The sequence below is a fragment of the Leisingera sp. NJS201 genome, from assembly GCF_004535885.1.
GTDB lineage: Bacteria > Pseudomonadota > Alphaproteobacteria > Rhodobacterales > Rhodobacteraceae > Leisingera.
Genome location: NZ_CP038234.1, coordinates 3,021,281 through 3,078,951 on the forward strand (window position 1 = coordinate 3,021,281; position 57,671 = coordinate 3,078,951).

Genomic DNA, 57,671 nt, shown 5'->3' on the forward strand with positions numbered 1-57,671 from the left:
CATTCACTTCGAACGCAGCCACCCAGCCTTCAAAAAGATGATGGAGCGGCTTGGATTTTACGACATATTCCTGATCAGCCCGTCGGGCGACGTTATCTTTTCTGTCGCCAAGGAGGCCGATTACACGACGAACTTGTCTGCCGGCCCCTTCAAGGAGTCTGGTCTTGCCCAGGCTTTCCAGCTGGCTGCGGCCGGGGAGAAGGACACGGTCTATTTTTCCGACATCGCATCTTATGAGCCCAGTGCTGGTGCTCCCGCGGCATTTGCTGCCACCCGTATCTTGGACAGCGGCGGGCGCTACATCGGCGTCTTTGCGCTGCAGGCCGCAATTGACGGCATCGCCGGGATCACCTCCAGCTATACCGGGGAGCTGAACACGCTGGACGTCTACCTTGCCGGGCAAGACCTCAAGGCCCGGACTCCTTCCCGGCTTGAAGACGGGCATGCTCTGCTGGAGAAATTGCCGCCTCTGCCCCATATACAAGGTGCCTTTGCCGCAGCGTCCCTGCCGGCCGGAGACGAAGAACCCACAGCTGCCGGAACATTTTACCCTTCAATTGCCCGGGCCGATGGCCGGGAAATTGCCGCAGTTTCAATGCCGGTGGCCTTTCGCAACCTCCAGTGGGCGCTGGTCGCGGAGCTTGACCGGGCCGAAATTCTGACCCCGGCAGTAACGCAACGGCGGTTGATGATCCTGATATCCCTCAGCTGTGCAGCCTTGGTTTCATTGGCGGGCTGGCTGTTGGCGCGTTCAGTCACCAAGCCGATCGACCGTATTTGCGCCGATATGGAAGCGGTTTCGTCAGGAAACCTGGACACCGATGTCGAAGCGGCCCACCGGTCCGATGAAATCGGCAAAATCGGCAAGACGCTTGTTTCGATGCAATCAGACCTTAGACAGGCCCGCAGCGCCGAGGAGCATCGCAACAAGCTGCAGCTGGATCAGCAAATGGTGGTCGAAAGCCTCAGCGCCGGACTGGTCAGACTATCGGCCGGGGATTTTTCCCACCCGATAACTGAAACGTTTCCCAAAGATCACGAGCAACTGCGCCATGACTATAATCTGACGCTCGAAACCCTGAACGAGACTGTGCAGAGGGTTGTCGAAGCTGCCGCCAGTATCCGCAGCGGCGCTGCCGAGATCAGTCAAGCGTCTGACGACCTGTCGCACCGTACCGAAAGCCAGGCCGCAACGCTGGAACAGACAGCCGCGGCGCTGGATGAGCTGACTGCGTCGGTAAAATCCGCCGCCGACGGCGCCCGCAGCGTCGAGTCCACCATGGACGAAGCGCGTTCGGAAGCTGAGACCAGCGACTCCGTTGTTCAGAACGCCGTTTCCGCCATGACCGAGATCGAGCAGAGTTCCAACCACATTTCCCAGATCATTTCCGTCATCGACGACATCGCCTTCCAGACCAACTTGCTGGCCTTGAATGCAGGCGTCGAGGCCGCGCGGGCAGGCGAAGCCGGCAAGGGGTTTGCCGTGGTCGCCTCTGAAGTGCGCGCGCTGGCGCAGCGGTCTTCGGACGCGGCAATGGAGATCAAAACGCTGATCGGCGACAGTTCCCAACAGGTGAAGCGCGGGGTCGATCTGGTCGGCAAGGCCGGCGAGGCGCTGCAGAGCATTGTCACGCGGGTTGCTCATATCACAGAGCTTGTCTCCGGCATTGCCGAAGGGGCTGCGGAGCAGTCGACAGGACTGCATGAGATCAACACTGGTGTTACTCAGCTGGATCAGGTGACCCAGCAAAACGCGGCAATGGTGGAACAGGCAACCGCCGCAGGTCACATGCTGAACAGCGATGCGGGCAAACTGGCAGAACTTGTGGCGCATTTCACGATCAACAGCCAATCCCGGGCTGCACAGGGCATTCAGCTGCCTGTCCGGAACAGCATCTCCGCTGACAACTCTGCGGCGGATATGGCCGCCACAGAGCAGCCAGCCCCGTCTGCGGCAACAGGAACGGACCGTCTAGCCAAGTGGGAGAATTTCTAACCCCAGCCGAAAGAACAGAGCATCATGAAGGCCAGCAAAGGCAAGACTTCATGTGTTCCCGCCTTTCAAATGCGGTGTGTCCGGACTTCGGACATGCCGCTTTCTGCCAAAAAAACTGTAACCCGCGGACTGGCATACCGACTGCACAATTCTGAACAGTGCTCAATCAAACGGGCGAGGCCGTCCTTGCAGAGGCAATTCTGCCCAAATTGCAGAAAATTCTCCTCATTCCCGCTCGGCAGCGGAGCTGTTTCCAATCCGCTCACATTCCGAAACGCAAAGATTTCACAAAATGGGCTGTCACAACGCAATTTGGCGCAAAAAACCCAAACTCTATCCACAGCTTCGGATTTCTTAAGTCAAATTCGTCAGGGTAATTAACCTATGCGACAGTCAATATGTGGTAAGTTACCCTTATACGAGTGGACCCGGATACTCACTCCCCGGGCAAAATGTGTTTCACAAGGGGAAGATAATGAGAAATGCTAGCTATTCGGACATGACTGCCCCGCCGGCGCTGCAGCCGGTCATACTCAACATCCTGTCTGTGGATGATGATGAAATCGACAGGCTACGCTTAAGCAAACTATGCCGCAAAGCCGGGATGAAAGCTGAATTCTTCGAGGCTGCCAATCTGGAAGAAATGCGCCAGCAGCTGGAGATAGAGCAATTTGATCTGGTGTTTCTGGATCATAACCTTGGCATGGACACCGGGCTTGACGCACTCAAAATTCTGCTGACACATGAAGAGCAAGTCCAGGCTGTGCCGATCATGCTGACGAGCATGACCAACTATCAAATTGCCGTTGAAGCCATGCGGCGCGGCTGCGCCGACTACATAGTCAAGGAAGAGCTGTCCGCCGACACGCTGATCAAATCCATCGCCTCCGCGATTGAACGGCGGGCGCTTTATGGCCAGCTCAGCAGCGCGCGCGCATCTGAAAAAGAGCTCCGGCGGATATTCAAGCGCTTCATTGTCGGCTGCGGCCCAGACCTTCGGCTGCTGCTGAGCCGCACGCTTGCCGGTGTCCGAATGATCAAGACACAAGCCCGGCAGGATGACACCGTGCCTTCCGCAATTTTATCCGACGTCTCACTTCTTGAGCGAAGCTGCAAGGATCTGGTTGTGTTCATGGATGACCTGGACAGCGTCATTTCAGACACTCGGGAAATCACTGCGAAGGCGAATCCCAGCCTGCTCCAATAGAATTCCGCTTCACGGGTCTGCGCAAATGAATCTTAGGCATGTCCAGGGCGTTCATGAAACTGAAGGTCAAAATTGTGTTCATTTTCTTTTGTGCCATCCGGGGCAGTCGCCCACGGCATTCCCTTGCCGGCCGCCCCGTTCCAAGCCGGGTTCAGAGTCAGGCTGCTATGATTCCGGGCCCCAACCAGGACTGCCCAGAAGGACCTTCTGCAGGGTGAAGTGGTCGAAGGAAGCGCCAAAAAGGACATGACGATATGATTTCCAGTTCTCAAACCGCTAGCCGCCCGGCCCTGAATATTATCCTTGTCGAAGATGACGACGGTGATGCAAAAGCCCTGAACCGCGCATTCGACCGGGCCCGGATTGCCAACCCGATCAAACGGTTCGTGGACGGAGTTGAGGCTCTGGCGTTCCTGCGCGGTGAAATGCACCAAGTGCCGCCGCCCAACTTTGTTGTGTTGAGCGATATCAACATGCCCCGCAAGAACGGGATTGAGCTTCTGAAGGAAATCCGCGCTGATCCGGTGCTGCACAAGGTCCTTTTTATCGTGCTGACAACCTCTGCCGACGAACGGGATATTTCCGCCGCCTACGCCAACAATGTCGCTGGATACATTCTCAAATCCAATGCCGGCGGCATGTTTGTCGACTTGATGGCAACCCTCGACAACTACTGGCGCATAGTAGAACTGCCCGATATCCACGTCAGAAATGTGTCCGATGACGGTCCTCAACATTCTGGTCATTGATGATGACGCCGGTGACCGGAAACTAGCGCGCAGACTGCTGCAGCATCTGTATCCGGATGCCAATGTCATTGAGGCCGACTGCGGAGAGGCCGCCTTGTCTCACTCCGGCCTTCCTGTGGAAGTGATCCTGCTGGACTATCTCCTGCCTGATGGCACCGGACTCGACCTGATTGCGCGGCTGACCGAAACCTGGCCGCGGGCGGTTTTGTTCATGACGACCGGTCAGGGGGATGAGGAAATCGCCAAAAGCGTCATTTTGGCCGGCGCAAGTGACTACATCCCAAAATCTGCGATCACTTCTGAAGCCTTGATGCGGATGATCAAGAACGGGCAGAAGGTTGCAGACATGCGCTGGCGGATCCAGGAACAGCAGAACGAGCTGCGCCTTTTCTCCGATGTGCTGGTACATGACATGCGGGCGCCAATCCGGGCCATAAAATTCCTTAGCGATCAGATACACGAGGATTACCAGAACGGCGATCTTGAGGAGGTGGCCCGGCAATTCGAGCTGATGAAAAAATCGGTGCGCAAAACGTCTGAACTGATCGAAGGGCTGGCATCCCATATCAACCCGCACAGCAATGGCAAGCCTGCCCATGTGACCGTCGAAAGCCTCTTTGACAGTCTGCGGGCAGTCATGGCGCAGGATCTTGTGCAATCCGGCGTCCGGATAGGATGGCATTCCGGCGGGCTGGCCGGCTTGTGCTTCCCGCCGGACATCGTGCAATTGCTGCAAAACCTGATCGGCAATGCGATCAAATACAGCGGTGGCAAAACCGCTGAGATTTCCGTGACTGCGGAACGTGCCGGGTCCGGATTGATGATATCCGTTGCCGACAACGGTATCGGCGTTCCAGCGCAATACCGGGAAAAGATTTTTGAGCCGTTCAAGCGGCTGCAGCGTGGCAGTGATCAACCAGGCAGCGGTCTGGGCCTGGCGACCTGCGCCAAGATCGCCAAGCGTCACAACGGAACGATCTGGTGCGATCCGGAGGCGGACGCAGGCACCACAATCCGCTTCACAATCGACCTTGAGGCCGGACTGGCACGGGAAACGGCCTGATTGCTATAGTGCTCCCTCCCGCGGCAGGCAGCACTATACAGGGGAAGGCAGATCACGGTTGCCCCCGCCCGGTGCCTGCAGAACCAAAGAGCATTCAGATGTCCGTCGCCCAGCCCCTTCAGCGCGGATAGCAAATACGCGGCTTCCTGCTCTGGGATACAGTAAAAAACTCTGATGTAATCCGGCCGCCCCAAGGGGCCCGGCACATTACCACAATAGTGATCGGCCGTGCAGGGATCCCGCTTGCGCATCCGCTGTTTCGGCAACAGTCATCCCGGCGGGGACGGTCGCCAGCGGATGCGCAAAGAAGGCCGCTCAGGAAGCCGCATTTCCATGGCGGCATTGTTGTAATAGCGATCCGCTCATCTTCCCTGTTCTGCGCATGATTTCCTCCACAGTCATCAGCTAAGAGTAAACTATGATTATTGAACTCATTGAGGTCAGGCTTCTTCAGCAACCTCTTAATGGATGTTGCCGCAGGTCCGGCAATGCGCGTAAGGCCAAAATGATCCCGCAGATGGGACTATGGAAAGACAGGCCATGCGCCCCCTGCTCCTCCGCCCCAGCACCTGGATGCACCCTGGCGCGGCCTGCCTTGATACCGCGTTCGCATTTTACGTCCGGCAGTTCGAGCTGCTTGCAGACCTTTGCAGAAGTTCATTCTACCTGCCTGCAAGAAAAGGCAACTCGCCCGCCGGCGCACCGGAGACATTGACCGTTTCGATGATCACAGAGGCCGGTCCGGTGATGCGAGCGGCCTTTGAGTTGAAAACTATTCCTTAATGCCCCTTTTGGCGAACCTGCTTCCGGCACACATTCTTAAGCTTGCGCTGCGTTCAAATGAAACGGGCCAGGATATCGTCCAGCGCGTTGCGATTACTCGGTCTTTCAGACTGCTAATTACCTGCCGCGTCCTTGATCAGTGCCGCAAGACGAAAGAACCCATGCGCCATCTTGGTGTAGGGCATCAGCAGATAAAAGGTCAGCACCGCGCCAAGATGCAACGGCAGCAAAACCGCAACCGCCACAGTGCCCGCAGCAGCATAAAGCAACAAGCCGCTGAGCGATACAAACCCCAGCAGCAGCACAAACCCCATTTCTCCGGCCCATGCCCGTCTGGCTCCCAAGGCCGGATCAGCCTTAAGCTTCAGCCGGGCTAGTTCCAAGCAGCCCATAGGGCGCAGGCCAATCGAAAACGTAATGCATAACGGTGCCCGATACGGTTGACCCGAAGCACATGAAGAACCCCCTTCCTACCGCCTGATGTGCGTATCTGCGTGAGTTGGAGAAACGGTCTTCGTCTTCGAAATTGCACCCCTGCCCCTGACCGCCTGACAGGTCCTTCATGTGTGCGGCGCGGCGCAATGCCTGACGGATTTGGGACATTCCTATCCCCTGCCCGCCCACATGACGCCAATATCGCCGCAAGGACACAAACAGTGCCAGAAGCGGCAGCAGGAAGGCGGGCATGAAGATCGCGACCATCAACCCGTGACTCATCACTGCATAAAAACCTTCACCGCTTTCGGGGCGCATCGCCTGGGCCGCCCAGAACAGCCCTGCAAACCCCAGCATCAGGGCCACGGCCAGCGCCGTGCCGCTACGCTGGAACAGCCGGGCCAAGGGGCTGGACCAGGCGAAGCGCTCCCAGCTTTCGGTGCGCACCTCGGCCAGAATACCGGGCAAATTCAGGTCGAACTCATGCGGTTCGGTGTAGTGGCAAGCGTAATAGCAACCGCGGCAGTTGTGGCAGAGGTTGGCAAACTGGGTGATATCGGCTTCGGCAAAGCTGCGGCGGCGCATGATCGCCGGAAAGACTGAACAATAGCCTCGCAATAGCGGCAGGCATTGCAGATCTCGATCTGGCGGCGGGCTTCGTCGATCCGGGTCGCCGCCTTGCGCTCCATTTGGCTCTGTTCAAACATATCGGGCGGCCTCCTGGCCTGCGATGCAGCCGAATACCGTGCCGATGGTCATGCCGAAGCCGGCCAGATAGCCCTGGCCCAGGATTGAACCGGTCATGGTCTCGCCTGCGGCCCAAAGATTTTCAACCGGGCCGCAGGCGCCTTGCACCTGGGCGGTCTCGTCCACCTTGAAACCCGGATAGGTAAAGGTCACGCCGGGGCGCAGCGAGTAGCCGTGGAACGGCGGTTCCGCAATCGGACGGGCCCAGTTGGTTTTCGGCGGGGTCAGGCCTTCGGTCGCCAGACTGTCCAGCTCAGCCGGGTGAAAATTGCCGGGGCGGCAGGCGGCGTTAAAGGCTTCGATGGTCTCCGAAAGTTTCTGCGGCTCCAGTCCCAGCTTGCCCGCCAGTTCCGGGATCGTGTCCGCGGTGACCGGCGGAAAGACGGAGGGCATGAACAGGTCCTTGGACTTCGAGTCGATGATCGAATAGGCCACCTGCTCCGGCTCGGCAGCCACCAGCCGTCCCCAGATCGCAAAACGCTTGGGCCAAACGTCCTCGCCCTCGTTATAGAAGCGGTCGCCATGTTTGTTCACCACCACTGAGAACGGCACCCAGTCGAGCCGGGTGACAATGCCGCCGTCGAACTTGGGCGCGCGGCCGTCGATCGCCACCGCGTGGCATTGGGTCGGGTCGCCGATGGACTGCACCCCCTGCCCCAGCAGGTCGAACAGCACATCGCCGTGGTTGTAAGGCGTGCCGCGGATCAGGAAGTTCTCCGCCTCCGGCCCCCAGGCCTCCACCAGCCGTTCGATATTGCCCTGGAAGCCGCCAGAGGCCGCCACCACCGCCGGCGGGCTGAGACTGTGGCGCGCGCCGCTATGGGTAAAATCAACACTTGTGATCCGATCGCCGTCCAGCTCGATATGAATGACCGGCGCCTCATGGAGCACCTCAACCCCCAGCGCCTCTGCAGTGCGGTAGTACGCATTCACCAGCGCCTTGCCGCCGCCAAGGAAAAAGGCGTTGGTGCGGCTCAGCGACAAGGCGCCTGACTGTGAAGGCTGGAAACGAACCCCGCGCGCTTCCAGCCAGGGCTGGCTTTCCTGACTGCCGCGGATGGCAAGGCGGGCCAAGTTTTCATCCGTGTAGCCCTTGGTCACCAAAAGAAGGTCCTTGTAGTACTCTTCCTCGCCATAGGTGCCGGTCAGCACCGACAGAGGCCCGTCATGCATGCAGCGGAAGTTGCGGGTGTGGCGCGAGTTGCCGCCGCCCGCCACAACGATATCGGGATTGCTCATCATCGGGGCAGCTTTGGCGCCTTGAACAGATCCTTGCGCAGGGTCATCAGCGCGCCGGGGTCGATTTTGCCCTGGATGATGGTGGTCTCATTGCTGGCAAGGGCTGCCTCCAGCGCCGGGTCCATTTCACCGGGGCCATCAACCCAGATACCCTTGCCGCCGCAAGGTCCCTAGAATTTGTCATAGCGGGGCGAGGTGATCTCAGCCCCCAAGAGACGCCCGCCAAAAACTCCTGCTGATAGGCTTTCTCGGCGCCCCAGGCCTCGTTGTCCAAGACCACCACCACAATCGGCAACTTGTATTGAATGGCGGTCTGGATTTCGATCATCGTGTAACCGGCAGCGCCATCGCCCATTACTGCGACCACCGGACGCTCCGGGCTGGCAGCCTTGGCGCCGATCGCTGCAGCCAGGCCAAAACCCACCAGGCCAAACTCCAACGGGGTGATCAGGCTCATCGGCTGATAATGCGCCAGCCGGTCGGCCGCCTGCAGGCAGGTGTTGCCGGTGTCCAGGGTGACGATTGCGTTTTCGGGCAGTGCGGCGCGGATTTCAGCCAGCGCCCGGCGCGGGTGCATCGGCAAGGTTGCGATCTACGCTTCTTCTTCGCGTTCCGCGGCGAGGCTGGCCATATCCGCCTTGAACGCCGCGCGCCAGTCATCCGCGGCAGGTTTCGACGCCGCAGCGCCCCGCGCCCCTTGCCCCATTTAAAGCCGCCGCCCGCAAAGATCACCGGGCGCTGCGCGGTTGCGAGCAGGGTTGCGATGGCGCTGATGTCTTCCGGCGCCGCGGGCTCCGGGCGGGCGGGCGTTCACTGGCTTGGGGTCGATGGCGGGAAGGCCGGCGGCAAACAGATCGCGCGGCACATGCAGCACCACCGGTCCGCGGCGGCCCGAGTTAGCCAGCCGGATCGCGTCCTCCAGCATCGGCGCCAGGCGTGCCGGATCCGTGACCATGACCGAGCGTTTCGAGATCGGCGCGAACAAGGCAACCTGATCAACTTCCTGAAAGGTATCCTTGGCCTGATCGCAGCGGCTGGTGGCCCCGGCGATTACCACCAGCGGTGAATAGGCCAGCTGCGCCTCGGCTACCGCAGTCACGATGTTGACCACGCCGGGGCCCGCCTGCGCCCCCAGCACCACACCGGGTTTGCCGGTCATCCGCGCCCAGGCATCGGCCATATGGCCCGCCGCGCGCTCATCCCGGGCGCCGACATACCCGATGCCGCCGCCCTGATAAATCGCGTCGGAAAGTTCCAGCATCGAGCCGCCCAACAGGCCGAACACAGTGCCGATGCCATTTGCCTGCAGCTCGCGGTAGACAGCCTCGCCTCCGGTGATCTTGGTGTTGGTCTTGGTCATGGTGTCAATCCTCAGATCGGGGCCGCAGGTTCTGCGGATCAAAAATTGCGTTCTGGTGGACGGTCACGGGAAATTCGCGGTTCAGGATCTGCACACATAGGCCCTCACGCGGGGTGCCCTTGCGGACAAACAGCCAGCCCAGCGATTTGCCAACAGTATAGCTATAGCCGCCCGAAGTGGTCAGGCCGACGGGTTTGCCATCCAGCAGCACCGGTTCGCCGCCGTGGATATCGATATCCTCCGCGTGCAGCCCGGCATAGAATAGCTCCCACTCCGGATCGCGGGCCAGCAGGGCGTCCTTGCCCAGGAAATCGCGCCCCTCCGCCACGACGAAACGATCCAGCCCCACGTCCAGCGGCCCCACATCGGTGGTCAGTTCGCCAGATGCACGATAAGCCTTTTCCATCCGCATCCCGTTGAAGGCATAGGAGCCCAAATCGGTCAGCCCGTGTTTTTCACCAGCATCAAAGAGCGCGTCATAGAGTTCACCGATCTGCTCCAGCGGCGCGTGCAGCTCCCAGCCAAGTTCACCGGCGAAGGAAACGCGCAAGGCATAGCAGGGTATTCCCGTCACGGTGGTCTCCCGCCCGGACAGCCAGGGGAACGCCTGGTTCGAGAGGTCCGCACCCGTCAGCTCCGTCATAATCCGCCGCGAGGCCGGGCCGGAGAGCGCCAGCATGCCTCAATCGTGGGAGCGGTTGACCATCTGCACGTCTTCGCCCTCGCGGATGTGCGATTTGATCCAGTCGAAATCCGAATTGGCGCGGGCAATGGGCGAACCGGTGAAATAGCGGTCCTCAGCCATGCGCCAGATGGTGATCTCAGTCTCGAACCGGCCCTTTTCGGTCAGCCGGTCATAAAGCACATGGCGGTTCAGCGGGCGCAAGCTGTTGAACTGCTTGCCAGGGCACGGGGTATCATGGCGGCGCATGAACTCATCCTTGGTGCGCTCGACGATGAAATGCCCGGTCAAGAAATTGCCATAGCGGCGCGGATCCATGCCGCGGGTGTTGATCGGTGTTTCGCCATGCACCATCCAGTCGGCCAGTACCTTGCCCGCGCCGCCCCCCCATGCGAGGCCAATGGAAGACCCGCAGGACAGCCAGACATTCGGCGCACCGGACGGCCCCACCAGCATGCCGCCATCCGGCGTATGGGTGATCGCGCCGCGCACCACGCGCTTGATACCCAGCTCCGCCAGCACCGGCATCTTGCCGAACGCCACCATCAGAAAATCACCGATGGAGTCGTAATCCGCCCCAAACAAATCATTTTCTGCGGCCCAAGGCGCGCCGCCCGGCATCTCCCAGACCGAAGGGCAGACGTGGCCCTCATAGATGCCGATCAGGCCGGATTTCTGCTCCTGCCGGATATAGCCGCCATAGGCGTTGTCGCGCATCACCGGCAGTTCCGGGCGGCCGAAAAATTCCGGCACCGTATCCGTGACCAGATAGTGGTGCAGGCAGCTGACCGAGGGGATCTTCAGCTCGAACCACTCGCCCACCTGATTGGCTTAGGAACCTGCAGCAATCACCACATGTTCGGCCAGCACATCGCCCTTTTCCGTGCGCAACAGCCACATGTCTCCCTTGCGGGAGGCGCCCAGAACCTGATTGCGGCGTTCAATCCTGGCCCCGCGCGCGCGGGTGGCTGCGGCCAGCGCCATGGTGACGGATGAGGGGTCGATATGGCCGTCCTCATAGGTGCGCACAGCCGCTTTGACGTCATCCACCTTGTAGAACGGGTTGACCATGGCAACTTCTTCCGGGCCGACCAGTTCCATCGGCAGGTCCAGCAGTTTGCCGGCGCCCATAATGGACTTCATCCAATCCACCTCGTCATCAGTGGTGGCAATCCGGAAGCCGCCGGCCTCATGCCAGCCGATGCTCTGGCCGGTCTCTTGTTCGACCCTCTAGTAAGTCTCGATCGAGGTCTTGTTGATCCAGCCCGCCAGACGGCTGCCCACCGCATGGGCGATCTGCCCCGCCGCGTGCCAGGTGGAGCCGGAGGTGAGTTCCGCCTTCTCAAACAGAATGGTATCAGTCCAGCCGTTCTCGGCCAGCTGGAACTGGGCGGCCACGCCCATGATGCCGCCGCCGATGATGGCGGCCAGCGTGGTGCGAGGGATGTCAGTCATGCGCAAACACCTCTTTGGCAGGGTGCAGCGGCGCCCTGGCGGAATAGCGGGTGCAGGCGATTTCAACCTCAAATCCCGGGACAACAGTGTTTTTGGAGAGCAGGCCCAGAGGCGCATCAATCATCGCCAATGCCAACGAACGCCCGTAGCGATAGCTCCACGCGGCCGAGGTGATCTGCCCCACCACATCGCCGCGGAAATAGACCGGCTCGTCGTGGATCGGGATGGCCTGCGGATCATCAAACAGGATTGAGACAATCCGGCGTTTCGGAGTGTGCGACTTCAATGCCTCTTCGCCTACAAACCCGGTGCCAAAGGCGCAGAAAGCGCCCAGGCCCGCCTCCTGCGGCGGGAGGCCGGGGCTGAGCTCATGGCCAAAGGCGCAAAAGCCGCTTTCGATCCTGAGCGAGCCGCTGGCGTACAGACCTGCATGGCTTGCACCTGCTGCCAACAGTGCCTCATCGGCGGCCATGGCCATTTCGGCGGGGATGTACAGCTCATACCCCTCCTCGCCGGTGACACTCAGCCGCCCGGCCCAGCCGCGGGCCAGGCCGATCTCAACGGGCGTGAACTGGAAGCGTTTCAAATCCGGCGCCAGGCTGTTCGATGTGTCCTGCAACACGTCACCGGCCTTGGCACCGGCGAGGCCAAAAATTGCATACCCGCTGGTGACATCGGTGAATTCCACGTGAAACGAACCTTTGGCCTCGCGCATCCGCTTCAGGTAGTGCACCACCTCACCGGCGCCGATGACCATGAAGTAAGTGTTTGCCCCGTGCCGTTGCACGGTGATGTCGCTTTCCACTCCGCCTTTGCGGTTCAGGACTTGGGTATAAACGATGCGGCCCTCGGCGATATCCATCTGCGCCGCGCACAGGCGGTTGAGGAAAGCGCAGGCATCCGGCTCCTGCACCATGATCTTGCCAAAAGCGCTCTGGTCCAGGATGGCGGCACCGTTGCGGCAGGCCTCTACCTCGCGGCCCACTTGGTCGCGCCAGGCAGGCGCGCCGAAGGTCAGCGGCAGATGCGCGTCCTCACCACCGAAATGCACCGCCCGCTCCCAGCCGCCGCGGGACTCGAACCGGGCACTGGCCGCAACCAGACCCGCATGAATGGGTGAGCGACGCTGGCCGCGGGCGGTCTCCATCGAGCGGCCCGGATAGGGGTTGTCATAGTGACGGCCCAGTACCTCGGGGATCCGTGCCTCCAGCGCGCCCAGCACGTTCATCTCAGGGCTGAAGCGGCGGATGTCGGCCTCGTTCAGCTCCATCGCCGGCTCACCCGCAATGATCCACTCCGCCATCGCGCGCCCTGCTCCGCCGGCCAGTGCGATGCCGGTGGAGTTCATGCTGCCCAACAGGAACAGCCCCGGCAACTCGGGGCTTTCGCCCAGCATGAACTGGCTGTCGAGGATAAAGCTCTCGGAACCGTTCAGCAGCATCCGAACCTCGGCCTTCTCCAACGCCGGGATGCGCCGCAGGGCGTTCTTCATCATCGGCATGAAATGGTCCCAGTCCTCGGCCAGCAGGTCGAACGAGAAGTCCTTGGGCAGACGGTCCAGGGACAGCCCTTTGGCGTGGGGTTCGAAACAGCCAATCAGCAGCCCCTCTACATCATCGCGGGCATAGAGGAAGGCGTCCTGGTCATTCAGCGTCGGCAGATGCGCACCCTTGCCCAGCGCCTGCACCTCCTGCAACGGCTTGGTCAGGATGTAGAAATGCTCGCAAACATAGAGCGGCATATGGGCGCCTGCCATGGCTGCAACCTCGCGGGACCAAAGACCATAGGCGATGACCACCTCGTCCGCCTTGATCAGATGGCCGTCCACTTCAACGCCGGAAATCCGCCCGCCCTGCTTTTGCAGACCCGTTACGGCGGTATCTTCAAAGATCTGCACCCCCGCGCCCGCGCGCCCTTGGACAGCGCCAAAGCCACGTCTGATGGGTTCACCCGGCCATCGGCAGGCGACCAGACCGCACCGATCACATCATCGGTTTCAATCAACGGCCACAGCTCTTCGGCGCGGGCGCCATCCACCACTTCCGCCTCCAGACCAAAGGCGCGGCCCAGCGAGATCTGGCGTTTGATGTTGGTCAGCCGGTCGGGGTTGGTGGCCAGAGTCAGTGAGCCGGCCTGGGTCCAGCCGGTGGCCTGGCCGGTCTCCACCTCCAGCTCTCCGTACAGATCAATGGAATAGTCGGTCAGCTTGGTCAGCGTTCCCGAAGGCCGCAGGCGGCGTACCAGCCCGGCGGCGTGCCAAGTGGTGCCGGAGGTGAGTTTCGAGCGTTCCAGTACCACGATATCCTTCCGCCCTTCGCGGGCCAAGTGATAGGCGATGGAACAGCCGATGATGCCGCCGCCGATAATGACGGTGCGGGCGTGGGAGGGGAGGTTCATTGCAATACTCCATCACGGATGAGCGCAGAAATGGCGCCGCGGAAATGCTCCACAGCCTCGTCGATCAATTCCGGGGTAGCGGCAGGCCGGTCACGCAAGAGGTGGAAGACATGAAATCCACTCCCCGCTCCAGCAGCCCGTCGCGCAGGCCTTTGACGATGGCGGGCGGGGTTTTTCGGATAGCCGCTGCGTCCAGCCCGTCGCGCGCCTGGCGTCCGCCGGGCGACCAGCGGAGCCCGGTGATCACCTCGTCAAAGATCAGCACATGGCCGCTTTGATCTGCCAGCGCGCGGATGTCTTGCAGGAACCCCTCAGGCAACGGCACCGAGCCGTAGTTGGCGCCCGAAGCCTCGACAAACATCGTTCCGATCTGCGTGTCGCTATCCAACAGCGCGGCAATGGCGCCCAGATCCGGCGGGGCCACCACGGTCAGGTCGCAGACCGCCTGCGGCACCTCCAGCGAGGGCGCGGTATTGGTGCCGGATTTGGCGCCCTTGAGCAGCATGTCGTGCCAGCCATGGAAATGGCCGTCGATGCGCAGTACCTTGTCGCGGCGCGAGTGCGCCCGGCCCAGCTGCAGCGCCAGCATAGTGGTTTCAGTGCCGGACCCGGTGAAGCGCACCCGCTCTGCCGAGGGGAACAGACGGTTCAGCCACTCGGACCATTCCACCTCCAGCGGGTGGCTATCGCCGGTAAAGGGCATGCGCCCCATTTGGGCTGCCACCGCGGCGGCGATCTCAGGGTGGGCATGGCCCAGGATCTGGCTGGCCGCGCCCAGCTTAAAATCGATATAGCGCTTACCGTCCGCGTCCCATTTTTCAGCCCCATTGGCGCGGATGAAATAGACCGGATGCGGGGTCTTGTAGCGCAGCTCATGGCTGACGCCGCCAGGCATGACGAGGCGGGCGCGCTCAGCAAGGGATTGGCTGGTGTTCATGCCGGCTCCTAAGGTTTCAAAACGGTGGATTTCACCGCGCAATAGGCACTGACGCCCAGAAACCCCTTTTCACGCCCGAAGTCGCTGTCCTTGACATTGCCGAAGGGGATCGTGCCGCCGCCTATTAGGAAGCCATTGACGAACACCTGCCCGGCCTTCGCCTTGCGGGCAATGCGCATGGCCTGGGTGGTATCCGCGTCCCGGCATTCTGTAATGCACCGCCTGGCGGCCGCACAGTCTGTCCAGCAATCCTGTATGAGGTCCAGTTGCCGGGGAAAAAGCGGGTGGTCCTGCATCATGCCCGCCCGATTTGCGCCCGGCTCAGGCAAATATTGAACCGCGCGCGCAGTTCCTGGTCTTTGCCGTCCGGAATATGGGCGGGGAAGTGGCCGGCCAGCAGCTCCCGCGCCTTGTCCCTGGCCACCTCGCCAATCGCGCGCGCCCTGCTCTTCCCACTCCCGCGAGGTCTGGCGGTCACCCAGATGCGGATAGAAGTAATCGGATTTCATCCGGCTGAAGGTGTGGCGGTGGCCCAGATAATGGCCTTAGCCGCGGCAGACCTCAGCGATCACCTCAGCGCCGATGTTTTCCGCAATCACCTCCACCCCGCGCAGGGTCCGCAGAATGTTGCCGATCATGTCGTTGTCGACCACATAAGCCTCCAGCGACACGCCCAGAAGGCTTGCCTGCATGCCGTAGGCCTGCCTGCATGCCGTAGGCCTGGGTGATCAGGTTGGAACCGGTATGAGCGGCGGAAGACACGGCCAGGTTCTTCTCGCTGCCATACTGGGCATCCAGCGTCATGGAGCCGGTGATGCCGGCAATCGAGGTCACAGGCAGGTTATAGAACCGCCCCATCTGCGCGGTTGCTGCCATCAGGATCGCCTGTTCGCCGCCGCCTGCGCACATTGACCCGGTGCGCAGGTCGGAAATCAGCGGCTTTGCGCCATAGTCGCGGCGGCATTCGGGTCGACGAGCCGGGCAAACACCAGCCCGGCCAGGGTTTCCGCCACAGCCTACCCTGCACCAGCGAGCCCGCAATGGTTGCCGGGCTGGTGGCGCCTGCTTGGCCTGCCGAAATCAGCTGCACCGGGAAGCCTGCCAGAACCGCGGCCTCCAACGTGTCCAGCGCCTCCTCGGCAAAGCGCATCGGCGGCACCACGTGGCAGACCATCACCGTCAGGAAGGGACGCGCGCGAAAGGCCTCTTCGGATCCGGCCAGCGCATAGCACAGCTCCGCCAGCTGCTGCACATTTCCAGGTTCGGAAACCGACACCGATACATGTTTGGAGGTGCCCATCAGGCCGGCATAAGCGGTGTTCAGGTCCATATCCGCCACGTTCCCAACATCGCGGGCCACCACCGAGCGGCTGAAATGGTGAATGTTTTCCATCGCATCGCAAATGCGCGCCGCGTCATAGAGGTCTTTCAGCGTGCCATCCCGTTAGCGCCCGTCCTCAAGGTCAAAGATCCCGGGCGCGCCGCCGCCCGAGCTCATGTGGACGCGATGGCCGGACAGGTTCAGGTCATTGCGCGGATCCTGGCCAAATAGCACCACATCGCGGCGGGCTTCCTTGATGGTTTTCAGAACCAGCGCCCGTGGGAACAGCAGCCGCTTGTCTTGCGTGCAGCTGCCACCCGCAGCGCAGATTTTCGCGATCATCGAAGGTGTTGCCTGGCTCAGTCCCAGTGTCTCCAGCAGCAACAGTTCCGCCTCGCTGATCTTAGCCTCATCCGCATCGCTCAGGGGCCGGAACCGGCCGCCCTCAATACCGCCCCAGACCGGCGGGTTGTCTTCTGCCGTTGCGCTTTCGGCTTCGATCCGGGCTTCTCTGCCGCGGCGGCGCGCTCTTGCAGCCATTTTCTGCCCCGGGCGGAATTCCTTTGCAAATAGGCGTCTCACCCACCGCCGTCAGCCATCACATTCGCGGGCTGGAGGCCTATTTGAACACCCGGCTTTTCACCCGTGATGGCCGCCAGGTGCAGCTGACGGACGACGGCACGCGGCTGGCGGACGGCGCCTCGCAGGCATTCAGGATCCTGGAGGCCAAAGTGAACTCAGTGGCCCGCTGGCCCGAGAAAACCACGATCCGCATTGCCTTGGGCCCCAACTTTGCCACCCGCTGGCTGCTGCCCCGCTTTGCCGGTTTCTGTGCGGAATTCCCGGATATAGAACTGAAGCTGGTGCGGACCCCGCTGCAGGTCGCGCCGCAGAATGTGGACGCCGGCATCTTTATCACCTGGAGCGACGGGCGCTTTCCCGGCATGATTTCCGAACCATTGGTCAGCATACTGTCGGCCCCTGTGGCCAGCCCGGCGCTGCTGGAGCAGCTGGGGCATCCGCAGTCACCTGCCGGCCTGATGCGCTTTCCGCTGATCCACCAGCGCGACACCCTGGGCTGGAACGCCTGGTTCATGCAGGCGGGGGTCCGGCTGGACGGCCCGCTGCCCGGTCCGGTCATTGAGGACACAAATGTGGTGCTGCAGGCCGCTGCGTCCGGGCAGGGTATCGTAATGGGGTGGATTCCGCTGATCGACACCGATCTGCAAAGCGGAGTGCTGGTGCAGCTGTTCGATACAACCGTCAGCGAGAACCGCGCCTATTACCTGGTCCGGCCGGATGCAGGCCCGAATGAAGGTGTCACCAGCGCTATCAGCGGCTGGCTGCTTGCCCAGACACTCCCAGCACCGGCAGCCTGAGAACAGGTATCAGGACCGGGTCAAAACGGGAAAATGCGCCAGCAACGAGGTTTTGGCCGCTTGAACATGCGCTTTGGTCAGTTCTGCAGCACGAGTGGCATCGCCCTCTTCGCAGGCCGCTAGGATCGCGATATGCTCCCGCTCGGCACGCTCCATACCGTCGCTCATGACCAGCTGCGCACGGATGTAGCGGTCGATCCGGTCCATCGCGCTGCGGGCTGCTTCGCGAAAATAGGTCAGCGCACTGGCACTGTAGAGCGCGTCGTGGAACTCCCGGTTCAGAACACCCCACTCCATCGGGTTCTTGCAGCCGGCAAAGGCCTCGCAATGCAACCGCGCGCTGGCCAGAAGCTCCTGTGACATCCGCGGGACCGCATCACGGATGATCTCCGGCTCCAGCAGCGCGCGGAAATCAAATATCTCCGCCGCTTCATCCGCCGACAGCCCGGCGACAACCGCGCCCTTGAAGCGCTGTGTCTTAACCAGCCCGTATTCCTCCAGCCGCGAAATTGCCTCCCGCACCGGGATCCGGCTGGTATTGAAGCGGCGTGCGATTTCTTCTTGGCGGAGCGGTTCGCCCTCCTCCAGCCGGCCATCGATGATCGCACTGCGCAACGCCTCAAACACTGCAGCGGAAGCCGAAGCTGCTGTTGAGATATCAATCGGGTCCAGTTTCATCGCAATGCCTCTCCTTTCAGACAGATGTATGTGAACCTGCCCGTCCGGAAAAGCGGCTTAACCGTCAGCCCGGGCTTACGGACCTGCGGGCGGTTTCCCCGTCACACTTCGAGCGACACCCACAGCACCCTGGCATCTTCTTTGCTGACCGACACACAGCCGTGGCCCATACCGCTGTCATAATAGACTGAGTCCCCTGCCCCCATACGAAGCGGCCGGTAATGTTCCGTGTAAAGGATCAGTTCGCCGCTCAGCACAAACATGAATTCTTCGCCCTGGTGGCGGACCCAATTGTCGAACTCCGTCACGTCGCGTGCCTTGATGGTGCTGATATAGGGCACCATACGCTTGCTGGTCAGCTCGCTGCACAGCAGTTCATGATCATAGGTCGAAGTTTCCTTGTGCTCACCCAACCCGGTGCGGGTGAAATCCCGGCGCCCGGTGACGCCGCTTTGCCCGGACTGCACAAACAACTGCGGCGTTTCCAGTTCCAGCGTCTGCATCAGGCGGCGGATGATCTCGAAACTGGGCCGGGTCTGGTTGTTCTCGATCTTCGACAAGGTCGAGCGCCCGATGGCGGCAGCACGCGCTGCTTCCTCCAGTGTCAGCCCCTTTTCCTTGCGGGCGTCGCGAATCATTTTCCCCAGGACTTCGCCGTCCGGAGCCTCCATCGCCTCCGGGCCCAGCCCTGTTTCTTCTGAGGGAATTGGTTCCATTCGTGCAAATTCTCCTGTTCCGCAAACAGCTTAGCTTTGATGTATTCACGGGTCAAAATTTCCGTGGTGGAACTTTTTGTTTGCAATAGGGGAAAAGTTTCCTATAGGAGACGAAACGTCGTATACGGAAGCATACGTGACGGTCCTGAACCGCATTTCGGAGGAGAATCCACATGAGCGCATATGATCTGATTGTGATCGGGGCCGGTCCGGGCGGTTATGTCGCAGCAATCCGTGCTGCACAACTGGGTCTTAAGGTCGCCTGCGTCGAAGGCCGCGGATCGCTGGGCGGCACCTGCCTCAATGTTGGCTGCATCCCCTCCAAAGCGCTGCTGACCTCCTCCGGTAAGTATGCCGAACTGTCCCATCTGGCCGCGCATGGCATTGCCGTTGAGGGCGCCAGCCTGGATCTGGGCGCGCTGATGGCGCGCAAGGACAAGATTGTCGGCGACCTGACCAAGGGCATCGCCTTTCTGTTCAAGAAGAACGGTGTCGACCATATTGAAGGCTGGGCCAGCATTCCGGCCCCAGGCCAGGTGCAGGTTGGCAGCGACACTTACACAGCAAAGAACACCCTGATTGCCACTGGTTCGGAGCCCAGCCCCCTCCCCGGCGTGGACATCGACGAGGTGGACGTGCTGAGCAGCACCGGTGCGCTGGCGCTTGAAGCTGCGCCAGAGCACCTGGTGGTGATCGGCGCCGGCGTGATCGGGCTTGAACTCGGTCAGGTCTGGTCACGTCTCGGATCCAAGGTGACGGTTGTGGAATACCTTGACCGTATCTTGCCCGGCATCGACGGCGAGATCGCCAAGCTGTCCCAGCGGGCGCTGTCCAAGCGCGGGCTGAAGTTCCAGCTGGGCCGCGCGCTGAAGGCCATTGACAAGGGTGAGACCGGCCTGACCCTGACCCTGGACCGTGTCGGCAAGGACAAGGAAGAGCAGATCGAGGCCGACAAGGTGCTGATCGCCATCGGCCGCCGCCCGGTGACCCGCGGTCTGGGTCTTGAAAACCTCGGTGTCTCGATCAACGCCCGCGGCTTTATCGAGGTGGATGAAACGTTCCAGACCTCAGTGCCCGGCATCTTTGCCATCGGCGACTGCGTGCCCGGCCCGATGCTGGCCCACAAGGCTGAGGAAGACGGTGTTGCCTGTGTCGAACTATTGGCCGGCGAGCACGGCCATGTGGATTACAACACCGTCCCCGGCGTTGTGTACACCGACCCCGAAGTTGCCTCGGTCGGTCTGACCGAAGAAGCGCTGAAAGAGGCCGGTGTCGAATACATCACTGGCAAGTTTGCCTTTATGGCCAACTCCCGCGCGCGTTCCACCGGCGATACCGACGGCGCCGTCAAAGTTCTGGCAACGCCCGGGGCAAGATCCTTGGCGCCCATATCTGCGGCGCGCATGGCGGTGATTTAATTGCCGAATTGGTGCTTGCGATGACAAAAGGTGCTACTATCGAGGAGGTTGCACGGACTTGCCATGCGCATCCTGCGATGGGTGAGGCGGTGAAAGAAGCCTGCCTTGACGCACTTGGCCGTGCCATCCACGCCTGACCTGGAGGGATATGCGAGATGACGATCCAGCTAAGACCCCGCCACCCGGAAAAGGCCCATAAGACCGACAGCGCTATCCCGCGAAAGCCCCAGTGGATCCGCAAGAAAAAGATCGAAAGCGCCGAGTATTACGAGACCCGCAAACTGATGCGGGAGCATGAGCTGGCCACTGTCTGCGAAGAGGCCGCCTGCCCCAATATCGGCGACTGCTGGTCCAAGCGTCACGCCACCATGATGATCATGGGCGAGGTCTGCACCCGCGGCTGTTCCTTCTGCAATGTGACCACCGGCAGGCCGGACACACTGGACGCGTTTGAGCCGGGCCGGGTGGCGGCTGCGGTCAAAAAACTGGGCCTGCGCCATGTTGTGATTACTTCCGTTGACCGGGACGACCTGGCGGACGGCGGTGCCGGACACATCGCCCAGACCATCCGTGCCACCCGCCATCAGAACCCCGGCACCACAATCGAGGTGCTGACCCCGGATTTCCTGGGCAAAGGTGCGGCGGCTGATGCGGTGTTTGAAGCTGCCCCGGACGTTTTCAACCACAACCTGGAAACCGTGCCGCGCCTCTACCCGCGTGTGCGTCCCGGTGCGCGCTACTACACCTCGCTGCGGCTGCTGGACGACGCCAAACGCGCCAACCCGCAGCTGTTCACCAAGTCGGGCATCATGGTCGGCCTTGGCGAGACCCTGGAGGATGTGCGCCAGGTGATGGACGATCTGCGTGCGGCACAGGTCGATTTCCTGACCGTGGGCCAGTACCTGCAGCCCACCGCCAAACACCACCCGATCGACCGTTTCTGGTCGCCGGAAGAATTCGCGCAGCTGGAACAAATTGCCCGGTCCAAGGGCTTTCTTCACGTGTCGGCCACGCCGCTGACCCGTTCATCGTTCCACGCGGATGAAGATTTTGCCGCCCTGAAAGAGGCCCGTCAGATGGCCTTGGCAAAGGGTATTTAACTAAAACGCAATCGGGAGGAGACCCATGGAAGCGTTAAACTCAGTAGTCGGCTGGCTAAATGGTGTTGTGTGGGGCGTACCCATGCTCGTCATGATACTCGGCGTCGGCTTTTTCCTGCAGGTAGGCCTGAAGTTCATGCCAATCCTGAAAATCGGCACCGGCTTCAGCCTGCTGTTCAAAGGCCGTGAAGGCCAAGGCGAAGGCCAGATCAGCCCGTTCAACGCGCTGATGACCTCACTGTCGGCCACCATCGGTACCGGCAACATCGCCGGTGTTGCCACCGCGGTGTTCCTGGGCGGCCCCGGCGCGCTTTTCTGGATGTGGATGACCGCTCTGGTCGGCATGGCCACCAAATACGCCGAAGCTGTCTGCGCGGTGAAATACCGTGAAAAAGACGAGCTGGGCAATTTCGTCGGCGGCCCGATGTACTACATCAAAAACGGCCTCGGCGCGAAATGGGCCTGGCTGGGCGTTGCGTTCGCATTGTTCGGCGGTGTGGCTGCTTTCGGCATCGGCAACGGTGTGCAGGCCAATGGTGTGGCCCAGGTTCTGGAAACGAACTTTGGTGTGAACACCTCGGTCACCGGCGTGATCCTGATGGTTCTGACCGCAGCCGTTATCCTGGGCGGCATCACCCGCATCGGTGCGGTTGCCGGCAAACTGGTTCCATTCATGGCGATTGCATACATCATTGCAGGCCTGTTGGTTCTGCTGCTGAATGCTGGTGCAATCGGCAATGCGATCAGCCAAGTCTTTACCTATGCCTTTACACCCTGGGCCGCAAAAGGCGGCGCAGCAGGCGCGGCTGTCTGGCTGGCGATCCGCTTTGGCGTGGCTCGCGGCGTTTTCTCGAACGAAGCGGGCCTCGGCTCGGCTCCGATCGCCCACGCGGCGGCTGAGACCAAAGGTCCAGTTAACCAGGGCCTGATCGCGATGCTGGGAACCTTCATCGACACCATCATCGTGTGCTCGATCACCGGTTTGGCGATTATCGCTTCTGGCGCGCTCGACGCATCTGTGGCTGATTTCCTGGCCAACGGTGAAACTGAAGGGTTCAAGGCCATTTCCGGTGCGGCACTGACCTCGCTGGCATTCGAAACCACCTTGCCCGGCATCGGCGGCTCACTGATTGCAGTCGCCCTGTCGATCTTTGCCTTCACCACCATTCTGGGCTGGTCCTTCTACGGCGAGAAATGCATCGAATTCCTGCTGGGTGTGAAGTCGCTGATCCCCTACCGTGTCCTGTGGATCGTCATGATCTACTTCGGCGCAACTGCTGATCTGGGCTTCATCTGGCTGCTGGCGGATACGCTGAACGCCATGATGGCCATTCCTAACCTGATCGCCCTGGCCCTGCTGAGCCCGATCGTCTTCAAACTGACGAAAGAGTTCTTTGCCACCGGCGGCAAGTCGGAAGAAGCCGGCACAGCCGCCAAGTAACCGACCTCTTTGGGGGGCTGTAACGGCCCCCGACCCCTTGCACTCATTTTACCACCTGAGGTGATGACAGATGGCCACGAAAATCCTGCTGACACTTGATCACAACGATGACCGGTCCTGGAAAAAGGCGCTTCCGCTTGCTTTGGAGCAGGCCAAGTTCTACGGCGCGGAGCTGCACGCTGTTTCGGTCATCCCCGAGATCATTCAACTGCCCAACCTGCCCGCCAACTATGGCGCCGGCGCCAAGGACCATGTGCGCAAGGCCGTGCAGGCGATCCTGGACAACGCCAGCGCTTCCGATGTGCCGGTGCATATCGAAGAAGGCAGCGTTTACCGCGAAATTCTCAAGCTTGCCCACAAAGAAGGCTTTGACATGATTGTCATGGCATCGGCCAAGGGCGACTTCCCGAACTATGAAATCGGCCCGAACCTGGCACGTGTCGTGCGCAACGCGCATTGCACCGTTATGGTTGTCCGTGACTGACCCCGTTTGAAAGGCTCAAGACTATGACCGACGCACCCAAACGCACCCCGCTTTATGACCTGCACGTCGAGCTTGGCGGCAAGATCGTCGATTTTGCCGGCTGGGAAATGCCGGTGCAGTATCCCATGGGCATCATGGGCGAACACAAGCAGTGCCGCGAGAAAGCCGCTCTGTTTGACGTCTCCCACATGGGTCAGGTGATTCTGCGCGGCGACAATGTGGGCGAGAAGCTGGAAACGCTCTGCCCGCAGGCCTTTGCCATCCTGAAGGAAGGCAAGGCCCGCTACGGCTTCTTCACCAACGAGGACGGCGGCATCATGGACGATCTGATCGTCTCCAACGCCGGTGACCACTACTTTGTTGTGGTGAACGCGGCGCTGCGCCACCAGGACATCCCGCATATGCAGGCAAACCTGGACGGCGTCGAAGTCACCGAGATCTTCGACCGCGCATTGGTTGCCGTCCAAGGCCCCAAGGCCGAGGATGTTGTGGGCGAATTGTGCCCTGCCGCCCGTGAGCTGAAGTTCATGGAAACCGTCCTGGCCGATATCGGCGGTGTAGAATGCCGCATCTCGCGCCTCGGCTACACCGGCGAGGACGGCTACGAGATTTCGATCCCGGACGCGGACGCAATCCGTGTGTCCAAACTGTTCCTGGCCCATGACGACTGCGAGCCCGCAGGCCTTGGCGCCCGCGACAGCCTGCGCCTTGAGGCCGGTCTGTGCCTCTATGGCAACGACATCGACCAGTCGACCTCCCCGATCGAGGCCTCGCTGAACTGGGCCATCCAAAAGCGCCGCCGCGAAGAAGGCGGCTTCCCCGGTGCCGCCCGCATCCAGAAAGAACTGGCCGAAGGCACGGCCAAAAAGCTGGTCGGCATCAAGCCCGAAGGCCGGGCACCGGCCCGCCAAGGCGTGGAAGTCCAGAGCGAAGGCGGCGATACTCTTGGTGCCATCACCTCGGGCAGCTTCGGCCCCACCGTCGGCGGCCCGGTTGCCATGGGCTATGTTGCGACAGATCATAGCGCAGCAGGCACCAAGGTGAACCTCATCATCCGCGGCAAGGCACAGCCGGCTGAAATCACCGCCCTGCCCTTCGTCACACAGAACTACAAACGCTAAGACATCATCAGGAGAGTCAAAATGGCCACCTATTATTCCGAAGACCATGAATGGATCACCGTTGAAGGCGATGTGGCAACCCTGGGCATCACCCAGCACGCCGCCGATCAGCTGGGCGAAGTTGTCTTTGTCGAGCAGCGCGAAACCGGCGACGAGTTCGAAAAAGGCGGCGAAATCGGCGTGATCGAGTCGGTGAAAGCAGCCTCCGAAATCTACGCACCGCTGGACGGTGAAGTGGTCGAGGTGAACGAAACCCTGGCCGACAACCCCGGCGCCCTGAACGAAAGCCCGGAAGGCGACGCCTGGATTTACAAGATCAAGCTGTCGGACGCGTCCCAGCTGGACGATCTGATGGATCTGGACGGCTACAAGGCCCTGATTGGCTGAACCTGTCTGCGGATCCGCTGCCGTTTGCGCGGATCCGCCCCTTCTTCTGGCTGAAAATATCCCCGCCGGAGGCTCCCGTGCTTCCGGCCGGACGTGACCCTTTCAAAGGAACGCTGCAATGGCCTTCAAACTTACCGATTACGAAGCCTATGACTTTGCCAACCGGCGCCACATCGGCCCGTCTCCGCAAGAGATGGCCGACATGCTGCAGGTGATCGGCTTTAAAACCCTGGACGAGCTGATCGACGCCACCGTGCCGCCCGCCATCCGCCAGAAAGAGGCGCTGGACTGGGGCCCGGCGATGACCGAACGCGATGCGCTCTTCCACATGAAAGAAGTGGCCTCCAAGAACAAGGTTCTGACCACGCTGATCGGTCAGGGCTATTACGGCACCACCACCCCGGCGCCGATCCTGCGCAACATCCTGGAAAACCCGGCCTGGTACACCGCCTATACGCCCTATCAGCCGGAAATTTCCCAGGGCCGTCTCGAGGCGCTCTTGAACTTCCAGACCATGGTCAGCGACCTGACCGGCCTGGACATCGCCAACGCCTCGCTGCTGGACGAAGCAACCGCCGCGGCTGAGGCCATGTCGATGGCACACCGCGGTTCGCGCTCCAAAGCCAACAACGCCGCCTTCTTCGTCGACAAGAACTGCCACCCGCAGACCGTCGCCGTGATCCAGACCCGCGCCGAGCCTCTGGGCATCGACGTGGTGGTAGCCGATCCCGACGATCTGGATCCGGGCGCGGTCTTCGGCGCCATCTTCCAGTACCCCGGCACCTACGGCCATGTGCGCGACTTCACATCGGAAATCGAAGCCATCCACGCGCACAAGGGCATCGCCGTTGTCGCCGCCGACATCCTGTCGCTGGCACTGCTGAAATCGCCCGGTGAAATGGGGGCTGATATCGCCATCGGCTCGACCCAGCGTTTTGGCGTTCCGATGGGTTATGGCGGCCCGCACGCGGCCTATATGGCGACCACCGACAAGCTGAAGCGCGCCATGCCCGGCCGCATCATCGGTGTGTCCGTCGATGCCCGCGGCAACAAGGCCTACCGCCTGGCGCTGCAAACCCGCGAACAGCACATCCGCCGCGAAAAGGCCAACTCGAACGTCTGTACCGCACAGGCGCTACTGGCTGTTATCGCGTCGATGTATGCGGTCTACCACGGCCCCGACGGCATCAAGGCGATTGCTCAGTCGGTGCACCGCAAGACCTCGCGCCTGGCCGCCGGCCTGGAGGAGAACGGTTTCAAGGTTGAGCCGGAAGTCTTCTTCGACACCATCACTGTCGATGTTGGCCCGCTGCAAAAAACCGTCATGGAAGCGGCCGTTGCCCGCGGCGTCAACCTGCGCAAAGTGGGTGAAGACCGCATCGGCATCTCGCTGGACGAACAGACCCGCGCCGGGACCATCGAAGCCGTCTGGGCAGCCTTTGGCATCGACAAGAAAGACGATAGCGTCGCAAACCGCGCCTACCGTCTGCCCGACTATGCGCTGCGCGAAAGCGAGTATCTGACCCACCCGATCTTCCACAAGAACCGGGCCGAAGCAGAAATCACCCGCTACATGCGCCGTCTGGCCGACCGCGACCTGGCGTTGGACCGTGCGATGATCCCGCTCGGCTCCTGCACCATGAAGCTCAATGCGACCATCGAAATGATCCCGGTCACCTGGCCGGAATTCGGCAACCTGCACCCCTTCTGCCCCGAAGATCAGGCGCAGGGCTACCACCAGATGATCGACGATCTGAACGACAAACTGTGCCAGATCACCGGCTATGATGCGATCTCCCAGCAGCCGAACTCCGGTGCGCAGGGCGAATACGCGGGCCTTTTGACCATCCGCAACTACCATGCGTCGCGCGGCGAAGCGCACCGCAACATCTGCCTGATCCCAACCTCCGCACATGGCACCAACCCGGCGTCGGCGCAGATGGTTGGCTACAAGGTGATCCCTGTGAAAGCGGACGACAGCGGCAACATCGACGTCGCCGACTTCCGTGCCAAGGCCGAGCAGCACAGCGACAACCTTGCGGCTTGCATGATCACCTACCCGTCGACCCACGGCGTGTTTGAAGAAACCGTTCAGGACGTCTGCCAGATCACCCATGATCATGGCGGTCAGGTCTATATCGACGGCGCCAACATGAATGCCATGGTGGGCCTTGCCCAGCCGGGCAAGATCGGCGGCGACGTTTCGCACCTGAACCTGCACAAGACCTTCTGCATTCCGCACGGCGGCGGCGGCCCCGGCATGGGTCCGATCGGCGTCAAGGCGCATTTGACCGAGCACCTGCCGGGCCACCCGGAATACGGCACCGCAGTTGGTCCGGTTTCGGCGGCTCCGTTCGGCTCGCCTTCGATCCTGCCGGTCAGCTGGGCCTACTGTCTGCTGATGGGCGGTTCGGGCCTGACCCAGGCGACCAAGGTTGCGATCCTGAACGCCAACTACATCGCAGCGCGCCTCAAGGATGCCTACAAGATCCTCTACACCTCGGAAACGGGCCGTGTGGCGCATGAATGCATCCTGGACACCCGCCCATTGGCTGATGACGGCAACGTCACCGTCGACGACGTTGCCAAACGTCTGGTCGATTCGGGCTTCCACGCCCCGACCATGTCCTGGCCGGTGGCTGGCACGCTGATGGTGGAACCCACCGAATCCGAGCCTAAGGATGAGCTGGACCGCTTCTGCGACGCCATGCTGTCGATCCGCTCGGAGGCGCAGGACATCATCGACGGCAAGATCGATCCTGAAAACAACCCGCTGAAGCACGCACCGCACACGGTGCGCGACCTGGTGGGCGAATGGGACCGTCCCTACAGCCGCGAACAGGCCTGCTTCCCTCCGGGCAACCTTGGCGTCGACAAATACTGGCCGGCTGTGAACCGGGTGGACAACGCCTATGGCGACCGCCACCTGATCTGCACCTGCCCGCCAATGTCGGACTACGAAGAAAGCGAAGCCTGATCATTTCAGGCTCCGCGCCCTGCCGGCACCGCCCGGCAGGGCACCCCCGCATGACCCGCTCAGAGGAGAGAATGATGTCCCGTCTCGAACCGCTGACCGTGCCAGCTTCCCAGCACTCCGCTGACAGCGCGGCACTCGCCCGCTTCCACGACGTCGAAATCATCCTGCCGCAGGCCGAACCCCCTGCCGCGGCCCAGATGATTTGCGAAGTTTTCCGCGCCGCCAATGATCTTTTTCCGGACAGCGGCTACCGAACAGCCGTGCGCAACCTCAGCTCGCAAATGCGCGCCGTGCCCGCGGGGTGGAAACCGCAGACGGTCATTTTCCTGGGTGGTATCTCCAGCCGCTGGCCGCTCAATTCCGGAGAAAAGGCCAGCCTGCAGCGGATCTGCCGCCAGGCGCAACGCTGCCTGTTTGCCGGCAGCGCCATTTTCCTGCTGGCCGAGTCCGGTCTGCAGGCGGCATTCGAGACTGCGGTGCATTCAAATTTCGCCGCCGCCGCAGAGGAAGAGCAGCTGACCTGCGCCCCGGCAGGCACGCTGACTACCGCTGCTGGCCGCATCAACACTGCCGTCAGCAGCTTTGCCGCCCTGCGCCTGCTGGCCGGTTTCCTGCGCGCTGACCGCGGGCCGTTCATCGCCGATGCGGTCTGCGACTATCTCGGCCTGGCTTTTGGCCCGGCATCGGAACAATCCAGAATATCGCTGCAACTGCGCCAGACCGCCGGCGGCGACGCGCTGATCGTCAAGATCCTCGACCTGATGCAGCAGAACCTCGAAGAACCGCTGCTGATCCGCGACATTGCCCAGCAGGCCGGGGTCTCTCCGCGCAAGCTGGAGCGCCGCTTTCAGCAAAAAACCCGCACCAGCCCGCTGGCTGCCTATCGCAAGCTGCGGATTGAGAAGGCCCGTCAGCTGCTGCTGCACACCACCTTGCCGCTGGCCGAGATCGTCGCCGCCACCGGCTTTGGCTCGCGCAGCAACCTCACCGAATGGTTCAAGCGGGAATATAAAACCAGCCCGCTGGCTTTCCGCAAACAATACTACGCAGACAGCCACCCGGCAGGATCTGCCGCCTGATAACAAGCTGGATCATGCATGTAAAAAGGCGGCCCTAAAGCCGCCTTTTGTCTGTTTGGGCCAGGTTCAATTGCCTGATCCGCTGTCCTCGCCGTCATTTGAGAGGGCGCCGGGGTCAAAGACATTGCCGAAACCGGAGCTGTTGCCCTGCGGCTCCTGCTCGGCCTCTGCGCCATCCTCTTCGTCCCCCGACAGGCTGCCGGGCGCAAAGACGCCGCCAAAACCCGAGTTGTTGCCGGTGCCGGTGGCGGGTGCGGATTGGGCCGGGGCGCCGCCCTGCTCTTCCTGCTGCTGCTGGCGGCGCAGCTCACGCTGACGGCGCAGCTCCTGGATACGCTCTTCAGTCTCCAGGCGCTTTTTCTCCTGAATGTCAGCGATGCATTGCTGCGGGCTGTAAACTGTGGCCGTCCCCACCACTGCCACCGTTGCACAGGCCACAACCACCAGCGCCACCGCCGCAACATTGGAACTAAGGAACCCGGGCAGCCGCAGCTTGCCGCTTTCCAGTTCCTCCACCGTTGCCTTCTTACGGGCCGCTGCGACCAGTTCCTTGCGGCGGATGCCGGCCTCGTTCGCCAGCGCTGCAAACACCGTCAGCACCACGATGATAAAGGCCAGCGCCGAGATCGCCGGGGTGATGCCATAACGCACCTTCTGCGCCAGTTCGATGGTCAGCGTCGGGTATTCGCCGAAGGTGAAGGTGGTGGTGTTGTAGTTCTCGAAACTGGCCAGGAACGCCAGCACCGCGGCCGACGCGATGGCCGGCCGCATGAATGGCAGCAGCACCTTGCGGAAGGCCTGGGCATGGGTGGCGCCCAGATCCAGTGCCGCCTCGGTCAGCGCAATGTCGTAGCGCTGCAGGCGCGCCACCAAGACCAGCATGCAGTAGCTGGCGATGAAGGTCGACTGGCCGATGATGGTCAGGAACAGGCCGTTCGACAGCCAGCTGTCCGCGCCCAGCCCCAGCATCCGGTTGATCCGGTCCCAGAACACCAGGGTCGAGATACCAATGACCACGCCGGGGATCAGGATCGGCGCGATGATGATGGTGTAATAGGTCGCGCGCAGCTTAGGCCAGATCTGGGTCAGCATCAGCGCCCCTGCCAGCCCCATCGACACCGACAGCACAATCGTGCCCGCCCCCACCAGGACAGAGTTCCAGATCCCGTTCAAAATCCGTTCGTCCTGGAACAGGGCCGAGAACCATTCAAAAGTCAGGCACTCCCAGGGAGTCATCCGCGGAAACGAAGGCGAGTTGAAGGCAGTGGCCGACATGATCACCAGCGGCCCCAGCAGGTAGGCAAAGAAGATCGCCAGATAGACCCAGAGGCTTATGCGCATAAAGGAGAAGTTCTTCATTTGCCGATATCCCCATGTTGACCTTGAACAGCCGCATGATGGCCAGCACCAGCAGGATACAGGTGACCAGCAGCACCACCGCGTAAGCCGCGCCCTGCGGCCAGTCGGAGTTGTCATTGAACTGCTGATAGATCAGCTGGGTGAACCACAAGGAAGACGGTCCGCCAAGGATCTGCGGTGCCGCCAGTGCGCCTGCCGACAGCATGAACACCATGGTGCAGCCCGAGGAAATACCCGGTTTAGCGTAGGGAATGACCACCCGCTGGTGGATCTTGGTCCAACTGGCGCCCATATCCCGCGCCGCCTCGATCTGGTTGCGGTCCAGGCTTTCGATCACGTTGTAGATCGGGAAGATCATCAAGAGGATGTAGGCATAGCCCAAACCGGCATAGAGCGCGATGTCATTGCGGATAAAGTCAAACGGGGTGTCGAATACCCCCAGCCCCACCAGCATGTTATTAAGCACGCCGGTCTCGCCGAAGATGATGCGCAGCGCAAAGGCGCGCAGGATCTCGTTGATCCAGTAAGGGATGATCAGCATCAGCGCGAAGATGCGGATGTGATTGCCCTTGGTCTGGGCCAGATAATAGGCGATCGGGTAGCACAGGATCAGGTTGAAGATGGTGACGCAGACCGCTGCCACCAGGGTGCGGAAGAAGACATTGAGGTCGACAGCGTTGTAGCTCTGGCTGCCGCCTTCCGGTCCGAACACCAGATATTTGTAGTTTTCGACCGTATAGACGTCTTTGGGGCCGCCGATCTCTGGCGGCGGCAGGTTGGGACGGAATGAGAAGTCGAGCATCGACAGCTGCGGCAGAATAATCAGGCCGATGGTCCAGAACAGGACCAGGCCCAGCATCAGACTGCCCATGCCGAAACCGTTGCGTTTGAAGAACTCCCTCAGGAAGCTTGGCATGACATGGGCCTCCTCATTCCGCGGCCAGCTCACCGGCGGGAACACAGACGGCGTTTTTCGTCTCGTATTCCAGGGTGATGTTTTGGCCGGTGTGGTCATCAAAGGACTGACCCAGGTTGGGGATCGAGACCTTCAGCTCCTTGCCGCCGTCGCCTTCCATGAAGATGTTGAAGCTATTGCCCTCGAACTCCTCGTGGTTGACACGTGCGGTCACGAAATGGTCGCCCGCCGCGCCCTGGGATGCCAGCGCAAAGGCCTCGGGACGGATGAACATCATCGCCTCGTCGCCTTCTTTCATGCGGCCCTGGTTAGCGGTGGAAACCCGCGCCACCAGATCGCCTGACCGGTTGGTGGCGATCAAGGCCTCGTCGCCCATCACCCGCTTCACCTTGCCGCGGAAGACGTTGTTTTCGCCCACAAAAGACGCCGCAAAGGCGGTGGCCGGATCGTTGTAGATAGTTTTGCCATCACCGATCTGGTCAATCACCCCCGCCTTCATCACCGCGATGTTGTCGGACATGGTCAGCGCCTCGCCCTGATCGTGGGTGATGTAGATAAAGGTGATGCCGACCCGCTGCTGAATCTCGCGCAGCTCGGTGCGCATGTGCTGGCGCAGCTTCAGGTCCAGCGCCGACAGCGGTTCATCAAGCAGCAGCACATCGGGTTCGGCGCACAAGGCGCGCGCAATGGCCACCCGCTGACGCTGGCCGCCAGACAGTTCGGACGGCAGTTTGTCGCCCTGTCCCGGCAGCGCGATCATGTCCAAAAGCTCATCCGCGCGCTTGCGCCGCTCCCTGGCCGAGGCGCCCTTGATCTCCATGGAAAACGTGATGTTCTCCCAGACCTTCATCAGCGGAAACAGCGCCAGATTCTGAAAGATCAGCGCGGTCGGGCGCTTGTTCGGCCCGATCCCCTTCATGTTATTGCCGCCAATCAGCACCCGGCCCTCGCTTGGCTCAAGAAAGCCTGAGACCGCCCGCAGGATGGTGGTTTTGCCGCAGCCCGAGGGCCCCAGAAAGGAGAAAAAATCCCCTCCATTGATGTTCACATTGGCATCGCGCACGGCGACAAAGTCACCGAACCGGATCCAAAGATTCTCGAGATCAACGCCGACCCCAGCACTCATTTGGCTTCTCCCCAGGGTGCAGATCCCCATTCCGGTGGCGCTCCACCGGCCCCGCAAGACCTGCTTCCCTTGTATTGTTGTTGATTGCGCCGTCCCGGCTGGCTGCCAGCGGCACGAAACCGGCCCCCGGGATAGATCTCCCGGAGGCCCGCATGATCAGGCGCTTCGCTTAGGCGCTTTTGAACTTGTTGACGAATTCGGTCCGCACGTCCGCATACCACGGCGCCTCGGCCGGCCATGGGTTCAGATTGGCCAGCGAGTTGCCCGGATAGGCTTCGGCAAAGTTCTTTTTGTAGACATCGCCCGAGTGGCTGTCGGCGCCCAGAACCGGCGAGTTGTAGCCATGGCTGTCGATTGCCTTGCCTGCCGGCTCCTGCTCGTAAGCGTAGGATACAAAGGCATAAACCTGCTCTTCGTTTTTGGCGCCAACCGGCATCGAGATGCCGTCGACCCAAGCCATCGAGCCTTCGACCGGTGCCTGATAGTGCACAGGTTCGCCAGCAGACTTAAGCGCCAGCGGCGGGCCGTCCCAGGTCTGGCCGACCACCACGCCCTCGTTCAACAGGCCGTTCTTTTGGGTGTCCGCATCGTTCCAGATCAGTTTGATCCGGTTCTTGCGCGCCACGCACCAATCGGTGACCTGGCCCCAGACCTTACGCATGGTTTCCTCGTCGTCGTACGCCGCCCAGATCGAGCCTGGCTCCATCTCGCCCGAGGCTTCCATGTAAAGACCAGCGCCCAGCATCATCGAATGCGCCCGGCCCATGGTCTTGCCGGCATTTTCTTCCGACCAGACATCGCCATAAGACGGTGCGTCACCGGCCGGCAGCCATTTGTCGGTACGGTAGGCAATGCCTTCGGTGCCCCAGATATGCGGCAGCCAATGCACGCCCGAACCGCCAAAGTTCCAGGCGTCGGTGCCGATCTTGGCCATCGCAGGGTTCACCGCGTCAATGTTGACCTTGTTCATGTCGAACGGCTTTAGCAGTTCCAGCGGCCCCCACTGCAGCGAGCGGTTGTTGGTCGGCGAAACGATGTCGAAACCCTGGCCCTTGGTGGCCTTCATCTTGTTGATGATTTCTTCGTTGGAACCGATACCGGTGTAATTCACCTTGATGCCGGTCTTGGCCTCGAAACCCGCGATGAATTCGGGCGGCAGATAGTCCGACCACATCAGAATGTTCACTTCGCCGGAAGACGCCAGCGCGCTTTTTGAGTAAAGCGGCGCCGCCAGTGCCGCAGCGCCCGCGCTTTTCAGCACCGTGCGGCGGCTGATTGAAGTCTTTGCTGTCATATCCAGTTATCTCCCTTTGGACTGTTGTTTGTTGTTCTTATTGTTTCAACCGTGAAACCTTGCGGAGTCATACGCCCCGCCTACAGTGACAGTTTCCAAAACTGATAAGGCCAGAGTTTTCGCAATCCGGCTTTGCATAACGCCAGTTTCGGTGCAGTTAAATATCCTCCACGACAATGCATCGGCTGAAAAACCATCGCTGTGGCTGCAGTGTGCGCCCGTCGGCGCGAGGCGTCAATGTTCATAAACCCTTTACAAGGCAGCGGCATTTTCCGCGCAGGCGCAGGAAGCAGCTGCGCAAGGAGCGGATTGCCTGCGTAACAGCCCAACCGCATCCGGCCCGGCCATGGTGTCCAGCTTATTGGCAAGAATTGGCGAAAATCTAAAAAACCCCTCATGACGCAGCCGCGCAATTGTGGGAGACATATCCGATGCCCAGCCACTCCGCCCGCAAAGATCTGAGCCTGAAAGGGCTGGAACTGTTCCAGATCACCGCCCGCAAAGGGTCTTTGCAGGACGTGTCCGACGAGACCGGCCTGTCAGTCAGCACCATTTCGCACCACCTGCGCAATCTTGAGGATCATCTGGGTGTGGAGCTGTTCAACCACAGCCGCCGCCCCATGGTCCTGACACCCAAAGGCCAGGTTTTCCTGCGCAGCATCGGCGATGCGCTGCACACGATCCGCAAGGCCAAGGCGGAGGCTTCGGCCGGGAACATTTCCGAGGCCAGCTATCTTAGGCTTGGCACGATCGAGGATTTTGACAGCGACATCATCCCTGAACTGGCCGTATTCCTGTCCACCAGCATGCCGCGCTGCGATTTCATGTATCAGACCGATTCAAGCCATGCGATCCTGGCCATGCTGCGTGACCGGCAGCTGGATCTGGGCATCACCACCACCCCGTCTGAGCGATTGCGCGATCTGCAGGACAGGCCGCTGCTGCGCGATCCCTTTGTTGCGGTGCTGCCCAAATCAGACGAACCCATGCTGCAGGAGGTTATCGAAGGCCGCAGCACGCTGCCCTTCCTGCGCTTTGCCAGCAACCAGATCATTTCCCGCCAGATCGAAACCCAGCTGCGGCGGATGGGCCTGTCGCTGCCGCACCGGTTCGAATGCGCCAGCAATCAGACACTGATGGCCATGGTGGCAGCGGGTGCCGGTTGGACGATCACCACGCCGCTGCTGTTTTCCCGCGCCAAACTGTTCCAGCCCAAACTGCAAATGGTCGCTTTTCCGGGCAAAAGCTTCTCGCGCACATTGGCCATTGTTTCGACGCCGGATTGCTCGCGCTCGATCCTTGATCTGGTCGACAGCCGGATGCGCACATTGATTGCTGATCACGCGATAAAGCCCTTCCAGCAAAGCGCGCCCTGGCTTGCGGACAGCTTCACCCTGATCTCTTGACCGCCCCGCACCTCAATAGATCTTGAACCGCGCCCGGATCTCCCGGTCCTGCTCTGCGGTCAGATACGCGGGCTGATGGGTCCGCAATATTTTCCGCGCCAGCACCCGCGCCTGTGCCCAGGCATCCAATCCGCCTTTTTCCGCCCAGGTGCGCGGCTCGTCCCGGTCCGCAATCGCCGGATAGAAATAATCCCGCTCCATCGCCGCCAAAGTATGCTGGCCGCCCAGGAAGTGCCCCTCGCCCAGCACCGCCGCGCAGATCGCCTCGAACCCGAGGTTCTCCTCGCTCACCTCAATTCCGCGCAGGGCGCGGTAGGTGTGGGAATGCATCTCGTCATCCAGCACGAAGCCTTCAAAACTTACCCCCAGAAGGGATGCCGTCATGCCCGAGCTTTCATAGATCAGATTGCCCCTGCCAGCGCTGCCGCCAGCGAAGTCAGCCCCTTCTCAGCCCCGTATTGCGCGTCAATCGCCTTGGCGTCGGTCATAGAGCATGCCACGCCAGAGGGCAGCCCCAGCCAGTTCGACAGCTGCGCCGAGGCCGCATTCAGCACCGCCGTCTCGCCGCTGCCGCCAGAAAACGCGCCTGTGCGCAGGTCAATCACCAAAGGCCAGTTGGAGAACACCATCGGGAAACCCGGCTGGATCGCATGGACCATCACCAGGCTGGCCAGGGTCTCGGCCAGTGATTGCGCCAGAAACCCCGCCAATGTGGCGGGTGCCGTTGCCCCGGCCTGGGCCGCAGTGATGCAGGACATTGGAATGTTGTGCCTGATACATTCATAGACAACGTCCACCGCATCCTCGCCATACCGCATAGGAGAGATGACCGGGCTGATATGTGCCTTGACGAAGGGACGTTTAGAGAACTCCCCCGGACCGCCTGCGGCGATATCCAGCATCTCCACAATCGGTGCCACATGCTCAGCCAGTGTAAACGACGTCGCCACCGGTTTGGTGGTGTTCTTCAGCAGCGCATAGACCGTGTTCACGTCCAGGTCGTAATTATCCGGCACATCTGTCGCCACGCAACAGCGGGTGAACCAGCTGACATTGGCCAGGGTATCCTGCAGCCTGGTAAAGTCATGCAGGTCGGTCAGCGTCGAAGGCCGGTACACCCCGCTTTCCATATCCAGCGTCTGCACAGCCGCGCCGCCGGTGCCGAAATGCACCGCATTGCCGCCCACCGTGATTGAGCGGCTGTCATCGCGCCCATGCAGGACAAAGGTTTTGGCCGCCTGATCAATCGCCTGCTCCACCAGTTGCGGCGGCAACAATACCCGCCCGGAACCGTTGTCCTGCGCCCCTGCCGCCAGCAGATCGGCGTGCAGCCGGGGCGGAACTTCCCCCATGCCAAGCTTGGCCAGCAATTCCAGTGAAATGGAGTAAACCCGTTCCAGTTCCTCAGGGGGCAGCGGTTTATAGGCCCCGCCGATCTGGCCCGGCGGACAGGGATCCACGGCAGGCTTTGCCGCCCTCTGCGCCAAACGCTCCTGGCGCCCGCCCCGTTTGGCTCGCTGCTCTGCCATTCTTGTGACCTCCTGAGGTAAATCTTGCCCCAATGTTCCCGCCACAGCCGCAGGCTGGCAATCACAGCAGCATAACTGACAATTTATTCAACCAAATTTTCGAATTTATGGGAATTACACTCCCGTGCATTGCAGCCTGCCCTGACTGGGCGCTTAGTCATGCACAATCCATCGGGAGGCCTCTTTTATGAAATCGCGCACCAAGGTTGTGGTGATCGGCGGCGGCATCGCTGGCTGCTCCACCCTCTACCACCTCACTCAGGAAGGCTGGAGCGACGTCGTTCTTATCGAACGCAACGAGCTGACCAGCGGCACCACCTGGCATTCAGCGGCCCAGGTCACGAATTTCGGCATGAACCAGACCATGGTCGGCCTCAAGACCCATTCGATCAACCTGTACAAGGAACTGGCTGAGGACCCGGACTACCCGATCAACTACCACCACGGCGACGGCGGCATCCGGCTGGCCAATACCGAAGCACAGATGCAGGGCTACCGCCATTTTACCTCCATGGCGCGCGGTATGGATGTGGCGTTCGAGGTGATCGACGCCGAGGAATGCGCCCGCCGCCATCCGCTGATCTCCACCGGCAACCTGATCGGCGGGTTGTGGGACCCGCTGGACGGCGACATCGACCCGGCCCAGCTGTGCCAGGCACTGGCGCGGCGCGCCCGCAAGTCCGGCGCCGAGGTCTACCGCAACACGCCGGTAACCGCCCTCACCCAGCACCAGGACGACACCTGGACCGTGCATACAGAACACGGCGATATCGATTGCGACATCGTGGTGAACGCCTGCGGCTACCGGGTGAACGAGGTCGGCGCCATGATGGGCGTGCACCACCCTGTCGCCTCGATGGAGCACCAGTATTTCCTGACCGAGGAGATCCCCGCCATCAAGGACGCAGACCACCGGATGCCGCTGCTGCGCTGCCCGATCAGCGACTATTACTGCCGCCAGGAAAAGAACGGGCTGCTGGTAGGTTTCTACGAACAGGACTGCAAAACCTGGGGTATGGACGGGATCGATCCGAACTTTGTGAACGCGCTCTGCCCCGATGATCTGGATCGGGTCACGGATGTTCTGGAAGGCGCCTTTGCCCGGATGCCCGCCTTGATGGACACCGGCATTCACACCGTGGTCAACGGCCCGATCACCTATACCATCGACGGCGCGCCGCTGGTCGGCCCGATCCCGGGCAAGCGCAACGCGTTCTGCATTATCGGCCTGCGGGCGGGCCTGGGCGAAGGCGGCGGCCACGGCTGGCTTTTGGCGCAGCAGATCGTGCATGGCGAGGCGAAGTACGACACTTGGTGCATTGATCCGCGCCGCTTTACGGGCCACACCAATGTCGAGCTGACCGCGCTGAAGGCGATCGAAGACTACCAGAACGAGTTCCGCTTCCACTTTCCGCATGAGCACCGCCCGGCGGGCCGCCCGGCCAAAACCACCCCGCTGACCCCGGTGCTGGCGGCCGAAGGCGCCGAATTCACCGTGGTGAACGGTTGGGAACGGGTCGACTACATCAAGCCTGCGCCTGACTTCCATCCTTCGCTCAGCTTCAACTTTGACGAAGCCTTTGACGTTGTGGCTGCTGAAGTGAAGAACATCCAGGACAACGCCGGCCTGGCCGAGGTCAACGGCTTCAACCGGTTCGAGATCACCGGCGCCGACCGCCACAGCTACCTTGACCGGATGTTCTGCGGCGCGGTGACGAAACGCGCGGGCCGGGTCGGGCTTGGCTATCTTCTGAACAATCACGGCATGATCAAGGGCGAGGCCACAATCGCCAACCTCCCCGCGTCCGAACGCGGGCCGGAGCGGGTCTGGTACGGCTCGGCGGCGGCCAGCGAATATCATGACATGGACTGGCTCTCCCAGCACATCCAAAAGGACGAGGACGTGCAGATCCGTTCTCTCACCAACGATCAGACCATCCTGGTCCTGGCCGGCCCCCGGGCGCGGGACGTGCTCTCAACCTGCGCCCGGGGCGACTGGTCGCGTGACGCCTTCCCATGGCTGTCGGTGCGTGAATGCTTCATCGGCTTTGCGCCTGCCACGGTCATGGGCGTCAGCTTCTCGGGCGAGCTGGCCTATGAAATCCACGTCCCCAACGCCTCGCTCTATGCCGCCTATCTGGCGTTGCGGAAGGCGGGCGGGGCACACGGCCTGAAACTGTTTGGTGCCCGCGCAGTTGAGTCGATGCGGATGGAAAAGGGGTTCCTGCACTGGAAAGCCGACCTGATTACCGAATTCGACCCGTTTGAAACCGGGTTGAGCCGTTTCGTGAAGATGGACAAAGGCGGTTTCATCGGCAAGGAGGCCTTGCTGGGGCGTCAAGCCGAAGGGCCGCGCAAGAAGCTGGTCACACTGCAGATCGACGCCACCCACGCCCCGGCCCATGGCGGCGCCTCGCTGATGCAAGACGGCAAGGTCGTGGGCACTGTGACCTCCGGCGATTGGGGCCACCGGGTGGGCATGAACCTGGCCTATGCATTTGTGGATCCCGCACTGGCAGCGGAAGACAGCGCGATGCAGATCGATATGTACGGCGATCTGGCGGGTGCAAGGGTCATTCCCCCCTCCCCCTATGACCCGGACTTTGCCCGCATCCGCGGATAACGCATCGCCCGCCGCCAAACCTAAACAAAGAAACGCCCGGGAATTTCCCCCGGGCGTTTTTTTGCACGGCACGGCACAGGTTCAGCTGCGGCCTTTCCACGGCACCAACCAGTTCTCGGCCATACGCATCAGGATGTCGATGCCATAGCCGATGATGCCAATCAGCACGATCCCCATGATCACAATATCCGTTAGCTGGAATTTTGAGGCGGCGATGATCATCATGCCTGCACCTTTTTGTGCCGCCACCAGTTCCGCGGCCACAACGGTGCCCCAGCAGACACCCATCGCAACCCGCGCACCGGTAAAGATCTCCGGCAGCGAGTTCGGCACGATCACATGGCGCATGATCTGCCACTTGGACGCGCCCAGCGAATAGGCCGCGTGGATTTTCGAGATATTCACCCCGGAAACCCCGGCCCGCGCCGCAATCGTCATGATCCAGAGCGCGGCCAAGAACAGCAGTACGATCTTGCCGGTTTCCCAGATGCCGAACCAAATGATCACCAGCGGGATCAGCGCCAACGGCGGCACCGGCCGCATGAACTCGACAATCGGGTCGAACCAGCCGCGGAACCAGCCCGACAGCCCCATGGCATAACCCAGCGGAATGCCGACAATTGCCCCGGTCACAAAACCCACGATCACCCGTGTCAGCGACCAGCCCAAATGCTGCCACAACGAAAAGTTCTGATAGCCTTCCGAGGCAATCTCAAAGAACCGCGCCACCACCGTTTCCGGCGCCGGCAGCCAGATCGGGTTCATCTGCAACCCGCTATGCGGCGCAAAACTGATTGCTCCTTTGCCGGTCAGCGTCACCGTCCCGTCGCCAGCGTCCACTTGTGTTCCGGGGCCGATGGGTTCGCCGTTGATAGCGACGATCTTTGCGCCTTCCTTGCGCTTGACCTCGTCATTACGGTCAAAGATCAGAGTGGTGGAGCGCCCGGCCTGTGCCGCCAGGCCATCGTTCTTGGCAAAGCCATCGCCTGGCTCCACCTCAAACTTGGGGCTTTCTTCACCAAACCCGGCCACCCTGACCGTGATGTCTGCGTCATCGGTGGCCCCGTCAGCATTCTCCAATGTGTAGGTGAATGTGGTTTCGCCGGTAAAGGGCCCCGGCACGTGAATGGGAAGCAGCTTGGAGCCGGTAAAGGCCGCCCAGATCACAAAGATCACAAGGACCGAGATGATCGAGGCCGCCCGGTCCGGCGTCACGGCGCTTTCATCGCCGAACGTTACGGTTTTCAAGCTGGTGAAATCCTGCTGCGACCGCATCCCCTTGCGGATAAGCTGAACCAGAAAGAAAGCACCGGCAAACAGCGCGATATAGAACAGTAGTACCGTCATGCAACTTGCTCCGTCCGGCCCATGATCTCCTCTTCCATTTCCCAGATCATCGAGAGGATCTCATCGCGGGTCTCGGCAAAGCCTTCGGATTTCTTGACGTCGCGCAGATCGGCATTCACCCCGCGTTCCGCAAAGGGCAGCTGGTATTCGCGGTGAATGCGGCCGGGGCGCGGCGCCATCACGATCAGACGCTCGCCCAGCAGCAGCGCTTCCTCGACCGAGTGGGTGATCAGGATGATGGTCTTGCCAGTCTCTTTCCACAGCTTCAGCACCAGGCCTTGCATCTTCTCCCGCGTCAGCGCGTCCAGCGCGCCAAGCGGTTCGTCCATCAGGATCACGTCCGGCTCATTTGCCAGGCAGCGGGCCAAGGCAACACGCTGCTGCATGCCGCCCGACAACTCATACACCGCCTTTTCCTTGAAATCCTGAAGGCCGACGATATCCAGCAGCCGGTCAGAGATCTTTTCCCGTTCCGCCCGCGCCATGCCTTTCATGCGCGGCCCGAATTCCACGTTGTCGCGCACGTTCATCCATTCAAACAGCGCGCCTTTCTGGAACACCATGCCGCGTTCGGCATCCGGCCCGGTGACACCATGGCCGTTCAGCTCAATCGCGCCTTCCGTCGGGGCCAGAAACCCGGCCAGAATGTTCAAGAGCGTGGTCTTGCCGCAGCCCGACGGCCCCAGCACCGACATCAGCTCACCCGCTTTTAAATTCAATGAGACGTCTTTCAGCGCCTGGACAGAACTGCCATTGGGCAGATCAAAACGCATGGAGACACCCTTGATGTCCAATCCTGACATCTCTCCCCCTTCCTGCTTAAGCTGCGGATGCAAACGGCCCGGTAACCGGGCCGTTCACCTTCATCAGATTGTCGTGCACCAGATTGCCCTGGCTCAGTTCAGCGCAGCGTCCAGCGGTGCGCTGTCGACGGCGCCGTCATAGGACTCCAGCGCCGCTTCGATGCTGCCCGCATTCACAAACACATCCGCCACGCCCTTCATGAAGCTTTGAGCGCCGCCGCCCAGCCATTTTTCGGACAGCTGATCCTCGGCCGAGGGGAAGTTGAAGGTGGCAATTGTGGCCTCGGCATCGCCCAGGTCCATACCGGCATCCTTGGCAATCACCGGCAGCATCTCGTCCTTGTGATCACCCGAGTTCCACATTGCGTTGGCATCTGCGGTCACTTTCAGGAATTTGCTCAGCAGTTCGCTATCCTCAGCGATGAACCCTGCCGGTGCGCTGGTTACATCAAACACCAGAATGCCCAGTTCTTCTTTCTCGGCGCCGGTCAGCAGCACATTGCCATGCTCCACCATCCGCCGCAACGCGCCGCCCCAGCCGCAGACCATGTCCAGGTTGCCCTGGGCAAAGGCTGCCGCGCCGTCCGCCGGCGCCATGTCGACGACTTCCATCGAGCCGATATCAACACCGAAATGCGACATCTGCGACAGGAAGTTGTAATGCGCAGCGGTGCCGATCGGCACACCCACTTTCTTTCCGGCCAGCTCGCCTGCGCTGGTCTTGTCGATCTCAAGCGCCTCGGCCACCACACAGTTGTCGTTGTCGGAATAGCTGACGGCGACATCCACAATCTGGATGTCCTGGCCGGCGGAGGTTGCCACCACAAACGGCGGCACGCCCTGGCTCACCGCGATCTGCACGTCGCCGGACGCCATCGCCGCCGACATTGCTGTGCCGGTGTCGAACGACACCCAGTTGATCTTGACACCCAGTTCCTCCTCATAGGTGCCATTGGCCTTGGCAAACTGGAAAGGCATTGGCCATTCCAGGAAATAGGCCACGGTAATCTCATCCAAATGAGAGGCATTCACGGCAGAGATGGAGGCAGCGGCGGCGCAGATTGTTGAAAGCAGGTACTTTTTGATCATATTGAAAGGTCTCCCAGTTAATTCGCCGGGCCCGTTCATTGCGAGCCTCATGGCTTTGATTTTTACACGGCAAACCATATCCGGGAAGCCGCTTCACTATAGCACAAAATTACTCTTGCGAATAAAGTAAAACTTAGTTTTTATTTTTACGGATATCTTGGCACAAATCTGTGGATAGCATATGCAAAGCGCAAGGGAGGACGCATATGCAAAAGACGCTGAGTCTACGCTGGCTGGAAGTGTTCCAGCTGATCTCCAAGTCGGGATCAATACAGAAGGCCGCCGCGGAAACCGGCCTGTCGATCAGCACCGTGTCCAATCACCTGCGCAGCCTGGAAAGCGCGCTTGGTGTTGATCTGGTGGACCACACCCGCCGTCCAATGGGGTTGACGCCTGCAGGCGTGGTCTATGCCCGCTATGTATTTGACGGGCTGATGACGCTTAAACGCGGCGAGGCCGAGATCCGCTCAGGCAGCTGGCAGCATGCCACCGATCTGCGGATGGCCTTGCTTGACGATTTCGACAACGAGGTCGGGCCGGAACTGTTTCAGTTCCTGTCTACCGCGCTGCCCCGCTGCAGTTTCCGCCACTACACCCGGCCCAGCCACGAAATCATTGAAAAGCTGCAGGAGCAGAAACTGGACGCCGGCGTCGCCACCCGTCCGGCCGGGCTGCTGCCGGATCTGATCGAATACCCGCTGATGCGCGATCCCTTCATTCTGGTGGTGCCCACCGGGTATTCCGGCAGCGTCGAGGATCTGACCAAAGCCGATGCATCTTTGCCCTTCCTGCGCTATTCCCGCGATCACACCATCGGCAAACAGATCGAAACCCAGCTGACCCGGCTCAAGATCTCTCTTCCCAACCGGTTTGAGCTGGAGTGCAACCAGTCGATTGTCGGTCTGGTCTCCGAGGGCAGCGGCTGGACCGTCACCACCGCTGCCAGCTACCACCGCGCCCAGCGCTTTCACGACAAGGTCAAGGTTGTACGCTTCCCCGGTAAGAGCTTTGCCCGCACGGTGTCGCTGTTCACCACCAGCGTCTATCCCGCGGCCACTTCGCAACTGATCCACCAGGCCTTGCAGAAATCCCTGCGCCACCATTTCACAGATCCTATCAGCGAACGCTTTCCCTGGCTGGCCGAGGAATTCCGCACTCTCCCAGCAAAAGGGAATTAGGCTGTCCGGCAATTAGAAACAAACATTCGTGTTTTTCGAAACCTGCAAGCCGCAGCTTGACCGGGCGGCCTGCACGGCGCTGTTTTAGGCGCAACCCGCGCCGTGCTGCCCCGGCACATCCGGCGGCCCTCCAATGGAAATGAGCTGACCCCAATGGCAATCACCTACCTCAAACAGGCCCAGCCCCGCCCCGCTGCCGAAAACAGCGGTATCCGCGATACAGTCGCCGGGATGCTGGCCAATATCGAACGTGAAGGCGAAGACGCGGTGCGCCGCTACGCGGAACAACTCGACGGCTGGACCGGCCCTATTGTGGTAACAGACGCCCAGCGCCGTGCCGCCTGCAACCGGGTTTCGCAGCAGATGAAGGAGGACATCCAGTTCGCCCATGCCAACGTCCGCCGCTTCGCCGAGGCGCAGAAGGCCACAATGGGCGACTGCGAGGTTGAGGTTATTCCAGGCCTGATCGCGGGCCAGAAGCAGATCCCGGTTTCCAGTGCCGGCTGTTATGTGCCAGGTGGCCGCTACAGCCATATCGCCAGCGCGCTGATGACCATCACCACCGCCAAGGTGGCCGGCGTTCCCCACATCACCGCAGTCTCGCCAACCCGCCCCGGAACCGGCATTCCCGACGCCATCATTTACGCAATGGACCTCTGCGGAGCAGACATCATCCTGAACCTGGGCGGGGTGCAGGGCATTGCCGCCATGGCCCAGGGCCTGTTCGGCGCACAGCCCGCCGATATTCTGGTCGGCCCTGGTAATTCTTATGTGGCCGAGGCCAAACGGATGCTGTTCGGCGAGGTCGGCATCGATATGTTTGCCGGCCCCACCGACTCGCTTGTGATTGCCGATCACACTGCCGATGTTGAAACCGTTGCCTGGGATCTGGTCAGCCAGGCCGAACACGGCGCCGACAGCCCGGTCTGGCTGGTCAGCACCGATGAGGCCCTGGCCAAGGGAGTCATCGCCCGGGTGCAAGCGCTGATCGACCGCTTGCCTGAACCCAATCTCTCTGCCGCCCACCGCGCCTGGCACGAACGCGCCGAGGTGGTCCTCTGCGATAGCCGCGAGGAGGCCGCGCAGGCGGCCGACCGCTACGCGCCCGAACATCTGCAAGTGCAGGCGGAAGATCTCGACTGGTGGCTGGACCGTCTGTCGGCCTATGGCTCATTGTTTCTGGGCAAGGAGACCACGGTGTCCTTTGGCGACAAGACCTCAGGCCCCAATCACGTGCTGCCGACCAGCGGTGCTGCACGGTACACTGGCGGGCTGTCGGTGCACAAGTTCACCAAGACTGTGACCTGGCAGCGCTGCAACGCCGCTGCCTCGCATGAGCTGGCCCAGCGCACCGCCCGCATCAGCCGGATGGAAGGCATGGAGGGCCATGCCATCGCCGCCGAACTGCGGCTGCTGCCGGAAACGGTCTGAAACTGTCAGGAGACGCAGCCCTCAGGACGGCGTCTCCAGCTGACGGTCCAGATCAACCGGCCCCAGCACTGCGTCATCGGGAATACTGTTGAACCCGGCAACAGTACCGCCATAGCGCTCCGCAAACCGGGCGGCGTCCTCAGGCGTGGCAAAAGGCACAACTTCCGGTGCCCCATGCCGCCAGCCACATTCGACCCTACGACGAAATGCGCGCTCTTGGCATCTATCCAGTTCATGGTGCCGGGATGCGCCCAGCTGGGCGCCGCGCCCATGTCGCTGACATAGATGGCAGTGATCTCCGCATCCCGCTCCGGGCTTTTGACATAGGCCGCCAGATCGCGCACCTGGGCAAAAAACAGCGGCACAGGGAAGCCATCCAGGTGAATTTGCCCCTTCGGCCCGCCGTGTTCGGAGACATTCATCTGGCAAAAATAGCTCAGCGCCACCTCCGTCAGCTCCACCGGCGCTGGCGGCGCCTTGGCCTCCTCTTCCTGACAGGCAGACAAGACCAGCGCGGCAGCCAGGATCAGGTGTCTCATGGCTCCACCCTCCGGAACGCGGCGCAGGCCAGACCGAAGCCCAGCGCCGGCCACAGCAGCAAGGACAGCGGCGCGGCCCAGCCGGGCAAGGCACTGGCAGCGCCAGCCATGCCGCTGGACAGCGCCACGCTTTCCGAGGCTGCGACATTCCACAGCCGGAACGCATCCGCCGGGTTGGCGACCATCACCCAAGGAAAGATTTTCTGGGTGAACACTCCGCCGCTGTCCATCACCACGGCGCCCAGAAGCCCGAGGTCATAAAGCACCACAAACATAAGCCACACGCCCGCCGACAGGCCAGCCGCGGCAGTGGCGCCGCTGGAAAGCGCCGACAGCGCATAGCCCAGCACCAGGAACACGGCTCCCAGCAGGATCGAGGTCAGCACCAGCCGCCCCAGCGCCAGCAGGCTTTCAGGCCCCGCACCGCCGAACCAGGCGGCAACAGCCCCCGCCGCGCCAAAACCGATGATCATCGCAATCGCCAGTGCGGTCAGATGCGCCATCAGCTTGCCCAACAGGATCTCTGCCCGCCCCGCGGGATAGGCCAGGAGCAGTGCAAGGCTGCCCCTGTCGCGGTCCCCGGCCACCGCATCAAACCCCATCATCAGCGCCAGAAGCGGCGCCAGATAGACCGACAGCGTGGTCATCGAGGCGACGGACACTGTCAGCATATCCACCCCAGCGTCCCCGTCGGCGCCGAACCGGCAAAGGACAGCGCCAGCGCAAAGGCCAGCATGATCAGCGTGGCCATGAACAGCCAGCGGTTGCGGCGCAGGATCAGCATCTCGGCGCGGGCAATAGCAAAGGCGCGTCTCATTTGCGGTCCTCCCCTGAATAATGGCGGTAAAGGTCTTCCAGCCGCGGCGGCACCATGTCGATATCCGCCACCGCATCGCCCATGGCCGCAATCTTGCGCAGCTCGGCCATCTTGTCCTGCGGGTTGCACAGGATCTCGACCGAGGCGCCATTGATACGGCGCCCGCCGGTTTCAATGGCAATCCGGTCCGCTTGCGATGCACGCGCCTGCACCCGCAGCTTGACCGGCAGCCCGGCCTGGGCCGAAAGGCCTGCCAGCGTGTCATCCGCCACCTTCACGCCTTTGCGCAGAATCGCGATACGGTCGGTGCGCGCCTCCACCTCGGTCAGCGCGTGGCTGGCAATCAGCACTGCGGCGCCCTGCTCTGCCAATTCATTGATGATGGCGTACAGGTCCTGGCGCGAGATCGGATCCAGACCGCTGGTCGGTTCATCCAGCAGCGCCAGCTTCGGGCGGCCCAGCAGCACCTGCGCCAAACCCAGCCGCTGCCGCATCCCCTTGGAATAGGCACCGATGCGGCGGTGCATGGCCTCACCCAACCCAACACGTTCCAGCAATCCGTCAATATCCGGGCGCTCCCCGGCCAGGCGGGCAAACAGCGACAGCTGCTCATGCCCGGTCAGTGCCGGGTGAAAGCTGACCGCCTCGGGCAGAAAGGCGGTGGCAGAACGCGCTGCCGCACTGCCGGGCGCCGCGCCGCAGATACGGATGCTGCCGCCCTCATGCCGGATCAGGCCCAGCACCGCCTTGATCAGCGTCGACTTGCCGGCGCCGTTGTGGCCCAGCAAAGCCAGCCGCTCGCCCGGTGCGATGTCCAGTTCGATGCCATGCAGAACCTGGGTTTTGCCTCGGAACTTGTCCAGCGCGCGGATCTGCAGCGGGCTGTTTGCCTTATCCATCCTGTTCAACCTTTCTGGCGGCCTCTGGCCGTTCCGGCCGCATCAGCGGGTGGCTGTCGATCACCCCGCCCGGCAGCAGCGCCGGGAAAGCCGATTGCGACCACTTCACCAATTGCACCGCGGGTGAGCCCATCAGCAGCTTCGCCGCCGGCTGGGTCCACAGCACATGATCCATACTGTCATTCGGACGGTAGGGCGCATCGGCGATGCCATCCCCGTCCACATCAAAACCCGCGAAATCGGACCAATAGTTACCCTGGCCCGCCTCAGACCATTCCACCCATTTGGTGGAGACGAATTTCACCTGATGCCGGTTGCCGACAAAGGCATTGCCCACCATCCGGTTGCCCGCGCTGCCCGCGGTGAAATGGATGCCAATGCCGCAACCCTCAAACCAATTGCCCGAGAAATCATTCTTGTGCGCATTGTAGAGGAAGGTGCATTTTCCCTTGGCGCCCTTTACATAGTTGCCCCGGAACTCGCCCTGATTGGCGTAGTTCAGCATCACTCCATGATCGCGGTCATTCAGCGAGACGTTTCCCGTCACCTTGACGCGCGTGGAAAACATCACCGCATAGCCCAGGTGATTGCCTATCGAGACATTGCCGGAAACTTCGGAATTGTCCGCGTACATATAGTGCACCGCAAAGCGCAGATCGCGGAACACATTGTTGGTGAACGTGTTTTTCCTGGAACTGTTCACAAAGATCCCGTCGCGGCCAAAGCGGATGTCATTGCCGTCGACCACCGCGCCCGGCGCATTCCACACGTAGACGCCATTGCCGCGGGCATTCATATGGCGGTCTAAGCGGCCTTCGATCCGGTTGCCCTGCACCAGGCTGTCCTTGGCGCCGTGAATATCCACGCCATACAGGTTGCCCAGCAGCACATTGTTCAGGATCTGCGGCGCCTTCGCCGTCTTGGTAAGTTTGATGCCGCTGTCGATCTCCTGATGCGAGGAGCCGGAGCCCACAACGGTCAGGTTCTGCACGGTCACGCTTGGCCCAGTCACGGTGATCACCGATCCCTGGCCCTGACCGTCCAAGGTGGCGTGACCCCGCCCGTCCAGAATGACCGGCCGGTCCAGCACCAGAGTTTCTGCATATTCGCCGGCGGCGAGGCGGAGGGTGTCGCCATCCGCCGCCTGCGCCAGTATTTCAGCAATGGCCCCTGCCCGGTTGGGCACCTCCCAATCCGCCGCCCACGCGGGCGCCAGGCAGGAAAGAGCCGCAAACAAGGATATGGGCAGGAGCCGTTTCATGTTTACGCGCTCCGCGGCTCAACCAGCATCCGGCCGCGCATTTCCATATGCAGCGCGTGGCAGAACCACTGGCAATAGTACCAATGCACACCCGGGCGTTCGGCCTTGAAGGTGACGGACGCGGTTGCCTGCGGCCCGACCTCCATCGCAACGCCGAAGTTCGACAGGCAGAAGCCGTGGGTCAGGTCGTCGATGTCGTCCAGGTTGGTGACATAGACGGTGACCTCGTCGCCCTGCTTGACGGTGAACTTCTCCAGGCTGAAGTTCGGCGCCTGGCTGGACATGTAAACCCGCACCTTGTCGCCATCGCGCACAATGGTGTCCTGCCAGTCGTCCAGATCCACCCCATCTGCCTCGGCCTGTGCACGCGCGTCCGACCACATCGGGTCGTTGCGGTCCCAAAGATTGACCGGGTTCACCTTGGAACGGTGAACAATGATCGAGTCATGCGGCTCGGCAAAGGTCGGGCCGTCATGCACCACAGTCATCTTATCGCCGGAAATATCGATCAGCTGCTCGTTCTCGGGCTTCAGCGGGCCGACGTTCAGGAACCGGTCCTTGGAAAACTTGTTCATCGAGATCAGCCACTTGCCGTCCGCCTCGGCGGTCTCCCCCATCGAGGTGGAGTTGTGGCCCGGCTGATACTGCACGTCGACTTTGTCCAGGATCGGGTCCACATCAGCGCCGGCATAGGCTTCGATCGCCTTGGCGATGTCCCATTTCACCACCTGGCTGTCCAGGAACAGGGTGGTGTAGGCATAGCCGCGGTTGTCAAAGGCGGTGTGAAGCGGGCCAAGGCCCAGCTGCGGTTCGGCAACCACTGCCGAGCGCGGATCGGCATCCGCATCAAACAGCGCGTCCAGCTTTTCGACATCAATCACCGACACGGTCGGGGACAGCTTGCCGTTGACGCAGACGTGTTTCTTGTCCGGCGCAGTGTTGATGCCATGCGGCGAGTTCGGGATCGGGATATACCGGGTCAGCTTGCCCGGCGCGTCCTTGCGCCCGTCGACAACTTTGGCACCGTTCAGCTCTTCATAGTTGCCGGCCTCAATCGCTGCCTCAATCGCCGCGATGTTGAAAACAACAACGTGGTCCAGCTCATTCTCGGTCATCTCGGCCAGGGTCATGCCCATTTCCGAGTTGTAGGAGGTCGAATAGGCGTATTTGCCCTGATAGTCGCAGTCGGTGTTGTCCAGGTTGCCCGAGACGATCACCTGCCAGGCGACTTTCATGGTGTCGCCGTCGATGGCGGAGAAGATGTTCACGTATTGCGACGGATCATCCAGGATCTGGCCGTCATTGATCAGCGGCGCCTCGTGCTCACCGTTGGCAAAGACATAGCCGGTGCGCGGGAATTTCTGCGGGCGCAGACCGTGGATGTCCTTGGCGTTGGGGATCTCGATGATCTTGTCGCATTTCATCACGTCGCAGCGCACCCGGGCGACACGGGTGTTGGCCTTGTCGTTCATAAAGATAAAGCGGCCGTCATAGGTGCCATCGGTGAACGACATATGCGGGTGGTGCAGGTCGCCGTTGTCATAGGTAACCTTGCCGTTGGCGGCCAGGAATTCCTTGGTTTCCGGCAGCAGGCCCTCGGTCAGGATCTTCAGCGACTCGTTGGTCTGGCCCCAGCCGGTGGCCGAACAGCGGTTGAACACCGGGATCCGCATGAACTCCCGCATTGACGGCACGCCCAGGATACGCAGCTCGCCGGTCTGGCCCGAGGACCAGAAGCCATAATATTCATCCAGTTCGCCCGGTGCCAGGTTCACACCGCTTGCCGCGCGCGCGGGTTTGGCCCCCAGCAGCGCGGAGCCGGCGCCAGTGGCCGCCAGCACGGCACCAGAGGCAGTCGCCCCCAGAAGGCCGCGGCGGGTGACGGGCAGTTTATTTTTCAGATCTTCAGACATGATGTCCTCCTTCAGGAAACTTTTGTCCTGTTCGCGTTGGGGTGATTGGCGGGCGGCCTGCCCAGAGTGACGTCTGGTGCCGGGCTGCCGGTCTTGGCCCGGCGTTTCAGCTGTTTGATCACAACCGGGCATTTGGATTCGGATTGATACAGAACCTGGCAATGCAGGCAGTCGACACATTCGTTCGGATTGATCTCACCGGTGGGGTGAATGGCCTGAACAGGGCACTCATTGGCGCAGGTCTGGCAGGGGCTGCCGCATTCCTTGTAGCGGCGCAGCCAGTCGAACATCCGCACCCGCGCCGGGATCGCCAAAGCTGCCCCCAGCGGGCACAGGTAGCGGCAATAGAACCGCTCAACGAACAGACCGAGCCCCAGAAGCACCAGCGCAAAGACCACAAACGGCCAGTCACGCACGAACTTCAGGATGATCGCGGTCTTGAACGGCTCCACCTCGGCATAGGTTTCCGCCAGCGGGATCGACACCATGGAGATACCGAACAGCCCGAGGAAGATCATGTATTTCGCAGGCCACAGGCGCTCGTGCAGGCCCCACGGCAAGGTGATCTGCGGCACGCGGCACGCACGGGCGATCTTGTTGGTCAGCTCCTGCAGCGCGCCGAACGGGCACAGCCAGCCGCAATAGGCGCCCCGCCCCAGAACAGCAGTGCTGCGGCAACGGCAAACCACTGGATGAAGACCAGCGGATCCAGCAGGAAAGCATCCCAGGAAAACCCGCCCCGCAAGCTGCCTGCCAGCGCCATCAGGTTCACCACGCTCAGCTGCGCATTGGCGTACCAGCCCAGAAACACCAGGGTGACGGTCAGGTATCCGATGCGGAACCAGTAAAAGACACGCGCATTCGCGGTGGCCTGGAACTGGAAGAAGAAAACCCCTGTCAGCACCAGCAGCATCACACCCAGAACCCCGATCTCCAGTGTGCGGTCCTTCCAGATCCGCTGCCACAGGGCTGCCTTTGCTGCAGCCTCGCCGGTGTCGTCCGCCACCATCTTGGGTGCAGGTGCGGCAGGCAGCAGATATTGCTCCGGCAGTTTGTAGCCCAGATCAAAGGTCAGGAACGCCCGCTCCAGCGCCCCCACCGACCGCTGCACCAAAAGCTGCAGGCGGAACGGTTCGGCCGGATCAAATTCCGCATCCGCCGGGATTTTGAACAGGTCCAGTTCACCAAAGCTGGGGCTGTCGCTCGTGGCCAATCCCCCCAGCCGCTTGTGCTGCTTGTCAAAGAACCGCACCGAAGCATCGCCCTGGATCAGCTGAATCCGGTCAAAGATGCCGCCCCGCACATAGCCCGACCCTTTGAAGCTGTAGCTGCCCCGCCCCAGCACCAGAATGGCGTGCTCACCCTCCTTCAGCCAGGCCTTCAGGTTCTGGTATTCGGCCTCGCCCAGCAGCGACTTGCCGATCGACGGCACCGAAACCAGCGCCATTTGCATATCGATGAAAGTATCGTCCGGCGCTCCGGCCTCAGGCCGTTTGATCGCACGGCTGTCGCCCGTGGCCTCAAAGGCCGCGTTGATCTGGCCCACGTCCAGCGTCACCCGCCGGACCGAGCCGTCGCCTGCCAGCGCGGTCCAATCCGCGACTTCCTCGCGGGCCATATCGACCTCGCGCTTCGGCCCGTCCGCCTGCACCGGCGACAGCCCGCCCAGCCCCAGCGCCCGCGCCACCTTGATCCCGGCGCGCACCAGGCTGTCGTCGATCACCATAATGGTCACCGTCGCACCCGAGATGATGTCGAGATCATGGGCATCGCCGCCCGCCGCCGCCTCGGCCTTCAGGTCCAGCCCGGCGTAGCTTTCGGTCAGCTTGACCATCTTGGCGTTCGGGATGCCGATCAGCACGATCGGTTCCGAGTGTTTGACCAGCTTCACGCCGATCAGCACCGCATCGGTGTCAATCGCGGCCACCACATGGATCGGCTTGCCGCTGTACCCGGTGGTTCCGACGAAATCGGAGGTCAGAAAGGCATAGGCGATTGTTTCGCCCGCCTTCAGAACCGGCGCAACCGGCACATCGCTGCGCACCGGGCCAAAGGTCTCAGCACCAGGCACCAGATCGGCAGGTGTCAATTCTGTCAGGAAAGAGTCGAGGCTGTCCGCCTCAGCCGCGCCGGCAAACAGCGCGGCGATTGTCATTACAAGGGCTGTCATCCAGCCCCGGAAGGCGCGTGTCAGGACCATGGCGCCTCTCCTTTCGTTAGAGTGGCTGCCACGGACGCGCGCAAGGCGCGTTCGGATTCTGTTTCTGCGACCAACGGAGGCCCGCGGCCCTCATGCCAGTATTGCGCCGGGTTCGGCTGCACCGCGGTTTCCGCAGGGAGCAGCACGGCGCAGCCGGCAGCCTGGCTGATGCCAGAGCGCAGGACGCTTACAGGCCCGGCCCCGTTTTCAGCAGCGCACAGCGGACAGGTACTGCATTTGGGACAATCCTGCGTTTTGCTGCTGTCCTCGGAAGCGATCTGAATTTCCACCACGCCGAATTCGCCGCAGATCTCGATCCAATCACCGCCCGCTGCAGCCTGTGCCGCACCGGGGAACGCTGTTTGCAGCACCAGCATGAAAATGGCGCACACACCCGTCAGCCGCCGGAAAAACCCGGCGCGGCAAAACGATGATATGAAAAAGGTGCGCGGCATCTGTTACAAGATTCTCTTGCTGCATTCGCCGCTGACACTAGAGGGAACTGCAGTGCCGTTATTTGATGTATGTCAGATAAATCAGAGATTCCGGGCCGTTTGACCAGGGTCCGGATGACAGGCTAACAGCCCGTCAGTTCAACCTTTCTCGAACCGCCGGAAGGCCAGGGTTATCACGCCCGCAATCGCCATATAGACCACGGCAAGAAGCAACAGCGGCTCATAGACAATGAATGTATCTGACCGCACGCGGGAGGATACCGAATAGATCTCGACCACCGTGATTGTCGCCACCAGCGGCGTCGCCTTCAGCTGCAGGATGGTTTCACCACCCAGGGTCGGCAGCACATTGCGGATTGCCTGCGGCAGCCAGATCCGGCGGAACATGGTGAACCGCGGCATGCCAAAGGATTTCGCCGCCTCCAGCTGCCCCTTGGCAACACTGGAAAACGCACCCCGCATGACCTCACCCTCATAGCCCGCATAAGACAGCGACAGTGCAAGCACTGCATAGGGCCAGGCCTGCCGCAGGTACGGCCACAACTCGGATGAGCGGATCCAGGGAAACTGCGGAAACAGCGAGCCCAGCCCGTAATAAAGCAGCCAGATCTGCAGCAGCAAAGGCGTGCCGCGGATAATAGTGCAGAAGGTGCGCGCAGGAACGGACAGATACCAGGGGCCAACGGCCTGTGCCAGCCCCAGCGGCACCGCCAGCAGGAAACCTATGACTAGGGATGCCGCCAGGATCCAGATTGTGGTCCACAGCCCTTCCAGCGCCAGCGGCGCATATTTCGGCAGCCAATCCCAGCGCAGCGAAACCGCGCACCAGATCACCAGCGCCGCAAAGATCAGCATCATCACAATACGGTGCGGCTGCATCAGATCCCTGAGGCCGGTCATGACGTACCCCCCTCAGCGAGGGCTGGCCGCGCCGCGCCCATTTTTCAATCCGGGCAAAGACCGCGCCGGAACACAGCGTCACCATCAGATAAAGGAACCCGGCCGCCAGGAAAAAGGTGAAATAGGCCCGCGTGCTGCTGGCCGCCTGGCGGGTCTCCAGCGTCAGCTCGTTAAAGCCGACAACCGCCAGCAGCGCGGTGTCCTTGGTGGCGATCAGCCACAGGTTTGCCAGCCCCGGCACCGCAAAGCTCATCATCGCCGGGATCGTCACCCTCCGCATGATCATGAAACCCGGCATGCCATAGGATTTCGCCGCCTCGATCTGGCCCACAGGGACCGCCTGGATGGCGCCGCGCAGCACTTCGGTGGCATAGGCCCCCTGCACCACACCCAAAACCCAGATGCCGGCTGCAACGCCGTTAATCTCAACCCGGCCGCCGCCCAAGCCTTCGGAGATCTTGTTGATGATATCGCTGCCCACGTAATAAAGGATCAGGATCAGCACCAGTTCCGGCACCGCCCGGATCACCGTGGTGTAAATGGCGAGAAGATCGCGCGTGACCTTCCCGCCATAAAGTTTGCCATAAGCTCCGAACAGCCCGATCACCAGCCCCAGCCCATAGGCGCCAATGGCGATTTGCAAGGAATTGGCAAGCCCGCGCAGCAGGTTGCCTCCCCAGCCCGACAGCGACAGCAGCTCTGCGCTGGCGCCAAGGCCCAGTAATTCGAACAGTCCGGTCATGGCAGCAGCTTAGTAGATGCTGGTGGTGAAGTATTTGGCAGTGATCTTCTCATGGGTGCCATCGGCCAGGACTGCGGCGATACCCTTGTTCAGCGCCTCGCGCAGTGCGTCATCGCCCTGCCGCACACCAGCGCCGACACCGCGGCCCAGGATCGCCGGATCATCAGCAACCGCGCCCTTGATCTCGCAGCAGCTGCCGGTATCGGAACCCACGAAGTCCGCCATTGCGATGCTGTCCGCCTGGGTTGCATCAATGCGGCCGGCAAACAGATCCTGATTGGCCTCATCCTGGGTCTGATAGACCTTCAGCTCGGCGTCCTTAAAGTACTCCTGCGCATAGGCCTGGTGGATGGTCGAGGCCTGAATGCCCACGATCTTACCCGCCAGCGAGTCCGGGGTCGGCGCGATATCCATCGACTTGTCCGCCACGATCACCGCCGGTGTGTTGTAATAGGGATCGCTGAAATCAATGGTCTTCAGCCGCTCCTCGGTGATCGACATCGAGGCCATGATGGCGTCGATCTGCTGGCCGGTCAGCGACGGGATAATGCCGTCCCAGGCCACCGGCGTTATCACGCAGTCCAGTTCAGCCGCGGCGCAAACTGCGCCGATCATCTCGACCTCCCAGCCGACCCAGTTGCCGGAGCTGTCGAGCGATGCAAACGGCGGATAGGGCTCGGCGGCGATGCCGATCTTTACCTGTTCCGCAGCAGCGGCGCCAGCAGTCAGGGCGGCGGCTGCAGTGGCCGCGGCAAGCAATGCTTTCAGTTTCATTCTTCTCTCCCAGTTGATTATTATTGTGGTGGTAGTGGATCAGGCGACCGAGCTTAAGAATTGCTTCAGCCGCTCTGATTGCGGATTGCCAAAGACCTCGGCAGGCGGTCCCTGCTCTTCGATGCGGCCCTGGTACAGATAGACAACGTGGTTCGCGACTTCGCGCGCGAATTTCATCTCGTGGGTGACCAGCAGCATGGTGCGCCCCTCGGCGGCCAGATCGCGGATCACCGTCAGCACCTCGCCCACCAGTTCCGGGTCCAGGGCTGAGGTCGGCTCGTCAAACAGCATCGCCGACGGGTCCACTGCCAGCGCCCGGGCGATCGCCGCCCGCTGCTGCTGGCCGCCGGACAGATAGGCGGGATAAGTGTCCTCTTTGCCGCCCAAACCCACGCGATTCAGCAATTCATGCGCACGGGCGATGGCCTCGGCCTTTGGCACTTTCAGCACATGCACCGGCACCTCGATCACATTTTCCAGCAAGGTCCGGTGGGTCCACAGGTTGAACTGCTGGAACACCATCGCCAGCTTGGTCCGGATGCGCTCGATCTGCTTCTGATTGGCCGGGGTGCCGTCGCCCCGCATCGCCACGTCCTCGCCGCCGATCACGATCTTGCCCGAACTCGGCGTCTCCAGAAAGTTTATGCAGCGCAGCATGGTCGACTTGCCCGACCCCGAGCCCCCGATGATCGCCACCACATCGCCCTGACGGGCGGTCAGCGACACGCCTTTCAACACCTCCAGATTGCCGAACGACTTGTGCAGATCCTCAACCCGGATCGCCTCCCGGCGCGCGTCAGTTTCCAAAGCTGATGAGGCGGCAGCGGCTGTGTCCATAGTTGCGTCTTCCCGAATTTTCCGATTGCAGTAAGCCGCGACTCGCGTAATTATGCAAGCGTATAATTTCTATGCAAGGCAAATAACAGGAGCTGAGGTGACCGACGAGCGCCGCAAATTCAAACGCGAATCCGCCGAATCCCGGAAGGAAGCGCTGATTCTGGCCACACTGGAGCTGGTGGCGGAAAACGGCGTGCGCGGGGCTACGGTGCGGGGCATTGCCGAGCGCGCCGACGTGACCCAGGGGCTGATCCGGCATTATTTCAGCTCCAAGGAAGAGCTGATCACTGCCGCCTACGAACACCACATGACGGCCATGACCGACCAGACCTTTGCCCCGGCTGCCGGCACCGAAGGCTCGGCACTGGCCCGGCTCACCGCCTTGGTGAATGCCTCGCTGACGCCGCCGGTGGTAGACCCGCGCGCCATCGCGCTTTGGGCCAGCTTCCTCAACAAGGTACAGCAGGATCCGCAGATGAAGGCGACGCACGAACGCACCTATGCCTATTTCCGCGACCAGCTGGAGGCGCTGATCACCGCCGCGCTCGAGGAAGCCGGCCGCCCGGCCCCGCCCGCACGGCTGCGCCAGCTGGCGATTGCCTGCAACGCACTGATTGACGGGCTGTGGCTGGAGGGCGGTGCCTTGCCCGATGCTTTTGCACCGGGGGAACTGGCAGAAATCGGGCGGCAATCCATTGCCGCAATGACAGGACTTGATTTGGAACAAGGGGCGGGAACGTCATGAAGCTGACAGCAATCACCGAGCGGCTCGCCGGATTGGGCGGTGGCAAATGGGAGGTGCACCTGAAGGCGCGCCAACTGGCCGAAGCCGGTGCCGATCTGGTTGAGATGACCATCGGCGAGCCTGACGTGCCCACCCCGCCGGACCTGATCCAGACCGCCGCGCAGGCAATGCAGGCCGGCCGCACCGGCTATTCCGACGGGCGAGGCGAAGCCCGCCTGCGCGCCGCGCTGGCCGATGCCTATACTGCCAGCCGCGGGCGTCATTTCGGGCCGGAGAACATCCTCTGCTTCCCCGGCACCCAGACTGCGCTTTATGCGGTGCTGCAGGGCGTTGCGGA

The 57,671-nt window shown here is 61.5% G+C and carries 45 protein-coding genes and 10 pseudogenes (2 of these 55 running past the window's edge); 20 read left to right on the forward strand and 35 right to left on the reverse strand.

Annotated features, from left to right (window positions below):
• The 5 genes from ETW23_RS14770 to ETW23_RS14790 all read left to right on the forward strand — a co-directional run.
• Positions 1-1,996: the 3' portion of a HAMP domain-containing methyl-accepting chemotaxis protein gene (locus ETW23_RS14770; protein WP_134830441.1), read on the forward strand. The gene continues 338 nt to the left of window position 1, outside the view; the window shows 1,996 of its 2,334 coding nt (coding positions 339-2,334); the start codon falls outside the window, past its left edge; the stop codon is at positions 1,994-1,996.
• 499 nt (positions 1,997-2,495) lie between these two features.
• Positions 2,496-3,203 (forward strand): response regulator, encoded by a 708-nt coding sequence (locus tag ETW23_RS14775; RefSeq protein WP_247676713.1) that lies wholly within the window; start codon positions 2,496-2,498, stop codon positions 3,201-3,203.
• A gap of 254 nt (positions 3,204-3,457) precedes the next feature.
• Complete coding sequence (locus ETW23_RS14780) at positions 3,458-3,952, forward strand: response regulator (RefSeq protein WP_134830442.1); 495 nt, start codon at positions 3,458-3,460, stop codon at positions 3,950-3,952.
• Positions 3,924-5,015 (forward strand): ATP-binding protein, encoded by a 1,092-nt coding sequence (locus ETW23_RS14785; protein WP_129371886.1) that lies wholly within the window; start codon positions 3,924-3,926, stop codon positions 5,013-5,015. The genes ETW23_RS14780 and ETW23_RS14785 overlap by 29 nt, the downstream gene beginning before the upstream one ends.
• A 525-nt stretch (positions 5,016-5,540) precedes the next feature.
• Positions 5,541-5,798, forward strand: coding sequence for a hypothetical protein (locus tag ETW23_RS14790; protein ID WP_134830443.1), 258 nt, complete (start codon positions 5,541-5,543; stop codon positions 5,796-5,798).
• A 113-nt stretch (positions 5,799-5,911) separates the two neighbouring features.
• On the opposite strand, the gene ETW23_RS26045 is transcribed toward ETW23_RS14790, so the two are convergent.
• The 14 genes and pseudogenes from ETW23_RS26045 to ETW23_RS14830 form a co-directional block, all read right to left on the reverse strand.
• Positions 5,912-6,112, reverse strand: a complete 201-nt coding sequence (locus ETW23_RS26045) for a hypothetical protein (RefSeq protein WP_247676714.1) — start codon at positions 6,110-6,112, stop codon at positions 5,912-5,914.
• A 43-nt stretch (positions 6,113-6,155) separates the two neighbouring features.
• Complete coding sequence (locus ETW23_RS14795) at positions 6,156-6,818, reverse strand: hypothetical protein (RefSeq protein ID WP_247676715.1); 663 nt, start codon at positions 6,816-6,818, stop codon at positions 6,156-6,158.
• A 114-nt stretch (positions 6,819-6,932) separates the two neighbouring features.
• Positions 6,933-8,219: an FAD-dependent tricarballylate dehydrogenase TcuA gene (gene tcuA / locus ETW23_RS14800; RefSeq protein WP_134830444.1), complete on the reverse strand. Its 1,287-nt coding sequence runs from the start codon at positions 8,217-8,219 to the stop codon at positions 6,933-6,935.
• Positions 8,220-8,265: 46 nt separating this feature from the next.
• Positions 8,266-8,796: a thiamine pyrophosphate-dependent enzyme gene (locus ETW23_RS26050; RefSeq protein WP_247676716.1), complete on the reverse strand. Its 531-nt coding sequence runs from the start codon at positions 8,794-8,796 to the stop codon at positions 8,266-8,268.
• Positions 8,797-8,925: 129 nt separating this feature from the next.
• A complete protein-coding gene (locus ETW23_RS26055) occupies positions 8,926-9,579 on the reverse strand; it encodes a thiamine pyrophosphate-binding protein (RefSeq protein WP_247676717.1) in 654 nt (217 codons plus the stop codon).
• A 4-nt stretch (positions 9,580-9,583) separates the two neighbouring features.
• A complete protein-coding gene (locus tag ETW23_RS26060) occupies positions 9,584-9,991 on the reverse strand; it encodes a glycine cleavage T C-terminal barrel domain-containing protein (RefSeq protein WP_368075897.1) in 408 nt (135 codons plus the stop codon).
• Positions 9,974-11,716, reverse strand: a pseudogene (locus ETW23_RS26795) (FAD-dependent oxidoreductase); the annotation flags it as partial. The pseudogene ETW23_RS26795 and the gene ETW23_RS26060, both read right to left, overlap by 18 nt.
• The gene (locus tag ETW23_RS14815) at positions 11,709-13,064 is read right to left on the reverse strand and encodes a glycine cleavage T C-terminal barrel domain-containing protein (protein ID WP_368075898.1); all 1,356 of its coding nucleotides are present in this window, start codon (positions 13,062-13,064) and stop codon (positions 11,709-11,711) included. The gene ETW23_RS14815 and the pseudogene ETW23_RS26795, both read right to left, overlap by 8 nt.
• Before the next feature lie 3 nt (positions 13,065-13,067).
• Positions 13,068-14,113: pseudogene (locus ETW23_RS26800) on the reverse strand (NAD(P)/FAD-dependent oxidoreductase); the annotation flags it as partial.
• 64 nt (positions 14,114-14,177) lie between these two features.
• The gene (locus ETW23_RS14820) at positions 14,178-15,050 is read right to left on the reverse strand and encodes an aminotransferase class III-fold pyridoxal phosphate-dependent enzyme (RefSeq protein WP_247676720.1); all 873 of its coding nucleotides are present in this window, start codon (positions 15,048-15,050) and stop codon (positions 14,178-14,180) included.
• Positions 15,051-15,058: 8 nt separating this feature from the next.
• Positions 15,059-15,229, reverse strand: coding sequence for an aldehyde dehydrogenase family protein (locus ETW23_RS25195; protein WP_167738124.1), 171 nt, complete (start codon positions 15,227-15,229; stop codon positions 15,059-15,061).
• Positions 15,230-15,538: 309 nt separating this feature from the next.
• A pseudogene (locus ETW23_RS26080) lies at positions 15,539-15,688 on the reverse strand (trimethylamine methyltransferase family protein); the annotation flags it as partial.
• Complete coding sequence (locus ETW23_RS26085) at positions 15,624-15,986, reverse strand: trimethylamine methyltransferase family protein (RefSeq protein ID WP_254695212.1); 363 nt, start codon at positions 15,984-15,986, stop codon at positions 15,624-15,626. The pseudogene ETW23_RS26080 and the gene ETW23_RS26085, both read right to left, overlap by 65 nt.
• Positions 15,892-16,911, reverse strand: a pseudogene (locus ETW23_RS14830) (trimethylamine methyltransferase family protein). The gene ETW23_RS26085 and the pseudogene ETW23_RS14830 overlap by 95 nt, the downstream one beginning before the upstream one ends.
• 23 nt (positions 16,912-16,934) lie before the next feature.
• On the opposite strand from ETW23_RS14830, the gene ETW23_RS14835 reads away from it, so the two are divergent.
• On the forward strand, positions 16,935-17,750 hold the full coding sequence (locus ETW23_RS14835) for a LysR substrate-binding domain-containing protein (RefSeq protein ID WP_134831333.1): 816 nt from the start codon (positions 16,935-16,937) through the stop codon (positions 17,748-17,750).
• A 9-nt stretch (positions 17,751-17,759) separates the two neighbouring features.
• On the opposite strand, the gene ETW23_RS14840 is transcribed toward ETW23_RS14835, so the two are convergent.
• Both ETW23_RS14840 and ETW23_RS14845 read right to left on the reverse strand, forming a co-directional pair.
• Complete coding sequence (locus tag ETW23_RS14840) at positions 17,760-18,428, reverse strand: GntR family transcriptional regulator (protein WP_129371890.1); 669 nt, start codon at positions 18,426-18,428, stop codon at positions 17,760-17,762.
• A gap of 101 nt (positions 18,429-18,529) precedes the next feature.
• Positions 18,530-19,144, reverse strand: coding sequence for a helix-turn-helix domain-containing protein (locus ETW23_RS14845; protein WP_129371891.1), 615 nt, complete (start codon positions 19,142-19,144; stop codon positions 18,530-18,532).
• Positions 19,145-19,317: 173 nt separating this feature from the next.
• Here ETW23_RS14845 and lpdA point away from each other — a divergent pair.
• The 8 genes and pseudogenes from lpdA (at position 19,318) to ETW23_RS14885 (ending at position 29,151) form a co-directional block, all read left to right on the forward strand.
• Positions 19,318-20,699: pseudogene (gene lpdA / locus ETW23_RS14850) on the forward strand (dihydrolipoyl dehydrogenase).
• 18 nt (positions 20,700-20,717) lie between these two features.
• Positions 20,718-21,662, forward strand: a complete 945-nt coding sequence (lipA, locus tag ETW23_RS14855) for a lipoyl synthase (RefSeq protein ID WP_134830446.1) — start codon at positions 20,718-20,720, stop codon at positions 21,660-21,662.
• Positions 21,663-21,687: 25 nt separating this feature from the next.
• Positions 21,688-23,103 (forward strand): sodium:alanine symporter family protein, encoded by a 1,416-nt coding sequence (locus ETW23_RS14860; protein ID WP_129371894.1) that lies wholly within the window; start codon positions 21,688-21,690, stop codon positions 23,101-23,103.
• 70 nt (positions 23,104-23,173) lie between these two features.
• Positions 23,174-23,587, forward strand: coding sequence for a universal stress protein (locus ETW23_RS14865; protein WP_134830447.1), 414 nt, complete (start codon positions 23,174-23,176; stop codon positions 23,585-23,587).
• Between the two features lie 23 nt (positions 23,588-23,610).
• Positions 23,611-24,708 (forward strand): glycine cleavage system aminomethyltransferase GcvT, encoded by a 1,098-nt coding sequence (gcvT, locus tag ETW23_RS14870; RefSeq protein WP_134830448.1) that lies wholly within the window; start codon positions 23,611-23,613, stop codon positions 24,706-24,708.
• Positions 24,709-24,729: 21 nt separating this feature from the next.
• Entirely contained in the window at positions 24,730-25,095 is a 366-nt protein-coding gene (gcvH, locus tag ETW23_RS14875; RefSeq protein WP_129371897.1) for a glycine cleavage system protein GcvH, read from the forward strand.
• Between the two features lie 118 nt (positions 25,096-25,213).
• Positions 25,214-28,072 (forward strand): aminomethyl-transferring glycine dehydrogenase, encoded by a 2,859-nt coding sequence (gene gcvP, locus ETW23_RS14880; RefSeq protein ID WP_134830449.1) that lies wholly within the window; start codon positions 25,214-25,216, stop codon positions 28,070-28,072.
• A gap of 74 nt (positions 28,073-28,146) precedes the next feature.
• Positions 28,147-29,151 (forward strand): helix-turn-helix domain-containing protein, encoded by a 1,005-nt coding sequence (locus ETW23_RS14885; protein ID WP_247676721.1) that lies wholly within the window; start codon positions 28,147-28,149, stop codon positions 29,149-29,151.
• 66 nt (positions 29,152-29,217) lie between these two features.
• Here the strand turns inward: ETW23_RS14885 and ETW23_RS14890 are convergent, their stop codons facing one another.
• The 4 genes from ETW23_RS14890 to ETW23_RS14905 form a co-directional block, all read right to left on the reverse strand.
• Entirely contained in the window at positions 29,218-30,468 is a 1,251-nt protein-coding gene (locus tag ETW23_RS14890) for an ABC transporter permease (protein ID WP_368075899.1), read from the reverse strand.
• A complete protein-coding gene (locus ETW23_RS14895; protein WP_134830451.1) occupies positions 30,359-31,426 on the reverse strand; it encodes an ABC transporter permease in 1,068 nt (355 codons plus the stop codon). Before ETW23_RS14895 ends, ETW23_RS14890 begins: the two co-directional genes overlap by 110 nt.
• A 13-nt stretch (positions 31,427-31,439) precedes the next feature.
• Complete coding sequence (locus tag ETW23_RS14900; RefSeq protein WP_129371901.1) at positions 31,440-32,552, reverse strand: ABC transporter ATP-binding protein; 1,113 nt, start codon at positions 32,550-32,552, stop codon at positions 31,440-31,442.
• A gap of 169 nt (positions 32,553-32,721) precedes the next feature.
• Positions 32,722-33,846, reverse strand: a complete 1,125-nt coding sequence (locus ETW23_RS14905) for an extracellular solute-binding protein (protein WP_129371902.1) — start codon at positions 33,844-33,846, stop codon at positions 32,722-32,724.
• Positions 33,847-34,277: 431 nt separating this feature from the next.
• Here ETW23_RS14905 and ETW23_RS14910 point away from each other — a divergent pair, with 431 nt between their 5' ends.
• Positions 34,278-35,252 (forward strand): LysR family transcriptional regulator, encoded by a 975-nt coding sequence (locus ETW23_RS14910; RefSeq protein ID WP_134830452.1) that lies wholly within the window; start codon positions 34,278-34,280, stop codon positions 35,250-35,252.
• Positions 35,253-35,264: 12 nt separating this feature from the next.
• Here ETW23_RS14910 and ETW23_RS14915 read toward each other — a convergent pair.
• A pseudogene (locus ETW23_RS14915) lies at positions 35,265-36,781 on the reverse strand (trimethylamine methyltransferase family protein).
• A gap of 187 nt (positions 36,782-36,968) precedes the next feature.
• Between ETW23_RS14915 and ETW23_RS14920 the strand changes: the two are divergent.
• Positions 36,969-39,404, forward strand: coding sequence for an FAD-dependent oxidoreductase (locus ETW23_RS14920; RefSeq protein WP_134830453.1), 2,436 nt, complete (start codon positions 36,969-36,971; stop codon positions 39,402-39,404).
• Between the two features lie 81 nt (positions 39,405-39,485).
• Here the strand turns inward: ETW23_RS14920 and ETW23_RS14925 are convergent, their stop codons facing one another.
• The 3 genes from ETW23_RS14925 to ETW23_RS14935 all read right to left on the reverse strand — a co-directional run bounded on the left by ETW23_RS14925 (position 39,486) and on the right by ETW23_RS14935 (position 42,643).
• The gene (locus tag ETW23_RS14925; protein WP_134830454.1) at positions 39,486-40,751 is read right to left on the reverse strand and encodes an ABC transporter permease; all 1,266 of its coding nucleotides are present in this window, start codon (positions 40,749-40,751) and stop codon (positions 39,486-39,488) included.
• The gene (locus ETW23_RS14930; protein ID WP_134830455.1) at positions 40,748-41,554 is read right to left on the reverse strand and encodes a taurine ABC transporter ATP-binding protein; all 807 of its coding nucleotides are present in this window, start codon (positions 41,552-41,554) and stop codon (positions 40,748-40,750) included. Before ETW23_RS14930 ends, ETW23_RS14925 begins: the two co-directional genes overlap by 4 nt.
• 93 nt (positions 41,555-41,647) lie before the next feature.
• On the reverse strand, positions 41,648-42,643 hold the full coding sequence (locus ETW23_RS14935) for an ABC transporter substrate-binding protein (RefSeq protein WP_134830456.1): 996 nt from the start codon (positions 42,641-42,643) through the stop codon (positions 41,648-41,650).
• 206 nt (positions 42,644-42,849) lie between these two features.
• On the opposite strand from ETW23_RS14935, the gene ETW23_RS14940 reads away from it, so the two are divergent.
• Entirely contained in the window at positions 42,850-43,821 is a 972-nt protein-coding gene (locus tag ETW23_RS14940) for a LysR family transcriptional regulator (RefSeq protein WP_129371909.1), read from the forward strand.
• Positions 43,822-43,974: 153 nt separating this feature from the next.
• Positions 43,975-45,252: a histidinol dehydrogenase gene (gene hisD, locus ETW23_RS14945; protein ID WP_134830457.1), complete on the forward strand. Its 1,278-nt coding sequence runs from the start codon at positions 43,975-43,977 to the stop codon at positions 45,250-45,252.
• Positions 45,253-45,273: 21 nt separating this feature from the next.
• Here the strand turns inward: hisD and ETW23_RS14950 are convergent.
• From ETW23_RS14950 to ETW23_RS15000, 11 genes and pseudogenes are all read right to left on the reverse strand, one after another.
• Positions 45,274-45,791, reverse strand: a pseudogene (locus tag ETW23_RS14950) (nitrous oxide reductase accessory protein NosL).
• Positions 45,788-46,608: pseudogene (locus ETW23_RS14955) on the reverse strand (ABC transporter permease). The pseudogenes ETW23_RS14950 and ETW23_RS14955 overlap by 4 nt, the downstream one beginning before the upstream one ends.
• A complete protein-coding gene (locus ETW23_RS14960; protein WP_134830458.1) occupies positions 46,605-47,507 on the reverse strand; it encodes an ABC transporter ATP-binding protein in 903 nt (300 codons plus the stop codon). Before ETW23_RS14960 ends, ETW23_RS14955 begins: the two are co-directional and overlap by 4 nt.
• Positions 47,500-48,768 carry a nitrous oxide reductase family maturation protein NosD gene (locus tag ETW23_RS14965; protein WP_134830459.1) on the reverse strand — a complete coding sequence of 423 codons (1,269 nt, stop codon included), beginning with the start codon at positions 48,766-48,768 and terminating at the stop codon, positions 47,500-47,502. The genes ETW23_RS14960 and ETW23_RS14965 overlap by 8 nt, the downstream gene beginning before the upstream one ends.
• A 2-nt stretch (positions 48,769-48,770) precedes the next feature.
• Positions 48,771-50,681 (reverse strand): TAT-dependent nitrous-oxide reductase, encoded by a 1,911-nt coding sequence (nosZ, locus tag ETW23_RS14970; RefSeq protein ID WP_134830460.1) that lies wholly within the window; start codon positions 50,679-50,681, stop codon positions 48,771-48,773.
• A gap of 11 nt (positions 50,682-50,692) precedes the next feature.
• Positions 50,693-52,881, reverse strand: a pseudogene (locus tag ETW23_RS14975) (4Fe-4S binding protein).
• Positions 52,872-53,273, reverse strand: a complete 402-nt coding sequence (locus ETW23_RS14980; protein WP_254695041.1) for a hypothetical protein — start codon at positions 53,271-53,273, stop codon at positions 52,872-52,874. Before ETW23_RS14980 ends, ETW23_RS14975 begins: the two are co-directional and overlap by 10 nt.
• Before the next feature lie 201 nt (positions 53,274-53,474).
• Entirely contained in the window at positions 53,475-54,236 is a 762-nt protein-coding gene (locus ETW23_RS14985; protein WP_129371918.1) for an ABC transporter permease, read from the reverse strand.
• A 7-nt stretch (positions 54,237-54,243) separates the two neighbouring features.
• Positions 54,244-54,978 (reverse strand): annotated as a pseudogene (locus tag ETW23_RS14990) (ABC transporter permease); the annotation flags it as partial.
• Positions 54,979-54,987: 9 nt separating this feature from the next.
• A complete protein-coding gene (locus ETW23_RS14995; RefSeq protein ID WP_129371920.1) occupies positions 54,988-55,752 on the reverse strand; it encodes a transporter substrate-binding domain-containing protein in 765 nt (254 codons plus the stop codon).
• Between the two features lie 39 nt (positions 55,753-55,791).
• The gene (locus tag ETW23_RS15000) at positions 55,792-56,589 is read right to left on the reverse strand and encodes an ABC transporter ATP-binding protein (RefSeq protein ID WP_129371921.1); all 798 of its coding nucleotides are present in this window, start codon (positions 56,587-56,589) and stop codon (positions 55,792-55,794) included.
• Between the two features lie 97 nt (positions 56,590-56,686).
• Here ETW23_RS15000 and ETW23_RS15005 point away from each other — a divergent pair, with 97 nt between their 5' ends.
• Both ETW23_RS15005 and ETW23_RS15010 read left to right on the forward strand, forming a co-directional pair.
• On the forward strand, positions 56,687-57,334 hold the full coding sequence (locus tag ETW23_RS15005) for a TetR/AcrR family transcriptional regulator (protein WP_254695042.1): 648 nt from the start codon (positions 56,687-56,689) through the stop codon (positions 57,332-57,334).
• On the forward strand, positions 57,331-57,671 hold the 5' portion of the coding sequence (locus tag ETW23_RS15010) for a pyridoxal phosphate-dependent aminotransferase (RefSeq protein WP_134830463.1). It continues 844 nt past the right edge of the window; only the first 341 of its 1,185 coding nucleotides appear in the window; its start codon is at positions 57,331-57,333; the stop codon falls past the right edge of the window. The genes ETW23_RS15005 and ETW23_RS15010 overlap by 4 nt, the downstream gene beginning before the upstream one ends.

What these genes read in the sequence shown, in the direction of transcription:
- ETW23_RS14775 (WP_247676713.1), top strand. Translation starts at nt 2,496, where the DNA reads ATGACTGCCCCGCCGGCGCTGCAGCCGGTCATACTCAACATCCTGTCT.
- ETW23_RS14780 (WP_134830442.1), top strand. Translation starts at nt 3,458, where the DNA reads ATGATTTCCAGTTCTCAAACCGCTAGCCGCCCGGCCCTGAATATTATC.
- ETW23_RS14785 (WP_129371886.1), top strand. Translation starts at nt 3,924, where the DNA reads ATGACGGTCCTCAACATTCTGGTCATTGATGATGACGCCGGTGACCGG.
- ETW23_RS14790 (WP_134830443.1), top strand. Translation starts at nt 5,541, where the DNA reads ATGGAAAGACAGGCCATGCGCCCCCTGCTCCTCCGCCCCAGCACCTGG.
- ETW23_RS26045 (WP_247676714.1), bottom strand. Translation starts at nt 6,112, where the DNA reads ATGGGGTTTGTGCTGCTGCTGGGGTTTGTATCGCTCAGCGGCTTGTTG.
- ETW23_RS14795 (WP_247676715.1), bottom strand. Translation starts at nt 6,818, where the DNA reads ATGCGCCGCCGCAGCTTTGCCGAAGCCGATATCACCCAGTTTGCCAAC.
- tcuA (WP_134830444.1), bottom strand. Translation starts at nt 8,219, where the DNA reads ATGAGCAATCCCGATATCGTTGTGGCGGGCGGCGGCAACTCGCGCCAC.
- ETW23_RS26050 (WP_247676716.1), bottom strand. Translation starts at nt 8,796, where the DNA reads ATGCACCCGCGCCGGGCGCTGGCTGAAATCCGCGCCGCACTGCCCGAA.
- ETW23_RS26055 (WP_247676717.1), bottom strand. Translation starts at nt 9,579, where the DNA reads ATGACCAAGACCAACACCAAGATCACCGGAGGCGAGGCTGTCTACCGC.
- ETW23_RS26060 (WP_368075897.1), bottom strand. Translation starts at nt 9,991, where the DNA reads ATGCGGATGGAAAAGGCTTATCGTGCATCTGGCGAACTGACCACCGAT.
- ETW23_RS14815 (WP_368075898.1), bottom strand. Translation starts at nt 13,064, where the DNA reads ATGAACTCCACCGGCATCGCACTGGCCGGCGGAGCAGGGCGCGCGATG.
- ETW23_RS14820 (WP_247676720.1), bottom strand. Translation starts at nt 15,050, where the DNA reads ATGAACACCAGCCAATCCCTTGCTGAGCGCGCCCGCCTCGTCATGCCT.
- ETW23_RS25195 (WP_167738124.1), bottom strand. Translation starts at nt 15,229, where the DNA reads ATGCGCATTGCCCGCAAGGCGAAGGCCGGGCAGGTGTTCGTCAATGGC.
- ETW23_RS14840 (WP_129371890.1), bottom strand. Translation starts at nt 18,428, where the DNA reads ATGAAACTGGACCCGATTGATATCTCAACAGCAGCTTCGGCTTCCGCT.
- ETW23_RS14845 (WP_129371891.1), bottom strand. Translation starts at nt 19,144, where the DNA reads ATGGAACCAATTCCCTCAGAAGAAACAGGGCTGGGCCCGGAGGCGATG.
- lipA (WP_134830446.1), top strand. Translation starts at nt 20,718, where the DNA reads ATGACGATCCAGCTAAGACCCCGCCACCCGGAAAAGGCCCATAAGACC.
- ETW23_RS14860 (WP_129371894.1), top strand. Translation starts at nt 21,688, where the DNA reads ATGGAAGCGTTAAACTCAGTAGTCGGCTGGCTAAATGGTGTTGTGTGG.
- ETW23_RS14865 (WP_134830447.1), top strand. Translation starts at nt 23,174, where the DNA reads ATGGCCACGAAAATCCTGCTGACACTTGATCACAACGATGACCGGTCC.
- gcvT (WP_134830448.1), top strand. Translation starts at nt 23,611, where the DNA reads ATGACCGACGCACCCAAACGCACCCCGCTTTATGACCTGCACGTCGAG.
- gcvH (WP_129371897.1), top strand. Translation starts at nt 24,730, where the DNA reads ATGGCCACCTATTATTCCGAAGACCATGAATGGATCACCGTTGAAGGC.
- gcvP (WP_134830449.1), top strand. Translation starts at nt 25,214, where the DNA reads ATGGCCTTCAAACTTACCGATTACGAAGCCTATGACTTTGCCAACCGG.
- ETW23_RS14885 (WP_247676721.1), top strand. Translation starts at nt 28,147, where the DNA reads ATGTCCCGTCTCGAACCGCTGACCGTGCCAGCTTCCCAGCACTCCGCT.
- ETW23_RS14895 (WP_134830451.1), bottom strand. Translation starts at nt 31,426, where the DNA reads ATGCCAAGCTTCCTGAGGGAGTTCTTCAAACGCAACGGTTTCGGCATG.
- ETW23_RS14900 (WP_129371901.1), bottom strand. Translation starts at nt 32,552, where the DNA reads ATGAGTGCTGGGGTCGGCGTTGATCTCGAGAATCTTTGGATCCGGTTC.
- ETW23_RS14905 (WP_129371902.1), bottom strand. Translation starts at nt 33,846, where the DNA reads ATGACAGCAAAGACTTCAATCAGCCGCCGCACGGTGCTGAAAAGCGCG.
- ETW23_RS14910 (WP_134830452.1), top strand. Translation starts at nt 34,278, where the DNA reads ATGCCCAGCCACTCCGCCCGCAAAGATCTGAGCCTGAAAGGGCTGGAA.
- ETW23_RS14920 (WP_134830453.1), top strand. Translation starts at nt 36,969, where the DNA reads ATGAAATCGCGCACCAAGGTTGTGGTGATCGGCGGCGGCATCGCTGGC.
- ETW23_RS14925 (WP_134830454.1), bottom strand. Translation starts at nt 40,751, where the DNA reads ATGACGGTACTACTGTTCTATATCGCGCTGTTTGCCGGTGCTTTCTTT.
- ETW23_RS14930 (WP_134830455.1), bottom strand. Translation starts at nt 41,554, where the DNA reads ATGTCAGGATTGGACATCAAGGGTGTCTCCATGCGTTTTGATCTGCCC.
- ETW23_RS14935 (WP_134830456.1), bottom strand. Translation starts at nt 42,643, where the DNA reads ATGATCAAAAAGTACCTGCTTTCAACAATCTGCGCCGCCGCTGCCTCC.
- ETW23_RS14940 (WP_129371909.1), top strand. Translation starts at nt 42,850, where the DNA reads ATGCAAAAGACGCTGAGTCTACGCTGGCTGGAAGTGTTCCAGCTGATC.
- hisD (WP_134830457.1), top strand. Translation starts at nt 43,975, where the DNA reads ATGGCAATCACCTACCTCAAACAGGCCCAGCCCCGCCCCGCTGCCGAA.
- ETW23_RS14960 (WP_134830458.1), bottom strand. Translation starts at nt 47,507, where the DNA reads ATGGATAAGGCAAACAGCCCGCTGCAGATCCGCGCGCTGGACAAGTTC.
- ETW23_RS14965 (WP_134830459.1), bottom strand. Translation starts at nt 48,768, where the DNA reads ATGAAACGGCTCCTGCCCATATCCTTGTTTGCGGCTCTTTCCTGCCTG.
- nosZ (WP_134830460.1), bottom strand. Translation starts at nt 50,681, where the DNA reads ATGTCTGAAGATCTGAAAAATAAACTGCCCGTCACCCGCCGCGGCCTT.
- ETW23_RS14985 (WP_129371918.1), bottom strand. Translation starts at nt 54,236, where the DNA reads ATGACCGGCCTCAGGGATCTGATGCAGCCGCACCGTATTGTGATGATG.
- ETW23_RS14995 (WP_129371920.1), bottom strand. Translation starts at nt 55,752, where the DNA reads ATGAAACTGAAAGCATTGCTTGCCGCGGCCACTGCAGCCGCCGCCCTG.
- ETW23_RS15000 (WP_129371921.1), bottom strand. Translation starts at nt 56,589, where the DNA reads ATGGACACAGCCGCTGCCGCCTCATCAGCTTTGGAAACTGACGCGCGC.